This window comes from Paenisporosarcina sp. TG-14 (assembly GCF_000297555.1).
In the GTDB taxonomy this organism is placed as follows: domain Bacteria; phylum Bacillota; class Bacilli; order Bacillales_A; family Planococcaceae; genus Paenisporosarcina; species Paenisporosarcina antarctica.
Map to the genome: position 1 here is coordinate 115,343 of NZ_AMGD01000005.1, position 54,895 is coordinate 170,237.

Consider the following 54,895-nt stretch of genomic DNA (forward strand, 5'->3'; position numbering starts at 1 on the left):
TTTCAACAGCTGCGATTACCTCAAGTTTATCTTTCTTAAATAATCCTATGAAACCACCCATTTTAACTTTCTTTGTATTTAATATAAGTGCTTCTGAACCTAAGTCTTTCTTAATCATTGGTATTACTTCCGCCATATTATTAACAATATACGTTTTTAATCTCATGTGATATTAACCAGTCCGCTAATATTAATCACTCCTACGCTTTGAATTTCAATGTCTGGTTCAAGTTCATTATAAGAAAGTACTGGAAGATCAGGGGCAAAACGATCAACAAACTGCCGCATATAGATGCGTATCGCTGGTGAAGTCAACAATATTGGTTGAACACCAGATTGTTGAAGTTGTGCTGCTTGTTCCGTAATCTTTTGAAGGATTGTTTGTGACGCTTCTGGATCAAGAGATAAATAATTCCCTTGCTCAGTACGATGAACAGAATCCGCAAATTTCTTTTCAAGACTTGCACCCGCAGTAATGACTTGTAAGGGTTCATTAGGAGTGGCATACTGCAATGTAATCTGTCTCGAGAGAGCTTGTCTAACAAATTCAGTTAACATATCCGTATCTTTCGTTTGAGATGCGTAGTCTGCCAATGTTTCTAAAATAACAAGTAAATTACGAATCGATACTTTCTCTTTTAAAAGCTTCATTAAAACTTTTTGAACTTCACCAATGGACATTAACTGAGGAATTAATTCTTCTACCACAGCAGGTGAATTTTCCCTTACATTTTCAACTAACGCTTTAACTTCTTGGCGCCCAATTAATTCATGGGCATGTCGTTTAATTACTTCTGTAAGATGGGTCGATACAACTGAAGGTGGGTCAACAATTGCGTATCCCGCTAGTTCAGCTTCCTCTTTCATTTCTTCATTGACCCACAGAGCTTGCATACCAAAAGCAGGCTCAACCGTAGCAATTCCTTCAATGGTCTCATCATCTACTCCAGGGCTCATAGCTAAATAATGATCGAGCATAATCTCTCCTGACGCGACTCGATTTCCTTTTATTTTAATGACATATTCACTCGGAAGAAGTTGTATGTTATCGCGTATTCGTATAACAGGAACAACGATGCCCAATTCTATTGCACATTGTCTACGAATCATGATGACACGATCTAATAAATCTCCGCCTTGATTCTTATCGGCAATTGGAATTAACCCGTAACCGAATTCAAATTCAATGGCATCAACATGCAAGAGGTCAATGACACTTTCGGGACTTTTCAATTCTTCTAGTTCCTGACCATCACCAGAAGACTCGCTCTCTAGATTCTCCTCGGCCTGCAAAGTTCGCCCCATACTATAGCCTGCATAGGCTACAAGCGCAGCAACAGGTAATACTAATAGGGGATTGATTGGTGTAAATAGTGCGATCAATGCGAGTGTCCCAGCAACCACATATAACATTTTCGGATAGGCGAATAGTTGTTTTGTAATGTCTGAACCTAAATTTCCATCAGAAGCAGCCCTTGTTACAACAATTCCCATTGCTGTTGAAATCAACAATGCCGGGATCTGACTTACTAGGCCATCTCCGATAGATAAAAGCGTAAAGACACTTGCCGCTTCTCCTACAGCGAGACCATGAACAATGACGCCGATCATTAAACCACCGATAATATTAATGATAGTAATAATAATCCCGGCAATCGCATCTCCTTTAACAAACTTACTGGCACCATCCATTGCACCGTAAAAGTCGGCTTCTTTACCAACCTTTTCTCTGCGTTGTCTTGCCTCTTGATCGGAAATCATTCCTGCACCTAAATCGGCATCGATACTCATTTGCTTTCCTGGCATAGAATCGAGTGTAAAACGAGCTGCTACTTCAGCAACACGTTCAGATCCTTTTGTAATGACCAGGAACTGAATAATAACTAATATCAAGAATATCAAAATACCAATAATGGCACTTCCCCCGACAACAAACGACCCAAACGTTTCAATAACCTCTCCACCTGTTTGATTTGTTAATATCGATCTAGTTGTTGAGACATTTAATCCTAATCGAAATAATGTTGTAAGTAATAATAGCGTAGGAAAAATTGAAAATTGTAGCGCTTCTTTCGTATTCATCGCTACAAGAATAATGGTGAGGGCAAGACTGATATTTATCATTATTAATATATCTAATAGGAGTGTTGGAAGAGGAATAACCATCATCACGACAATCATTATAACGGATACTAAGACGGCATAATCTCTAAATTTCAAGCTGTTCCCCCCTCCCTTTTTTTCATTTGATCTTTCCTTTTAATCTATATATATATGCTAAAACCTCTGCAACCGCTATGAATAACTCTTCTGGAATATTATCTCCTATATCAACTTGTTCATATAAAGCACGGGCGAGCGGTTTATTTTCCATAATCACAATTTCAAGTTCTTTTGCTTTTTCTTTAATTTTTAATGCAAGATGATCTTTCCCCATCGCTATAACCACTGGTGCGCCCATTGTTTCTGCGTCATATTTTATAGCAATAGCATAGTGTGTTGGGTTCGTGATTAGAACATCTGCATTCGGCAGGTCTTGAATCATTCGGTTCATACTCATTTGTCTTTGACGGTCTTTTATTTTTGCTTTAATAAGTGGATCTCCATCTGCTTTCTTATACTCATCTTTAACATCTTGTATTGACATTTTAATACCTTTTTCAAATTCATACTTTTGATATATATAATCTAAAACAGCTAAACACAGTAGGATTATTGAAGCAACTAACCCCATTTGAAAAACTAGCGACCCAATAAAAGATATAGAATAACCAATACTTTGCTGTGAAAGTAAAAATAACTTCTCTTTTCCCAACCACAATACACCAAATGCTGCTGTGGAAATAATGGCGATTTTAAGTAATGATTTTGCGAGTTCTACTAAAGCACGGATTGAAAATATTCTTTTTGCGCCTTTGATAGGATTGATCCGTTCTAGCTTTGCTTTTAATGGCTCCGCGGTAAATAAGGGACCAACTTGAATATAATTGCCGAGAAAACCAAATACCAATCCGATAATCATAATTGGCGCAAGGACCTTAGCTGTGTTGATTGCCATCTGTTCGAACAAGGTGCGAATATTATAAGGTGTCAGCTGCCAGCCAATATATTGGGTATAGCTTACTCGATAAATTGCCAGAAGCTGCTCAAGCATCCAGCCTCCTAAGAAATACAGTAATAGAATACCGCCAAGCATGATCATAGCTGCGGCTACTTCAGGGCTTTTAGCTACTTGGCCTTTCCGCTTGGACTCTTGTCTCTTCTGGGGAGTCGCCTTTTCTGTCTTTTCCCCAGCAAAAAATTGTAAATCAAGAGGATATCTTTTCTCCACTTATGTCCCCCCTAATAACTTGATCAACTGTGACATGCTGATCACTATCTTTTCAAAAAGGATTTGCAATAAGTAAAAGAAAATTGGCATGGTAAGTAATAACAAGACAAATCCAACAAAAATCTTTATAGGAAATCCAACTGCAAAAATATTTAATTGTGGCACTGTTTTAGCTAGAATTCCAAGTGCTATGTCAACAAGAAACAGCGCACCTACAATCGGTAAGGCGATTTGTAAGGCAATCATAAACATTTCAAAAAATAATGTCGTGATAAAGTTGGTAATATCCCCTATCTCAACCGAGAAAGTAGTTAACTCTACTGGAAACACTTGTACACTTTGCATGACTCCATCAAGCATTAAATGGTGTCCATTAACAGTAAGTAAAAAAAGGAGTGCTAACGTATATTTAAAATGACCAATAATCGGAACCTGCGCTCCTGTTTGCGGATCCAATACATTTGCCATCGCAAACCCCATTTGGAAATCGATGAATGCACCCGCTATTTGAACAGCATATAACAGTAATGCAGCTGTAAAACCAAGTGCTAAACCTATGGCAAGTTCTTTCATAATTAGCAATATGTAATAAGCATCTAATAAAACTGGTTCTTCCACTGATAGGCTCGTAAAGGCAACCAAAGTAATAAAAAAAGCGAGGCCTATCTTAAATTGGTTTGGAACTCCACGCATCGAAAATAGAGGGGCAATAAGAAAAAAACTTGTAAATCGAACAAATATAAGTAGAAAATAGGGCAACATTTCAATAATAAAATTCATAATTTACTCCCTATCCAATTATTTGCGGGAGTTGTTGCATTAAGTCTCTCGTATAATCCATTAAGATCGTTAGCATCCAAGGTCCAAATATCAAAAGGGCTATGAATACAGCTACAATTTTCGGAATAAATGAAAGAGTTTGTTCCTGTATTTGTGTCATTGCTTGGAAAACACTAACCATTAATCCGACAGCTAGTGCCGTTAGAAGCATCGGAGCAGATAATAGTATTATCATATAAATCGCTTGTTCTGCTAGTTTAATTACCATATCTGGAGTCATCGTTTTGTTCCCTTCATTAAAAGCTAACAAGTAGCGATTCTATAATTAAATGCCAACCGTCTACAAGCACAAATAATAAGATTTTAAATGGCAATGAAATCATTACGGGTGGAAGCATCATCATTCCCATTGCCATAAGAGTACTGGCGACAACCATATCAATGATTAAAAAAGGGATAAATATAACAAAACCGATTTGAAAAGCCGTTTTCAACTCACTAATAGCAAAAGCTGGAATGAGTGATGTCAATGGAATATCTTTTATGCTCTCAGGCTTTGATAAGCCCGCGTATTTATAGAACAACGCCAAATCTTTTTCTCGTGTATGCTTTGCCATGAATTCCTTTAACGGTATTACCGCTGTTTCAAGGGCCGCTTCTTGCGTTACGTCTCCGGCTAAATAGGGCTGTAAAGACGTTTCATTGATTTCTTCAAATATTGGCGACATAATGAAAAATGTTAGAAATAATGCAAGACCGACAAGCACTTGATTGGGTGGCATCGATTGTGTCCCGAGTCCCGTCCGAACAAAAGATAATACAATAATGATTCGAGTAAAGCTTGTCAACATAATTAATATTCCAGGAGCAAGTGATAAAATCGTTAGTAAGAATACAAGTTGAAGAGTAACTGAAACATCTCCAGGTGCATCTGTACCAAAATCGATACCCGGAATACTTAGTGATAGTAGGATGTTTGTTACCATCTTGGATTACCTTCTTTTTCATCATCTTCTTTAGATAAATCATGTTTAAGTTGATTTTGTTTTACCTTTTGTTTATCTAGGCTTTGACTTAATAAATACTCGAAATCACGACTCTGTTTTGTTTTCGACCGATTATCTAATTTTCCTTTAATAAACTTAGTTATAGAGTTTGTTAAAATAAGTGGTTGTTTATCAAGATTCTTTTCAATACTACCAATTTCATCAGTACTAGAAAACTCCTTGATTAACGTGACTTGATCTCCAACTCCCACTAATAAAACATGTTCCCCAACCTTTACAAGTTGAAGTGATTTATTATTGCCTAGAGGGGTACCACCCATTAGTTTAACTGCTTGATTTGGTTGCAGATTCTTTTGTTTTAACGCTAGAAATTTAATTAATCCATAAATTAATACAATGATTAACAGTGTGTATAAAATAAGCTTTACTATGATACCCACAAGACTCGCGTCTTCTGTAGGATTCAATGTAGTACTTTCTTCTTTTTCTTCAACCTCGGTCTGAGCAGTGGATTTTTCTTTTTCATAAGAATCCTCTACGGTCGGCTCTTTTGCAGCAACTGAAGATGGTATCGAAACGACTATAAAAGAAAACATTAATATGATTGCTATAACATACAAAGATTTTTTTTGAATCAACCTTGATGTACTCCTTACTTAGGGCATTATCGTAGCTTTGAAATACGATCTGCTGTACTTAATATATCTGTTACCCGTACGCCAAAATTTTCATCAATTACGACAACTTCCCCTACGGCAATCAACTTATTGTTAATTAATATATCTACTGGTTCACCTGCTAATTTATCAAGTTCAATAATGGAACCTTGAGAAACTTCTAGAATCTCTTTCACTAGTCTTTTCGTACGACCCAATTCAACCGTTACTTGAAGTGGAATGTCGAGGAGCATATTCAAATTATTGGGTTGTGAGTTAGTAGAAATCGTTTCATCAAAGCTTGAAAATTGGACAGATTGGACGTTAGGCTTCGAACCTGAATCTTTAGTTTTATTTGCGGTATTTGATTGATTGAAAGATTGAAATGGCATGTCATATGTCTCCTCTGGAAATTCCTCGTCCATTGAATCAGTTAAAATTCCCACTATTTGTTTAGCCAAACGCACAGGAATACATAAATGGAAGTTCACTGTATTTTGGCTTCCAATTGTAAGTTGGAATTCAATTTCTACAAACCATTGTTCTTCTGTAAACTTAGCCATAGGGAAATCCTGTTGCGTTTCAATCACATCTATGCCTGACAAGGAGTGAGAAACCTCTTGATCTAACACCGTAGCCATTGACTGTGAAACAGAAGAAAACATTTGCTGAACCACATCTTGTAAAACCTTAAATTGCTTCTTCGTACCATCTACTTCATTATTTACATCTATTATTTTTGTAATGGTTTGTACGTCAGCCTTGTTTATGGCGAGGATCTGAATGCCATTGATTCCCCCTGTATACTCTCCTAGTACAACAAAAAAAGGTGATAAAATAGTAGTAAATAAATCGTCTTTTTGTTTTATTGATACCTCTGATGTCATAACATTTACTTGCTCAGAAAATAGTAAAGAAAGTATGGCAGATGAACTACCTAGTGAAACATTTAATAACTCTGTTATTGCTTCTTTTTCAACAGTCGATAGTGAATTTTCAGACATCGTATCATTCTTTTTTTCCATTAGACCTAATAAACCATTAATTTCATCTGGAGATAGCTTATTAATTGTCACCAAATTCATCTCCTTCTCCGTGAACATCGGTAATTTGTACTGCTAATTTACCTTTCGAAACCCCAGGTTGTGCGAAAAATTTCTGTTTTTCATCAACCAATATAATAACGGGGTCTTGGTACGACTCGTTCAAGCGGATTACATCACCAATTTTAAGATTTAAAAAATCACCAACTTCGATCTTTGATCTTCCTAATATGGCTTTGACATTTAGTCTAGTGCTTTGCAATTTTCTTTCTAATGCTTCCAATTCGTGATTATCTATGGTTTTTTTCTGACTAGCTAACCAATGACGAGCTGATAACTTCGGCAAGACTTGCTCTAATACAACGTGTGGCAAACAGATGTTAATTGCTCCGTCTATATCTCCGATTTTTGCATGTAATGAAACCAATATCACGGTTTCATTTAGTGGAGACATGGTTAAAAACTGCGGGTTTACTTCTATTTCCGTTAGTTCTGGAGATAATTTCACTACAGACGACCATGCCTCTTGAAAACTATTTAATGAATTGATAAAAACTCTCTGAATCACACTTATTTCAATTTCAGTTAAATCGCTATCTTTATGCGTGATATTACCTTGACCACCAAGAAGTCTGTCGAACATGACATAAGCAACATCAGGAGAAAACTCCATAACCATACTTCCTTGAAGAGGAGGAGCTTTAAATACACCTAGAAGGGATTTCTTTTGCACATTACTAATAAACTCTTCATATGAGAGTTGCTCGACACCCGTAACAGAGATATGTACAAATGTTCGAAGTTGTGTCGAAAAGTATGATGTCAGTAATCGCGCAAAGTTTTCATGTATTCTAGTTAATGTACGAATTTGATCTTGTGAAAATCGCAGTGCCTTTTTGAAATCGTATGTTTGAACTTTTCTTTCCTTGTCCTTGCTACTTTTATTCTGTTTAGGTTCTTCCTTTTTTAAGGATGATAGAATGGTATCTATATTTTCATCTGATAAGAAATCTTCCATAGTTGCCCCCCATCATTCCACACAGTTTGCCATCTGCGAACTACCTAAAAGATTTATTTTCTGGTAATAAGCTGTTACTTTATTTGTAACGTCCTCTACCGTTTCTAATACATGTAACTTCTTGCCCGATACTAACGTTACGACTGTATCTGGAGTTGATTCGATTCTTTCTATATAAATAGCATTTAATGTAATCGGTGATTGATTTAATCTAGTTAATAGAATCATATTATCAATGCCGGGAGAGAGACGATGCTCTCTCTCAGCTCACACCTCCTATGTTATCGTTTCAAGTTTATTACTTCTTGTAACATTTCATCAGAAGTTGTAATGGTACGAGAATTCGCTTGGAAACCACGTTGTGCAATAATCATTTCTGTGAATTCCTCTGTAAGATCCACATTCGACATTTCTAGTTGACCAGAACCTATTTGGGTATTCTTTGTCGCTGCAGTACCCATATCTATTCCGGTTGGACTTGCAGCACCAGTCATTTCGTATAAAGATCCGCCGGATTTACGTAGTCCCGATGGATTTTCAGGTGAAGAAATTCCGATAGTAGCTACAGACGTTTCAGTTCCATTAGGTTGTTTACCTATGACTTCGCCTGATCGATTAATGGTAAAGGAATCATAAACACTTGGATCCATTTTGATTGGGTTGCTGTTACTATCAAGAACATTATAGCCTTGTGACGTAACTAGTTCTCCATCTGCATTAAGGACAAAATTACCAGCTCGTGTTAAGAATTGGCCACCATTGGCACCTGGCGCTTGAACAACGAAAAATCCATCACCCATGATTGCTAGATCTGTACCAACACCCGTGGTCATGGAAGCACCTGGAGTATGAATTACATTTATAGACGAGGTAGTTGATCCTAAACCAACCTGCATTGGATTAACACCACTGTTTGATAAATTTTGACTTAATAAATCTTGGAAATTAATTGTGCTTTTTTTATAGCCAATCGTATTTACATTTGAAATATTATTTCCAATGACATCTAATTTAGTTTGAAAACCTTTCATTCCCGATACACCTGAATACATTGAGCGAAGCATTTGATTTTCCCCTTTCAAGTATCGTCTTTTATCCCATAGGAAGGATTAGACAATCTCCTGTTCATTTTTTGGTTATACGGTCTTTTCAATACGATGGATCGAGTCAATTGGCACTTTTATGTTATCCTCACCAATTTCCGCTAGTAACTCACCATTACTAAACGCTAATGCTTTAACAATTCCTTGTCCAGATTGCAGTTGTCCGTTTATTTCTTGTTCCCAATGTACGGTATTACCAATTAAATGAGCATGTTCAGTTAATGGCTGCTTTCCTTGAAGTTGAATAAACTGAGTCATCGTTTGATTTAAGTTTGATAACTGTTCCAAACTACTAAACTGAGCCATTTGACCAATGAATTCTGTATCTTTAATCGGTTCTAAAGGATTTTGATGTTTCATTTGAGTCACAAGAATTTTCATAAAAGCATCTTGACCCAGTGCATTTTGTTGCTCTGGTTGTTTATTTGCAGCCATCTGCTGAGTATTAACCGAGTTAGAACTACTTACATTCATGGAAGTGCTCCTTTCTTTACTAGACTGTATAATCTACCTTCATCGATCCCTCTACTAACTGATTTCTTTGGGTTTCTACTTCCTCTTCCAGTCGTTGATAGCCTTTTTTATCGCGAGAGGCAGTGCCTTGTTTTTGTTGATGCTGTGAAAATCGTTGGTCTGGTTGTGCGTGTTGATGTCCCATTGATTGTTGAGAACTTTGCTGCGTTATTTCAATCTTTTCAATTACTATACCTTGCTGTAGCATCGAACTTCTCAACTGGTTAACTTGAAGTTCTATTGCTTCCTTCGCTACTAGGTTGCTAGTCATAATTTGGGCAGCAATTTTCCCATTTGAAGCTGTCAACAGAATTTCTAAATGTCCTAGATGCTCCGGAAAGAGGTTTACCCTTATTCGGGTACCTTCTGGGTTGCCACTTAATCGCAAGGAGCCTCGGAGCACTTCACCTAACTCTTCGATAATATTAGACATGCGTACCGAGGGCGTTGGCACACTCGGTTCTGCACGACCGGAAGCTTGGCTTTCTTTTGCCCCATTCAGTTGGGGTCCTGTAAGAGCGACTTGACTACTCTCCTCAGAAAGAATTGGTTCCACTATCAGTCCATCACTTTCTCTCGGTTTAATAGTGGTATTGATTGGTTGTAATAGGGAGTTCTCTATATTCTGTATAGCATTTCGTTTTGATTCTGTTACCTGGGTATGGTTTTCAATATGTTGAGTAAGATTAGTCAATTGTTGTTCCATTTGTTTAAAAGAAATTTGTTTACCAGTCGCTTGCTGCTCGGTTTGAAAATGTTGAATAAAAGTAACTAACTGTTTGAATGCTTGTTCAAACTTTATTAGGCTGGAAAGATCAGTTCTTCCTTCCACCCCCACAATTTCTGGACCGCTTTCGAATTGTTTAGTATTAGCAACTGTTACCTGTTGCATATTTTGATTGACTAGACGAATTATAGTCATCAATTTTTCTTGAAGTTCACTACTTTGTAGTAGATTTTTCATCAGTTTTTCTTGAGTAGGACTAAGCAGCATTACCTTTTCTTGAAGTGAACTAGGCTCTTGAAGCTTTTCTTTCAATTGTGTCGTTTGAAGAGATAGCATCTGAACACTCGAATACATCATGTCTTGTTCATCTTGTGATAATGATTCTGATGGTAATTCTTCCAAAGCTTTTACCACTTCATCTAGTTTTTCAAGTAGTTTTTTCAGCAGTTCTCCCTGCTGATTTTCACTAGCTATTTTTTCGCTTTCAATTTCACCTTCCGCCGTTACGGTTCCAAACAATTCAGCAAAATTTACTGTTTCTTTTTCTGTTGACATCGCTGTTTTTTTGTTAAAAGGCTTAGTTGTTGAAACGACTGGTGATTGAAAAGACAACTGCAACGCGTCTATTGGACTCACCCTCTTTCGGCTGAACTGGCTTTAGATGTGCGGTAAAATCTCGTACTTGCTAACTCGTCGAAAAAATTCTGTTCTGCCACTTTGCTTTGTTCTTCAAACAGTGTAAGTTCTTGTTGCTTTAGATTTCCCCACGTTTTTTCTTCTTGAGCTTTTAGTTGCAAGTGATTTTGTGTTTTCGACACATTGGTTTGTAAATGTACTAGCTCACGATTTGAGAATACCGATTGTTCTTGAAGTTGATGAATATAGTTTTCTAACATTCTCAACTCTGAGATGTTAATACCGTTCTGTTGTTTTTCTTTTTTCACACGTTCCAAATCGTTGATTTTATGATAGATTTCCACGTTTTTTCGGTGGCCTACTTCTTGCTTTTTAATAGCATCGCCCATTTGAATTTGTGCAAAGTCTTTTTCGTTTTCTTTTAAATCTAATATTTTTTGAAACCGGAAGTTGAATTGTGTCACGTTTAAGCTCCTCCAAATTGCGTTGCTAGCCTGACTATACTCTCTTCGAGTTTGGCCTTTTCATAAATATCTTGCTGTAAATATTCTTTTATGAGTGGGTAAGAACGAATGGCATCATCGATTTCCTTATTTGCACCACTTTTATATGCACCAATATTAATCAAGTCCTCGGATGAATAGTAAGCAGCTAACAAACGTTTAAATTCTACGGCTGCTTTTTGGTGCTCTACCGACACAATATCATTCATGACGCGACTAACACTTGACATGATATTTATAGCAGGAAATTGTCCTTTTTGGGCAATTTTACGATCTAATACAATATGTCCGTCGAGAATTCCTCGTACAGCGTCAGCAATTGGTTCGTTCATATCATCACCATCAACTAGTACCGTATAGAAAGCAGTAATTGATCCTTTACTTGACGTCCCTGAACGCTCCAATAATTTGGGAAGCATCGCAAAAACGCTAGGCGTATATCCTTTACTTGTTGGAGGCTCACCAACTGCAAGTCCGACTTCCCGCTGCGCCATGGCAAACCGTGTAACAGAGTCCATCATTAACATCACATTTTTTCCTTGATCGCGGAAATATTCAGCAATCGCCGTTGCTGTCATTGCCCCTTTAATACGCTGCAATGGAGTTTGGTCGGAAGTTGCCGCAACTACGACAGACTTTTTCATTCCTTCAGGGCCTAAATCTCGTTCAATAAAATCTCGGACTTCTCTACCTCGCTCACCAATTAGAGCAATCACGTTTATATCGGCTTCTGTGTTGCGGGCTATCATACCCATTAATGTACTTTTTCCAACGCCACTTCCTGCAAAAACACCAATTCGTTGCCCTTGACCAACTGTCAATAACCCATCAATTGCTCGTACACCAACTTCTAATGGCTTTACTATTCTAGGTCTTTGCAATGGATTTGGAGGGATGTTATTGGTTGAATACTTTGTTAAACCCTTTGGTAGTATGCTTTCATCTAACGGTTTTCCTGTTCCATCAAGGATTTTCCCTAAAATCGATGGTCCAACTTTAATTTGAAGAGGAAATCCAGTTGCTACAACTAGGCATCCAGGTCCAATTTGTGATAAATCTTTTAAAGGCATTAGCATAAGTGTATTTTCTTTAAAGCCGACAACTTCAGCTTCAATTGGCTTATCAAATTGATTAGGATACAAAAGACAAAGTTCTCCGATTTTCGCATTGGGTCCCCTTGATTCAATGGTCAAGCCAATAACTTGAATCACTTTACCATGCTTTTTTATCGGCTCCATCTCTTCTAACAAAGAAAGATAGTCAGCTTTATTTGGATTCATCGTTCGTCTTCTCCTCACAATAAGCGAGTAATTGCTTTTTAATCTCCTTTAGTTGGCCATCAACTGTGACATCATAAGAGCCACTTGCCGTGTTGATCATACAGCCACCTTTTGCAAGATTAGCAACAGGAATTAATTTAAACTGTGAATCAGCTTTAACATATGTTTTAAGTTCTTCTACGAAGGGAATTACAATAGGATAATCTTCTGGTGAGACTTGCATAACGACATCTTCAGACTCTTCGATATGTTTTAATGCCTGCTTTACGATATTTACTAATTGATCGGTATGCTGGTTTAATTCCTTTTTAATTACTTTCTCAGCAATTTTTACGCTAAGTGATAATAAGAATGGTTCCGATTGTTGCACAATTTTTATTTTTTCTTCATAGGCTGTTTGTATTAATTCATTCATTTCCTGTCGTTTTTGTCGAAATTCTTCTTCAGCTTGCAGAATACCTTGATCAAATCCTGCCTGGAAACCTTGTGTAGATGCTTCTTGTGCCAGTCTTTGAGCTTCTGTATTTGCTTCTTCTTGCTTCTCTCGCCACCAACGATCGATGTCTGTTTGGGCATTTTCTTGATCTGTTTTTATATGACTTTGTAGTTGTCTATACTGTTTTTCTAATGCATCAATTTCCTGTAACAAATGTTGTTTATTGTGCCCTGTATTTATTTCCTGTTCATTTAAGTCCAATCTTATATTTTCTATTTTTCTTGTTCGAATAATTTTTGTTTCAACTGATGGAAACGAATTGAATCGAATAATATTAGACAATCATTTCATCCCCTTCACCACGGGATACAATAATTTCACCTTTCTCCTCTAAACTTCGAATCAATGTAACAATGCTTGTTTGTGCATTTTCTACATCTTTTAATTTCATAGGACCCATTAATCTGATTTCTTCACGGATAACATCAGCTCTTCTTGTTGACATGTTGCCATAAATACAGTTTGCCACTTCTTCACTCGCAACTTTCAATGCGTAGATTAAATCTGCATCCGTCACTTCTCGAATAATTCGCTGAATTGAACGTGTATCCAAATGCACGATATCTTCAAATACAAACATCCGTTTCTTGATTTCTTCAACAAGTTCTGGGGTGTCATTTTCAAGCATCGACAGGATTGCTTTTTCAGTTCCACGATCTACCATGCTCAACACCCGGACAATTGCTTCTAATCCTCCAGTTGATGAGTAGTCTTGAGAACCTGTTGCTGAAAGCTTGCGCTCAAGAATTTGCTCAACCTGGCTAATAACCTCTGGTGAAGTACTTTCCATTAAGGCAATCCTCCGCGCTACTTCTGCTTGTTTTTCAGGAGCTAGCTGGGATAAGATTTGCGATGATTGCTTTGATTCTAAATATGACAGCACAAGTGCAATGGTCTGTGAATGCTCATGTTGTAAAATATTTAATAGTTGATTTGGATCAGTTTTTCTTGCAAAGTTGAACGGTTTAACTTGTAATTGGCTAGTCAATCGTCCCAAGGTAATCATTGCCCTATCTTTCCCTAGAGCTTTTTCGAGGATACTTCTGGCATAATCCATGCCCCCCTCATTCAAATAATCCTGGGCGAGAACCATCTCATAAAACTCATCAATTACCAATTCTGTCTGGCTGGCTTTTATATGTCTAACATTAGAAATTTCCATCGTTAACTGATCTATTTCTGGTTCCGTTAGTTGTTTAAATACTTCAACAGACACTTCAGGTCCTAATCCAACTAATAATACTGCTACTTTTTGAACACCACTTAACTCTTTTGTAGATACAACCATTTGCTGTCCTCCTAATCTTCTGCCATCCATGAGCGTACTAATTTAGCAAAATCATCAGGTCGTCCTTTAGCAAGTTTTTCAATCTTTTTACGCTTAGGATTTTCATTTGAATTAAATTCTGATAAATCAACATCTTCATCAACCTTAACTTCTTTACCATCTTGAGTTACTTTAGTTACAGTACCTTCATTGACTTGAGTAGAAGGTTGTTCAAACATGTCAAAACTATAATCGTCTTCCATGTTTTCACGTTTTCTTCGACGGAACATAAGAACTACGATAAGAATGACTAATAGTAAGGCAATTCCTGCACCAATAAACATGAGATGTTTGTTTGAAATTGTATTTAATAACAAAAATTCTTCCGGTTCTACAACGCCCACGTCCACTTTACCTTGAAAGGCCGTTGCGAATACGGATATCCGGTTATCCAGCTCTTCATCCGTTGCTTTCGTCTCATTCATACTTAAAGAAGTACTTACCGCATTTTTTAACAGCCTTCTAATATCAGCTATATTCTCTTGTGTTAAGCTTGCTAAATCTTCAGGATCAGGAGGCTCGACTCCAACATTAATCGTAATGTCATCAATAACATAAGGACTTAGTTCAATTTGACGGTTAATTCGATTTACTTCTCGATTAATCCGATCTTCTGTTCTTTCAGATTCACTATTCCCAATTCCACCAACGCCTGGGTAATTTGCAATATCAGTCTCACCAGTACCAGTTGTGTCTTCAAAAGCAGTTCCTTCACTTGAATAGGACTCTACAATTCGTTCAACACTGATATCAATACCTTCATTAGTTTCTTCATTCACTGGTTCTACCAGGTTTTCTTCACGCTTTTCTTTTGTGAAATCAATACTTGCCATGACTGACACAACTACCTTATCGCGACCAAGTGTTAAACCTAGCATTTGCTGTAATTCACTTTGGATATCTTTTTCAATATCCTTTTTTATTTCTCGCTGTTGTTGATATACAGACAAAGTGGTATCAAGTTGTGTTTCATCTTGGATTTCAAAAACTTGACCATTTTGATCCATTATGACAATTTCTTCAGAAGGCAAATTAGGTACACTTTTACTAATTAAATGATAAAGCCCATTAATTTGTTTTTGATCCAGTTGAAAGGATGGATCACCTTTTATTACTACAGAAGCAGATGCCACTTGTTCTTCATCAGTAATCCAAATATTTTCTTTTGGCAGTGTAATCATTACATTTGCTTCCGCTACTCCATCAATTTGCTTAATTAAATAGGCAAGTTCATTTTGCATTGCATCACGCTCTACCACATCAAAATGACGATCTGTCATTCCTAAACCCATATTTTCACTAAATACTCCGTAATCTACATTCCCATTTTTCGGAATACCTTCCGCTGCTAAGCTAACCTTTAAATTGGCAAGTTCTTCGTTTGGAACACTGATTGTTTTTCCATCTGTTGAAACTTGAACCGCAATTCCTTGTTCTTCAATTGCCGTTTTTATTTCACCCGCCTCAGCTGGAGCTAAGTTAGAATACAAGGGATTAAAATTTGTTTGAGAACTTAAAAAAACGATGACAAACAGGATAATTAGGGTTGCAAAAAACGAAGTAATGATTGACCCTCTGGTTCTACCAGAAAAACTTCCCCATACATCTTTTAATTTATTTTTATTAACTAGTAACATTTCTTTCATTATTTCTTCAACCTACCGACAAAAATCATACTTGCATTCTCATCACTTCTTGATAGGCTTCGACAACTTTATTGCGAACTTGTAAGGTCATCTGCAGGGAAAGACTAGCTTTTTGCGCAGCAATCATCACTTCATGTATATCTTGTACTTCACTTGTTACTAATTTATCGGTCAGTTTATCCGATGTATTCTGGGCAGCACTTACTTCTTCAAGTGCCTGTTTAAAGATTTGACCAAATCCTTCCACCTGGCTTGCAGGTTTAACATTTGGGATCGACTGATTTTGAATAAATGGGGTTTGAATTTGACTTATATTATTCATAATTTACCTCCTAGTAATCTATTATTAATAGATCATTTACCAATCTCTAAAGCTTTCATAAACATACTTTTCGAAGCGTTCAATGCTGTGACATTTGCTTCATATGAACGTGTTGCAGACATGAGATCAACCATTTCCTTTAAAGGATCAACATTCGGTAGTTGAACATACCCATTGGCATCCGCATCGGGATTTGTAGGGTCATATGAAGGTGTAAATGGTGTTTGATCTTCTCTAATACTTGTAACTGCCACTCCCGAAACTTTAGCGGATTCTTTATTCAATACCGACTGAAGTTGCCGTTCAAATGGGGAAACACCAGCTTGTGATAATTCAACAGATTTACGGCGATATGGAATCCACTCGCCATTGACAAGCTGAGCTCGGGTCGTATCTGAATTGGCAATATTTGAAGAAACTACATCCATGCGAAGACGATTTGCAGTTAAGCCGGAAGCACTAATATTAAAACCATTAAATAAGCTCATATCTGCTACCTCCCATCACTTATTACTGTTCGTAAACTGTTGAATTTCCCGTTTATTCTTTCCGTTACTGCGTTATACCATAATTGATTTTTTGCTAACTCGGCCATTTCAAAGTCCATATCCACGTTATTACCATTTGGTTTATTCGTAGTTGTATTATTTACTTTTATACTTGGATTTAATTGTGTAGTTTCGCTGCCGAAAGAAATATGAGTAGCGTTTGTTTTATAACTGGCCATGGACTGGTTGTTAGTTGCATTCTCCAATACTGCTTTAAAGTCAACTTGCTTACTCTTGTAATTCGGTGTCTCAACATTAGCGATATTAGAAGAAAGAACTCGTTGTTTTAATGTAGATGTTGATAGTGCTTGCTCTAACGAATGAATAGATTGAGGAAATATGTTCACCCTTAAACCTCCTTATTTCTACTGTTTCCATATAAAAATCCACCAAAAAAAGGTGGATGTTCATTACATCTTCCATTTTTCGGTAACTCGGCTACCTTATCATGTTTAATTTAGGCCCGTAGTTTTGCGTCCTTATCTTTCGAATAAGTTTGCTATTATCGGTATGAAATATATTTTATTAAGTTACAATCCCGGGATTTCGTCTCATTTCGACAAAATAATACCAAAATATAGTAACACTGTAACATAATTATCTGAATCCATGTAATTTTTTATTAAATAAAAATTTTGCTATATTTACCATCTTAATTTATTTTTTACTATTAATTTTTCATCTTACATTATCTATATTTACTTAACATAAAATGGTATGCTACTTTATAATTATCTTCATGTGTTTTGAGAGGAAGGAATCCATTATGTTTCGAGGTTTATACACTGCCACATCCGGAATGATGTCACATAATAGAAATCAGCAAGTTTTGACAAATAACTTAGCAAACGCAAATACACCCGGATTTAAACAAGATCAAACTATTATGCGTGCATTTCCTGCTCAATTAATAAAAGCTGTGGAGGCAGGGAATTCAACGAACAGTGGTTCCAAGATACCTCCTGGACAAACAACTATTGGGACATTAAATACTGGTGTTTATACCCAAGAAGGAATTCCATCTTTCATTCAAGGGGCATTAAAAGAAACCGGCAATAAAACTGACGTCTCTCTTATGAGTGAGTTACTCCCAATTAATCCAGACACACAGAAAAAGGGAGCATTAGTATTTGCAGTTAGACTCGATACTAATGAAATTCGTTATACACAAAATGGACAATTCACAGTTGACCAAGATGGATACCTAACTACAGGTGAAGGTTACAGGGTACTAAATCAAAACCAACAACCCATTTTGGTGAACTCAACAGAATTTGAGGTTCAAGATAACGGCCAAATTGTGTTGCAAGACGGAACTTCTACTAATCGATTATGGCTTGGGTATACTGAAGAACCTGAACAATTAATAAAAGAAGGTCAGGGACTCATGCGTTGGGGTGGGAATCAGGAAGATATTCCACAGTTTTTTGAAGATGTACAGCTACTAAATAATACTAGCACTTTCGTTAAACAAGGTTTTATTGAACAATCTAATGTAGATTTAACCCAAACGATGACGAAAATGATGAATACATATCGAGGTTTTGAAGCTAATCAGAAAGTCATACAAGCTTATGATCGCAATATGGAGAAAACAGTTAATGAAATCGGTCGGGTTTAGTAAGGGGGGGCTTATAGATGAGTATCCAAATGAATTCTGCAACAACATCAATGCGTGCGCTACAGCAAAAAATTGATGTTATTGCAAATAATATATCCAATGTAAATACAACTGGATATAAACGTCAGGAAGCAAACTTTTCTGATACACTTGTCCAATCTATCGAAAGACAAGCGGGAGCTCAGAATGAAATCGGACGATTGACGCCAAACGGTCTGCGAATAGGATCAGGTGCAAATATTGTTCAAACAACCATTCGTACAGAACAAGGATCTATCCAGCAAACAGATCGCAATTTGGATTTTATGATTCAAGGGGATGCAGGATATTTCCGTGTGGCTTCACAAGGTAATACATACTATACAAAAGATGGCTCATTTCAAGTTCAACCTATCCCAAATTCAGACCAAGTAAACTTGGTAACGTCTTCCGGAGATTCTGTTCTCGGGATTAATAATCGTCCGATTGCTTTTGATGGAGACTATGACACTATCAAGGTAAATGAAAATGGTACGCTTGTCGTTTCCTACAAGAATCCCGCAAAACAACCGACTGAATATCAGTTAAGCATTGCAGATATTAATCGCCCAAATCTACTTGAGAAAATTGGTGCTAATCGATATCAACTACCAGGGACGGAAGCCGAGCAAGTAGCAGCTGGTTCCATGCAAATTGTGAACTTAGCCGAGCAAAATGATGGCTCAATTAGAATTAATCAAGGTGCTTTGGAAATGTCTAATGTTAATCTAACAGAAGAAATGGCAGAGTTAATTTCTACCCAACGCTTATTTCAATCCCAAGGTAGAGCAATTTCCTTCGCTGATGACATGATGGGATTAGTAAATACCATACGGGGATAAGAAACTTGATTTGCTATTTTTCGGTACGCTTTGGATGTCAAATGTGATACTTCATAACCTGAAAAAGTAGTGAATAAAAGAGCAAAGTACTCCCTTTCCTTTAAGAAAGTACAGAGGTTTTAGAAAATAAGACTGCCTTCTAATTAAATAGTGATTTCCGTTACAACGCACTTTCATGTTTCGAAGCTAGCGTAGCGATGCAGAAACACGCGGACGCTTTCCGCGGGCGGGTCCGTGAGCCTACTCAGGCCAACAGGATGTTGGTCACGAAGGCGTTGCCACACGAGGTGGCGTACTTAGCCTTCGTTCCATTGTGCTCCTGCGGGGTCTTCAGCTCATGCTATTTCCGCTGGAAAGATATTGGACGAACTGTCATTCGTCCAATATCTTTGCGACGAGTAACCGCAGGAGCACATGTTTTCTCGCCGCCTTTCACTACAATCATTCACCTGTTTAACGATTAAATTTAAACAAACGTCCTATCTTTTAAAATGATAGTCTCACACTCATATTTGGTGGACTATTTTCATTTTCAATCCATTACTAATAAAGAAATCAAGACTCACAAAAATCGAATTAACTAGCGTTACATCAAAGCATTTCTGATTTAGCATGTTGGTTTACATATACTAAAAACACCATGACCACTGGGTTCTATACACATCAATTTTATATATTTTCTTATGTTAAAAAAATGAGCAAATGCATATGCATTTGCTCATTTTTCAATGTTATAAGTAAGTATAAAATTTCCGCTTTTGCCTCTATCTTAGAAAGTCCATTAAGCTTGGCTGAATCACTTTTGCTGAAGCAGCAAGACTTGCTTGATAGACACTTTCTTCAACTTTTAATTTCATTACAGCTTCCGCAAAATCGATATCTTCAAGTTTCGATAACATCGATTGAAGTTGGATATTGCTGTCTTGGAGACGATTTTCTACCGCTTCTACTCGATTTTTACGAGCACCCGCTTCAGCTGATGTCGTTAACATTCGTTCCATCACTTTATCGATTTGTTCTAAAGGAATGGAGTTACCTTCACGAATTCCAACAGCAAGATCGCCCAATGTTTGGAACAGATTATTAGCTTCATCTGCATTCCCAAACAGCTCGTTGGCTGTAACATTTACTTTAACTATTATGCCATCTCCAACTGTAAAATTTTTGGCATCCATATTAGGTGGGTTAGTTACATACGAGTCATCATTAGGAAATGGAGATTCCTGCGTTTTTTGTCCATTAAACAAATAATTTCCATTTACTTTTGTATTGGCAAATTGGCGAATTTGTTCACTTAATTCTACTACTTCCGCTGCTATAACCGTTCGATCATGATCAGATAGTGTACCGGTACTGCCTTGAACCGCTAATTCACGTGCTCGCTGCATGACATTAACCATATCATTGATAGTTTGCCCTGTTTCATCCATCCATAAGGTGGCTTCATTCGTATTTCGTTCATATTGTTCATTCGCAGCTATCGCAGTTTTCACATTCATAGACTTACTTACAGCAATCGGGTCATCTGAAGGTCGATGAAGTAGTTTGCCTGTTGATACTTGGTTACTGATTTTTTCCAACCGACTCAAGTTTTGATTCATTTGGCGCACTGAATTTTGATGTAACATTTGTTGCGAAATCCTCATCATGATTCACCTCCATTTACCGATTATTAACGCGCAGCCATACGGTTAATAATCGTATCAAGCATTTGATCTGCAGTTGATATCAATCGTGCTGCCGCATTATATGAATGTTGATATTTGATTAAATTAGCCATTTCTTCATCAAGAGAAACACCCGTCACCGATTGACGGCGATTTTCAGTTGCCTGCAACGCTGCTTCATGATTAGTCACATTACGAATTGCCGATTGGCTTTCCGCCCCAAGCTGGCTGACAATAGCTTGGAAGGACTTTTTAACAATTTGAGAATCTGCATCCATATTTGGAGGAGGCGTAAATTGGTTAACTCCTGTATTGACCGTAAGTGCAGCAATCGAAAAGTTATTTTCTTCTCCGATAAATAAATTTTCACCCGCTTCACCTTCAGGGGACATTCCGTTAGCTATAGCAAAGTTTTTAACCGTTTCGTTGAGTGAATCTTGATATTTATCTACGATAGCTAAGGATTTGACGATACCGGCCAATTCGCCTCCAGTAATTGTGCTCTGCTCATCTAGCTTTGTACTTTTTTCGCCTGATACAAGAGAAGTTCCGTCAGAACTCAAGCTAATATTGTACACACCGTTAGTTTGTGGCTCTACATTCACGGTGACCAGTGATGAAAGTTTTTCTACTAGAACATCACGCTGATCCAGCAAGTCGTTGGCATTTGGGCCGCTGCGCAGGATGCTTTTATTTAAATCTGCAATCTGCGTCAAATAACTGTTTGCTTCCTCGGTTTTTGCTGTTAACTCATTTCCTAGATCCTTTTTTAAACTGGTCATAGAGTTATCCATTAACTTAGCGGTATCTACAAATGCTTGCGCCCGTTCTTTAAGCACTGCCTGTGCGGAAAGATTAGCTGGATCATTAGCTACGTCTTGCCATGCACCCCATATTTGGTTCATTGCCGAGTTGAGCCCTGTATCGCTCGGTTCATTGATAATTAATTCAAGATGGTCTAATGATTGTTGTTTCACTGACCATTCTCCAACATTTCCTGCTTGCTCTCTGTATCGTTGATCTAAGAAGCTGTCCCTCACACGAGTAATCGACTCTAGTGTAACTCCTGTTCCTAGTTGGCCTGGATTAACACCATTTGTCCAAACAGTTAGAGATGGTGAAGTGGTTGCATTCACTTGTTGACGTGAGTAGCCTTGGGTATTCGCATTGGCTATATTATGACCTGTCGTTGCAATACTTGCTTGACCCACCATTAGTCCGCGCTTTCCTACCTCTAATCCATGAAATGTAGACACTATGTATATCCCTCTCTTCTAACTGCCATCATGCTTTTGTATCGAAAAAGCCTCGATTGCTTGTTTGTGATTTTTGTTGGGCTAACGGGGGTTGATAATTGAAATGCTGTTGTTTTGACTTGGTAACTTGGTCAATCATATATTGAACAAAGCTCATGGAGTCTTCAAGAAGTGTCTTATTTACGTTGTTTTTTTCTTGTAACTCCCCTATGAGCAGTTGTAATGTTTTCACTTGTAATTGAACGTTTGTTCTTGTTAAATTATCAGGTATTTGTTCTACAAATTGGCTAAAGCTAAGCGTTGGATATTCTTGCAGCAAACTCTCAACTCGCTGTGCTCGCTCATTTTCTAGTTGACTCAACTGTTTCACTAAGATTGATTCTTCTTTAACCAGTCGATTTAAGTCATCAACTTTCCGCTCAATTAAAACTAATTTCTTTCGTTCAGCGAAGACGATGAGTTGCTTTTGCAAGTTAATTAATTCTTCCAGCGTCGTGACGACTAAATTAAGCACCCGACACCCTCCTTTTTAAAGCGAATATCTATTGATCGAACCAAAATTGATGAATCTTATCTGCTATTTTCTCATTGTTGAATTGATAATCACCCGATTGTATTTGGGTTTTTAAAGTTTGAATTTTTTCTTGTCTTGCTTTATCTACTTCTGTATTCTTTTCAAACATCTCTTTTGCTTGGTTTGAAATTTGTAGCTGATCTTCCCTTTGTTGCGGTCTCATTTTTTCAACCTTAGATACTTGCATTTGCTTTTGATAAGATTGAATAAAGGAAGAACCAGTCGTTTTATCGATATTCATTCCTTCACCACCCTGTCTTTTATTTTTTACTTCTTTACCTGATTTGTTTGTCATTACTTTACCACAATGCACTCGGGAGTAAACCAGATTAGAATAACCATGCGTACAATCATTTTAAAGAACTTCACTCTTCTTACTGTTTATATCGGCATGTATCTCAAAATGTTTAGTGGGAATTTTATTATTGCACTTTAAACTCTGTTACTAATACCCGTTCTATTTTTCCGGTCTCTACAATGCCACTTAATCTCGTAGACAGTTCCTGTTCAAGTATAACAATACCACCCTCTCCGATTAGCTGGTCTTTTGTGATCCCGGCAATAGTAGAAATAATAGCTGCCCGCACTTCAGGAGTTCGTTTTTCTGTCTCTTCTTTTGCCTCTTTGGTGCTTAACAAAATATTAAATTGGACAATCGCAAAATTACCTGAAGAAGCTAAATTAGTTGTAATTATATCTGTATTTATACTTAAATCAGCCAAATCTTGTGCTGACGTTCCTTTATCTTTGCCACTCTCAAAGCCTAATACATCAATTTCAAAGTAGTATATCGCTCCCGCACCAAGTATAGCTAAGGCTATAATTATGCCAAGAAAAACTTTTAATTTACCCATGACCCACCTCTAAATCGTTAATTTTATTACTCATAAGATGAAATCAATACTTCCACACGACGGTTTTCCGCTCTTCCTAGTGCCGTATCATTTGAAGTTGTTGGTTGATATTCACCATATCCAGTTGCGCTAAATTTTTTAGGATCTAGATTGTTATTTTCGAGAAGTATTTTCATGAAATTTATGGCCCTAGCGGCGCTTAATTCCCAGTTTGACGGAAATACGCCTGAATACGTTGGGACATTATCTGTATGTCCTTCAATAAATATATTCCTTGGCGGGTCTGTAACTAGGAAGTTAGAAAGTTCAATAACAGTGATTCTTGCCTGCTGTGAAATATCCGCACTACCAGAACTATATAAAACACCTTCTTTTATTTTAAATAGCAATCCTTTGCTAGTCAGCTCTGTAACTATCCTTGGTGATAATCCTTTTGCTTTAATATAACTATCAATTTTCTTCTGAAGTTCTCTAAGCTCTATTTGGTCTTGTTGTGGTGACATTTCTTCTTCGTTTACTTTAGCTGGTTTATCTTGTTGAATCTGTGGAATTAGCGTTGTATCTTTAAAAGGCTCATCGAAAGGTTCAATAACCGCTTGCTTTTCCAAGACACCTGTCCCACCTTGTAGCTCATTATTGAAAGACTCCGAAATTTTTTGGAATTTCTCGGAATCAACTTCACTTGCTGCAAACAAAACAATAAATAGAGCGAGTAAAAGCGTCAAAATATCGGCATAAGGGATTAACCATGATTCATCAACATGATCTTCATGCTTTTTCCTATGCTTTCGCTTCAACTCGAACACCCTCTCTTCCTTCCGGTTCAAGAATTCGATCTTTTGCCGGTAGATATGTTAGCAATTTCTCTTCCACTTTACGAGCTGGTAGACCTTCTTGAACGGCTAGTATCCCATCCAACATAATATATTTCATCTTTACTTCCTGTTCTGATTTACGCTTTAGTTTATTTGCAAATGGATGCCATAAAACATAGCCCGTGAAGATACCGAATAAAGTGGCCATAAATGCAGCTGAAATAGATTTACCTAACAAGGCAATATCGTCCAAATGACCAAGTGCCGCTACCAAGCCTATTACTGCTCCTAGTACGCCGAGTGTAGGTGCATAGGTCCCTGCTTGCGTGAAAATTTTCGCTCCTACCTCATGTCGCTCTTCCATTGCAGTAATTTCTTCTTCCATCATGTCACGAATATATTCCTGTGATTGGCCATCGACCACCATCTTTAATCCTCGTTGTAAAAATGGATCTTCTACCTCTTCTGAACTATCCTCTAACGCAAGAAGTCCTTCTTTTCTTGCCGTCTTTGCCCACTCCGTAAACATAGGTATTAATTCCTTAATTGGAATAATTTTTAAACTACTGAAAATAACCTTAAATAAACTAGGTATTTTCTTCACTTCATCAAATGGAAATGCGATTAGTATGCAGGCAGCCGTTCCTCCAAAGATAATTAAGAGTGCTGCAGGATTATATAAAGCGATAAGATCAGAGCCTTTTAAAATCAACCCGCCAACTAATACCGTAAAGCCTAGTATCATGCCAATCCATGATGTCTTATCCATGTTAATACCTCTTTTCAATTCAACAAATGACGATCAACAGTAACTCAAAATACGAGATTACGTTATTTCTTTATCTAGTAATCTTAGTTAGGTGTGTGATGTTACTTTTTCACAAGCCCCATGACTTGCTTCCATGTGTCACGCATTTCGACAACATAGCCTTCTACCTCTTGTAGGGTTTCAAGATCATTTTTCATGTTTGCATCAACTAAACGATTATACATATAGTCATACAATTGTGCCATATTTTTTGAAATTTCAATTTCTTGATTTAAGGTAACACGAAGCTCTTGAATAATCGCCTGGGCCTTAATAATATTTGTATTTTTCACTTCAAAATTCTTTTCAACCATTGCTTTTTTTGCTAGTTTAATAAATTTTAAACAGCCGCTATACAGCATCAGTGTGAGTTCTTGTGGAGATGCTGTCATCACCGAGTTTTTTTGGTAAACCTCATAAGGATTCTTAATTGACATATTATATTCTCCTTAATTTTACTTGCGTTTATCAATAAACGAACCATCTGTCGTCATGTTTTGATACGCATCACTATACTTTTTTGATACTTGCTTCGTTTGATTGATTTGATTCATTTGTGTCAAGAAAGATTGATACAAACCAGTCATTAGTGGCTGCAGTATTTGATCATATTGCTTTAGTTTATGAATGACTAATTGATCTTCTTGTGTCCATTGAAAACCCGCCTGTTGCATATATGTATCCAACTGTTTAATGACAAGTTGTCTTTTATCAAAAAGCAGTTGCAATGTTTCCAATTGCTCCGTTTCATTATCTTTCATTTTTGATCCAATCACTTTAGCTTGTTTAAGGATTTCTTCCGTTAGCTGGAGAAGTCCGGTTAAGGCGTTTTGATAGTCGATCATTGCGTCCCGCCGAACATGGATTGCTGCATCCAACTACTTTGTGAATTCATTTGACTCAAGGCTTTTTCCATGGCCGAGAACTGTTTCCAGTATCGATCTTCAATCATTGTTAAACGGTCCTGCCATCTACTAATTTCTTGGTCCATCTGCTTGATTCGTTTGGAGATGGTACTGTTGTCAACAGAATTACCAGGACTTCCGGCTTGGCTGCTCAGGTTTTTTATGACATCGTTCAGCTTTTGGTAGACTCGGTCACCGATCCCGATACCACTCCCAGCGGCATCTTTGAATGTGAATAATTGCATCACTTCGTCTGGTTTATTCGTTAATGCTGCGCTTAACTTGGCTTCATCAATGAAAAGCTTTCCACCTTCAGTATACGAACCGGTATTGATGCCGATCTGTGACATCATATTAAAGTTGCCACCAGCAATTACTGCCACCGGGTCCATAAAGGCACGTCTTAAATCCTGTATCGCATTCTTTAAAGTAGGATCATTGCGTAGCAAACCGCTTCTGGCTTTTTCTTCCCACAGTTCGATTTCCTTCTCACTCATATCTTTCTTCTGTTCATCCGATAGCGGTTGGAAAGTAGGGTAGCGTTTTTGAATCAGCTGTTTTTCAATATCAGCAATTGTTTCATTGTATTTTTCCACAAATTCTTTAATCATTGTCATCGGCTTTTCTGGGTTGGACTGTACGTTTACTGTTGTCTCTGGACCTACCTTTAAAAGGTTCAAGGTTAAGCCGTTTACGGTTGTTTGATTGGTCTTCAGTCCGTCTATGATGACTCCGTCGAAACTCACTTCGCCATTCTCAGCACCCGTCGCTGTTGCCGTTGCTGTTCCACTAGCGTTATTTATTATTTGATTGGCTAAAGCGGTATTATCAGTCGTTCCATCCGCATTCTTAAAAGCAAGTGAAAATGCCTGATCCGAGCCCATGCCTTTGGTCGAGATGAAAAACCTCGAAGTCGTGTTATCAAAATTTGCACGAAGTTCAGGTACAGAGCCGGCAGTGGAATCTTGGAGCTTTTTGGCCACCTCTGCATAGGTCATACTAGCTGTAATCTCTACGACAATATTATCGGTTCCAGAGTTCACCATTATCTTTCCTGATGTCCCAACCAGGTCTGTAGATTTTGCTGCTCCTGTACCATCAAATTTTATAATGGTATTCTCTGAATTCAATTTTGCAGGGCTGGCAACACTCATTACCTCAACTCTGTATGATCCGCTTACGGCATTTGCAGTCGTAGAAACACTTAGGCGGCTTGGATCCGATGAAGTCGCACTATACGAATTAAAAGTAGATTGAAGGCGCAGATTGCTGGCACTAGTTCGTAAACTCGAAAGTGATAAATTGAAATCACGTAAAGATTCTTGTTGCCATTCTGACCAAACTTTTTTCTGCATCAATTTTTCCATAGGTATTTTTTGTGCATTCATAAGGTCCTTAACTATTTGATTGGTATCCATTCCTGATGCTAAACCGCCGATACGCATTTTTTCACTTCCTCTACTCTAATTTTTCTATTCATATACATCTTAAAGTTGTTAAGTAAAGCTAGTGCCAAAAGGATTTCAACCCATTAGTTTTCTTGCATAAAGCCACGAACAATTATATTTTTATTATGTATCAGTTGTAAAAAAACATCTGCAATTTCAGGATCAAATTGACTCTGTTTTCCTTTTGATATTTCTGATAAAGCATAGTCTAATTCTTTCTTGTTACGATAGACCCTTCTTGAAGTCATCGCATCAAAAGCATCTGCAACAGCCATAATCCTTGCCACTAATGGTATGTCCTTACCTTTTAAACAATTTGGATAACCTGTTCCATCAAATTTTTCGTGATGATATAAGACCATATCCAAAATGGTATTTCTCTTGAAAGATGACGTATATTTAAGCAAATCGTATCCACATTGAGGATGTTGCTTTACTAATTCAAATTCTTCATCAGTTAACCGAGATGGTTTGTTTAAGACCGCTTCAGGTACACCTATTTTTCCAATATCATGTAAAAGACCACCTACATATAAATTACGACAATCCTTACGGGATAAATTCATCGCTTTTCCTATTTCGCGTGAGTAATACGCAACATTTTGCGAGTGAAAAGAAGTGTATTTATCTCTGGCATCTATTGATCCAGCTAATGCAAAAGTTAGATTATGTAGACTTTCTTGTTCTTTTTGATAGTTTTTTAATGAAGTATTAATAATAAATGCTACTAAAAAATAAGACATCCATCTCAGGAAAAAGAGTTCAACACCCCACTCGGCAGGAGAGTTAAATTGTAAAGAGACTGTTGCCAAACCTGTTAAAATTAATATCGGCATAAAATTACGGGAGAGAATACCCACCATCATCATTAGTGGTATATATGCAAAAGTCATTGTACGTTCTCTAAATATGAAATAGTCTAATCCGATACCTAAAACCAGAGTGAATATCGCTAGAATGTGATAATTCGGGTTTTTTCTCGGATTAAATATTTTAAGTTCCTCAGTCATGTAAAGAATCCTCCAATACCCTCTGTATCAATTTAATCTAGATAGTAAAAAATAAGTAATCACACTTGAATTCTTTAACTTCCCAATGACCCTTTAGTTCAAGTCATAATTTATCATCGACAATCAATCCCATTAATTCTCTCATTGATGCGTACATATCTAGAAATTTCTTATTAGGAATCTCTTTTAGAACTGCATCTGTGTTCGTATCTATTACTTGGACATAATAGATATTCAATTCTTCATGCAGTTTAAACTTCATTGAAGTAGGGGTTGGTTGTAGAAGCCGATTCAGTTCATCTACTTTATGTATAACCATTTCCTTCGTTATTTTTTCATTAACTTCATTGTTTTGTACATCTGATTGACCAAGGCCTTGTATAGGATTTACTACTATACGATCAATATGATTCGGAAAGTAAATAGCATGTGTATTTTTCACTTCCATCTGTCGCACTCCCCTTATATGTTCATGATATATCGGTTGAGTTGGATAAGTTTCGGAATATTTATGCACATAGATTATGAAAACCAATAAAATCTTCTAGCCATTTTACATCTCTATCATTTCAACTAGTACGTATATTTACTATATCGGCATAAAAGAAGAATTTTTTAGCGGTTTTTTATGATAATTTGATATAAATTAAAAAAAGACCGATTCACTAGGAATTGGTCTTTTTTTACGTAAGATTATTTAGATGGCGGCTAACACCGTTTGTCCAATGATTATTCAATCCTGTTGGATCATTTGCAGCTCCAACTGGGGCATATTTCGCTCCAATTTTACCAACTGTATCTTTTCCTTGATTTAAATAGTTTTGTCTTAAATTACGAGCCATATCGAAAATGCTATCTTCTAATGATCCATAACTTCTTAAGCCGTTTCTACCCATCATACCCGCTACATTTAATTTTTCCTTAACAGCCTTTGATGAGCCATTTCCGGTTTCATGTATAGCAATAGCAGAAAGCAGGTTAGGATCAATATTGTATTTTTTTCCTGCGTTAATAAAATGCGCTGCAGTTCCGCTAAGTTTTCCATCCAATGTATTATCCAATTTGATGAATTGCACCGGTCTAAATTGCAAGTCACTCTTATCATTTGGACTGGTTGGAACATCTACTAAATTAACTTTCGGTATAGCTGTAGGTAAAGCTACCGGTATTGGCCTGTACGAATTATTTAATGGTGGAAGCATTTGATTTTGAACCACTGGTAAAGCTGTTGCATTGTTCGGTTCACTACCTTGCATCGCTGCATTTAATAGCATAAAAAATAAAGAATTATCGTTACCCGCGTTCCCTATTGGTTTGTTTACATTATCGGTTTGATTTACAGGTGGCATCGCCTGTGCCATAGAAGCCATGGTCATGTAATAAAACCAGTTAGAAGAAACAGGACTAGACATCAATAGATTTTCACATCCTTTTTTATAATGCTTGTGATTCTATAGTACAAGATATTTGTGGGAAATAGAATAGGGGAATTGGTGGGAAGTGAATAAAAAGTAACACTAGTCTCACATAAAAATAGATAATATCAAATGTCCTTTAAAAGGGGAACTTCTTCGCAAAAGAAAAGAGACCCTAGTAGAACTAGGATCTCACTTGAAAAATAAAATTAACGTAAAAGTTGTAAAACACCTTGTGGTAATTGATTTGCTTGAGCCATCATTGCTGTTGCTGCTTGACTAAGAATAGAATTCTTAGTTTGTTCCATCATTTCCTTCGCCATGTCCACATCTCTAATACGAGATTCCGCAGAAGTTAAGTTTTCTGAAGCAGTACTCAAATTGTTGATTGTGTGTTCAAGACGATTTTGATTAGCTCCTAATTTAGATCGTTCAGATGAAACGTTATCAATAGCTAGTTGAATTGTTGTAATTGCTGCGGAAGCATTAGTAGCATTTGATACATCTAAAGCTGCTTCAGATTTAGTGCTATTAGTTCCATTTGTCACTGTATTACTTGCAGTAAATCCTGTACCTCCTACTGTTCCACTAAGACCTAATGCACTTGCTCTCATATCAGATACTTCGAGTGTTAAGCTTTGGTTCTCGTTAGCACCAATTTGGAATTGAAGACCAGCACCAGCCTCTACAGCTTCAGAACCTACTACAGCAGCAGAACCTGGTGTAGACTCAGTGAATGTAGAAGTTGATGTTGGAGCAGTTGAAGATTCTTGACCCACTTTTTGTGTCAGAACGAATTCAGTACCATCAGAGCTGCTTGCAGTATACTTAGTAGATAAAGTTGAATCCAAATTGACTAGAGTAACTAGATCATTACTTGTAGCAAATGTTCCACCTGATCCGTCACCTTGTGTGAAACTTACTCCGTCAATTGTTACATTTCCTGTAGGAACTGCTGCTAATGTATATTCACCAGCAACTCCAGGAACTCCAGGAACTGCACCTGCAGCTATTGTTGTCGAATCTTTAGAACCATTCAATAATTTTTGTGTATTGAACTCAGTTGTATTACCAATACGGTTAATTTCAGAAGTTAAAGAATCCATTTCTTTTTGGATTTCTCCACGATCAGAAGTTGTATTCGTATCTGATGCCCCTTGAGTAGCTAATTCACGCATACGTTGAAGGATATCATGTGTTTCATTTAATGCACCTTCAGCCGTTTGAATTAATGAAATACCATCTTGTGAGTTACGAGTAGCTTGTTCTAACCCACGAATTTGCCCGCGCATTTTTTCAGAGATTGATAAGCCTGCTGCATCATCTGCAGCGCTGTTAATACGCATACCTGAAGATAATCTCTCCATGCTTTTCATTTGTGCATTGTTTGCACTGCCCATTTGGCGGTGTGTGTTAAGTGCTGCGATGTTGTGATTGATAATCATTGTGTGTTACCTCCGTGTAATGTTTTTTTGTTTTTTGTAAGAGTCCAAATCCGTTTGAACTTCCTTACACTATTTATATCGGAGGTATTTGTTAAATGTTTAGTCTTTTTTGAAAGTTTTAAAAAAAAAATTAAAAACCTGCAAAAAAGCTGCAGGTTTTATACTCTCACTTATTTTCTCAAGCTCAAAAAATCACTCAGATTAATAACATTTGAAGTCGCTAGTCGATTTTCTTCCTGAATCTCCAAATATATTTCTTTTCGATGAATGGTGATATGTTTTGGTGCTGTAAAGCCTAGTTTTATTGTGTCTCCTTCGATAGCTGTAACGATAATTTCGATGTCGTCATCAATAATGATGGATTCGCCTTTTTTTCTTCCAAGTACTAACATATGCTACACCTGCCTTGCTACAGCTATTTCACTGTGTTGGAATAATGGCTGTTTGATTAGATAGTCTTTATTATCTAACACAATTTGCATTCCGAGCTGGCTATTGTTATTGATGATAATTGGTGCTTTTAAGTTAGTGGTCGCATTCTTTATTTCGTCCTTGACCGTAACTGTGGTTAACACGATTGCGTCAGTTGAATCTTCTAATTGAAGCCTATCCACCATTTGTTCTGCTAGTTTAATATCGTATTCCTTAAAATACGAGAAGGGATCGACTAAAAAGAAATTCACTTCTTCTTTTTCTATCGACTGCAAGAAGAAGAATGGGGTTTCCCCTTTTTCATCTGCTGGGATTAATACATACTTTTTCGACTCTTCAAATCCTGGAATCCCTTTATTAAAAGTAATTACACTGCTATCTGCTATTTCTAATTCACCGAAACGCGAGGTTTGAATCTTCATAAACGGCTCCCTTCGTTACTTCCAATAATGCTATCTTAGTCCCACTTCCTATTTTGACACAAACTCTATTAAGTAGACCAGAATAAAAAGGTTTTTTTGAACTCCAATTCGATACAATTTTTTTGTTGCGCTTGAGTAGAGTAGACGGGATTTGCTCTGCTAACAATTCACAAAATACTAGAAAAGAGCTCCTCCACCGTCCCAGGGTCAGACACCAATTTTCACTAATTTGTAACTGACCCTGGGACGCACTTTCAAAAAATAGTAATGTGACAGTGCTTTTATTTAGCTTGTCTATATTTATTTCATATAGAAAACGGAGTTCAGGTATACCCTACTCCCTAAACTCCGTTTTAACATCTGGTATTTTTTAATAAGGAACCCAACCTAGTTCCAGTGATTGAAACGATATTTCGCGAATCCCTTATCTTCCCATAACCACGAATTTATCCAAGTTATTTTTCCAATACCTTAAATGCGCTCCGAACTTTCCTTGCAAAATCAAGCGGTGGTTCGGTAGATTCAAAATGCATATACATTGCCCGCGGTTCCTCAAACAACCAGTGATTGTGCACAGCAGTTACAAGTATATCTCTCTTCCTCAGTTCTGTAAGAAGTGGATTAACTTCTTCTTGTAAAAGAACTGTTTCCCCAAGATTTAGTGCGTTTCCTTGGCTATCTAAATCTTCAAAAGTAAAAAATTGCGGATTTACTAATGGTGAATTCGTTCTTCTTCCAAGAATTCTGAATGGAATATCTCTAAATCTTTGGACAAGACAAACTCCATTTACAATACTGTCACTTCCCCCAAGAATTCGTGCAAAATTTCTACATAAGTCTTTACTAGGTTCTAGTCTCATATAAACACCTCCTTTCCATAATAATAGTGGTGTTCCATATATCGTATGAGATTAAATTAATAGATACCGAGACAACTATTCACTATTTTTAATTTCCATAAAAATTGTGAACCAGGAATTTTAGGGTAGAAATATTTTATAGTGGAAATCATACAAGTACCTATTTAGATAAGAATATCTAAATAGGTACTTTTTGAAATTTCCTTCGGTTATTAATTAACGAAAAAAATAACCTCTTGAGGAATACCTATCCACAGAGGTTATTTTCATCAATTATTTATTTTTGTTGGATTGTTGATCCTTGTTTTTGTCGGTAGCAACTTTTCTAGGTTTATCTTCAAAGTCTGTAGCAATTTCTTCGTCAGGATTATGGTTGGGACTTTTGTAGACTCCGAAGCTGTTATGCGTTCTTACATTAATTGTTTTTTTGTTGTTTTTACTCATGTATATTCACCTCCTAGAGTCTAATGTGCTCCGTATAGAAGGTTTTATTCTTAATGGACATTTCTTCGTTTTAGATGTTAATAAGCTATCCGTTTCACATTTAAAGGCACTAAAAAAAGTTTGATTAAAATTAATTGAACCCTTAATAATCCGATATTTTATTTTCGCCAAAAAGTTGAACAATCTGCCTTGTCCGAAATATTAAACTCGATCATTTTCTCAAGTAATGAGAAATCAACCGGACTATCCCACTTGATACGTACCAACTGCTTGGTGTGATCATAGCCAGCCTGCACAATTTCATCAGAAAAATGACTAATCCCTACACTTTCAGGGGCAATAGCCAAATGATGTTTAGCTACGCTAAAACCAATAATAAATTTACCGTGATCGGTAAACATAGGCTGATTCCACGCAATTTTTGGCTTTAAATTTGTGAATTTCCTAGTTACCCAAGTCAACACTTCTTCCATTCGGTCCCGATGTTGTGAGTTATCAATTTGTGCTAAATATTCTGCAAAAACATCCATGTCACACTCTCCTAAAATAAAAATTATTTTTGAATGTAATTTTTCATGATGACATCAATATGAATTAATCGCCATCTTCCACATCTTCTATATTTAACCTTATGGATTCCTTTCAACATAGGCGGTATTAAAGGACTTTATTGTAAATCAAACAACTTTATCTTTAATCCAAATATCGACTTTAGATATTCTCATTCTTTTAGACATAAAAAAACCCCGTTGGATAATCATATCCAACGGGGTTAAACTGTGCAACTTTTTTCAAAACGGTCAAACTTTATTTCAAATCTACAAAAGGATCGAGTTTTCTTTTTTATTCAACCGTAACCGATTTAGCCAAATTACGTGGTTTATCTACGTCACAATCACGGTGAAGTGATGCGTAGTAACTAATTAACTGCATTGGAATAACCGAAACAAGTGGAGATAGCAAAGGATGCACTTTTGGTAAGATGACTGTATCGCCCTCTTCTTCCATGCCTTCCATTGCAATGATACATGGATTGGCTCCACGTGCTACCACTTCTTTTACGTTTCCACGAATATTTAAACTTACTGCTTTTTGTGTCGCCAAAGCGAAGACTGGTGTGCCTTCTTCAATTAACGCGATGGTTCCGTGTTTCAATTCGCCACCGGCAAAGCCTTCAGCTTGGATGTATGAAATTTCTTTTAATTTCAACGCGCCTTCCATGCTGACACAGTAGTCTAGGTTACGGCCAATGAAGAATGCGTTGCGTGTTGTTGCAAGGAAGTCACGAGCGATTTGCTCCATTTCTTCTTTTGAATCAACTAGCGATTGCATAGCATTTGCGACAATCCCAATTTCATGAACGATATCAAAATCTACTTGATGTCCCGCTTTTTTAGCAACGAGAGCTGCCGTTATGGCAAGTACTGCGATTTGAGCTGTGTAAGCTTTTGTAGATGCTACTGCAATTTCAGGGCCTGCATGTAGTAGCAATGTATAATCCGCTTCACGAGAAAGCGTAGAGCCTTTAACATTGGTTACAGTCAACGTAGGATGACCTAATTTTTTAATTTTCACTAATACTTGGCGACTATCTGCCGTTTCGCCTGATTGTGTGATGAACATAAATATTGGATTTTTTGATAATAAAGGCATGTTGTAGCCAAATTCACTTGCGATGTGAACTTCTACCGGAATCCCTGCAATTTTCTCAAAGTATTCTTTTCCGACTAATCCTGCGTGGTAACTAGTACCTGCCGCAATGATATATAGACGATCTGCATTATTCAAAGCAGCCAAGATAGCATCTTCTATTTCAAGCTCCCCTTGTTCATTCTGATATGCTTGAATAATTTTACGCATAACAGCTGGTTGCTCGTCAATTTCTTTTAACATGTAGTGAGGATACGTACCTTTTTCAATATCACTCATATCAAGTTCAGCAGTGTATGAATCACGTTTCACTACTGTTCCGTCTAATTGTTGAATTTCGACAGACTCTTTTTTCACGATTACCATTTCTTGATCATGAAGTTCTACGTATTGAGATGTTACTTGTAACATCGCCATCGCGTCAGAAGCCACTACATTAAAGCCATCACCAAGACCTACTAATAACGGACTCTTATTTTTAGCTACATAGATGGTTTGCGCTTCCTCTGAATCTAGTAACGCTATTGCATACGAACCATGTAACAATGACAAAGTATGACGGAAGGCTTCACCAGTTGTCATGCCTTCTTTTGAAAACTTCTCAATCAATTGCACAATAACCTCTGTATCCGTATCGGATGTCATATCAACGTCAGATAAATATTCTTTTTGTACCAAGTGGTAGTTTTCAATAACGCCATTATGAACAAGCGTAAAACGTTGCGAATCACTTTGATGTGGATGCGCGTTTAGTTGATTGGGTACACCGTGAGTCGCCCAACGTGTATGACCAATTCCTGTTTTTGCGTACACATCAAGTTCTACTGCTTGACGTAAGTCTGCGATACGCCCTTTTTCTTTAAAGACAGTAATGCCATCTTCATTGCGCACAGCAATACCTGCTGAATCATAACCGCGGTATTCTAATTTCTCTAAGCCTTTTAATAAAATTTCTTTTGAATCTAATTCTCCAATGTATCCTACAATCCCGCACATAATTTAAATCCTCCATTAAGTAAAATCAAAGTAAGCGTTCTGCCATATAAACAGAAGCTGTTCGTGTGCCCTCTTTTTCCTTTAATCACAAAATCGCTTCTGTGGGTTAAGAAAAAGAATTACGACCGGGCATCGCGGCCGGGAGGTATCCGCCGAATGTTCGATACTCCTCCTCCTCGTCTGCTGAAGATCAGTTTGCTTGTGATTTCTTCAGCTCGGGCGCTATCATTATCTTCCTGTTTTTAACGTGGATTTTCACTCCTTTCCCACGGTGACGCAGTCAGTTGTCAATGACTTACAGTTTACGTCAGCATTCCTATCATACTGAATTCACGTACATACGTCAACAAACTACTTAAGTACTGTACCCCATTGTATTCTAGTAAAACATAATAGTTCACGATGTAGAATTTCTGATCATTTCGATTTGTGAAAAATAGCTATATACAGAGATTATTTTATCCCGCGCTTGGTGATTGGTTTATTCCGCTTCAGCGTAATTTTAATCGGCTTCGATCTCTGTTTATTCCGCTTCGCATTCATTTTAATCGGCTTCACGGACCATTCAAACCAATTTTATTCGGCTTCACCCATTATTAGGGATTTTATTAGTTTCTTTTTCCGCTGTGCTCCTGTTAAAGAAGGTTCATTTCCTTTACAGATTGGTTTATTCCGCTTCAACGTAGTTTTAATCGGCTTCGACTCCTGTTTATTCCGCTACGCAGTCATTTTAATCGGCTTCACGGACCATTTAATCGGCTTCAAACCAATTTTATTCGGCTTCACCCATTATTAGGGATTTAATGGTTCTTTTTTTCGCTGCGCTCCTGTTAAATAAGGGAATTTATTAACAATTTAAAAAAGAGCCGCATTTTTGCGACTCTTCACAAACCTGTAATAGCTCCAAATAATAATGCTAATGCTATAACAAAAGCAGGATGTAATTTTACTTTTTCTAATAAAATAAAACTCACACCCATGATCATCAGCGTGTAGCTAATGCCAACACCTTCAACTGATTGTTGTGCAAATCGAATCGTCATAAATCCAAGTAACACCGCTATGACCGGTCGAATGAGCTTCGTCAAGCTTTTCACTTCGGGCTCTTCTTTGTACTTCATTAATATGACCATCATGCCGATCATTAGGATTAAAGATGGAGCGACCGTCGCAAACATAGCTACGATAGACCCCAATACACCCGCTTCTGCGTACCCAATATAACCAGCCATTTTCGTTGCAATCGGACCAGGCAATGAATTTCCTATGGCGACTACCTCACTAAATTCTTGCGTAGACATCCATTCATATTTACCTACCACTTCATGCTCCACTAGAGGGATAGATGCCGGCCCTCCACCGTACCCTAATATCCCGGGAATAAAGAAAGCTAAAAATATTTGCCAATAGATCATGCTTACTTCCTCCTTTTCAACAGCGAGGAGAAAGCTACCAGGAAGCAACCTAAAATAACAAATGCGGGATGAATATGAAACGTCTCTATTAATATAGCTGATAGAGCCAAGAGCAAGAGCGCGCGCATCCAGCCAAGTGTTTGACCTGATTTCTTAATAAAGTCCCATGTCAACAAGGCAAGCATGACAGCAACAACCGGAACAACTGATGCTGCCATATTTTGTACCCAAGGGACATCTTTATATGTTTGAAGCAAACCTAAAAAAGCAATCATTAACACTACAGTTGGAATGATAGAGGAAATGAGTGCATTTAGACATCCCCATACCCCTGCTACTCGATAACCAACATAACCCGCCATTTTTGTAGCGATGGGACCAGGTAAGGTGTTCGCGAGAGCCAGAGTGTCGCCAAATTCATCATTTGTCATCCATTCATATTTTTTCACAACTTCTTGATGCACTAATGGAATTGAGGAAGGTCCTCCGCCAAACCCAAGCATACCGATTCGAAAGAAAGCTAATCCGATATTACGGTGAAGAACACGACCGGGACGTGCGGAGGTGTTCTTTATTTTGTCCTCTACCAAGCCGCGATGGTTCCGTCCGTTCGTGATTCTGTACCACCTTGTAACACACCCGTCTCAGGATTTCGCCAAATGATTTGTCCACGTCCAAAACTACCACCGTCCGATGTTACATGTATGTCATGTCCTTTTCTAACCAAGTTCAGCACCAAGTAATTTGGAAACTCGGGTTCGACATGGACCGTCTTCCCTTTAATCCACTGCCAACGAGGCATATCTAACGCAGCTTGTGGATTTAATAAAAAGTCCACCGTATTCGTTACTACTTGGAAGTGTCCTTGAGGTTGCATATAACCACCCATCACTCCGAATGGACCAACGGCTTGCCCGTCCTTCGTTAAGAATCCTGGAATAATTGTGTGATACGTTCTCTTACCTGGCTTCAAGACGTTCGGGTGTGATTCATCCAGAGAAAAATCATGTCCACGGTTTTGCAATCCAATTCCAGTACCAGGCACCACGATACCTGAGCCGAAGCCCATATAGTTACTTTGAATGAATGACACCATATTCCCTTCATCGTCAGCTGTTGCTAAATACACAGTGCCGCCTTTAGGAAGTTCATACGGTTCTGGATTACTTGCCTCTTCACCAATTACAGCAGATCGTTTCTCTGCGTATTCTTCTGATAATAAATGTTCAACACTCACAGGCATCTCTTGAGGCTCTGTAATGAACGCTTGTCCGTCTGTAAATGCTAATTTCATGGCTTCAATTTGTTGATGGAATGTGTCTGCATTTTGCCAAGCTGGTTTGTCTAATTGTTTAAAGACGTTTAACGCCATGAGTGCGACCATTCCTTGCCCATTAGGTGGGATTTCCCATACGTCGTATCCACGATAATTCGCAGAAACTGGGTCAACCCATTGTGGTTTGTATGTAGCTAAATCTTCTTTTGTTAAGTAGCCATCGTGTTTCTTAAAGTAGGCATCGATTTTATCAGCAATTTCGCCTTCATAGAAATCTCTTGCATTTGTTTCACCGATTGCACGTAACGTTTTTGCGTGACCAGGAGATGACCAAACTTCTCCTACTTCAGGTGCTCGTCCGTTTGGTGCAAATGTTTCAAACCAAGAGGCAAATTCTTCTGTTGTAAAAGTTTCCTTGAATTTCTTATAGGCAGCTTTCCAGTACTTACCGAGAATTGGTGTTAATGGGTAGCCTTCTTCTGCATAACGAATAGCTGGAATAAGTACGTCTTTTAACGGTAGTTTGCCGAATTTCTGTGAAAGCTCTGCCCAAGCAGCCGGTACACCAGGTACAGTGACAGGAATCACACCAAACACAGGCATTTTTTCATGTCCTTTTTGTCGTATAGCTTCAGCAGAAATCGATTGTGGTGCAGGACCAGAGGCGTTGAGACCATGTAGCTTATCTTTTGTCCATACAAGTGCGAATGCATCGCCGCCAATTCCGTTCGAAGTTGGTTCAACAACTGTCAATGCTGCCGCTGTCGCGATCGCAGCGTCTATCGCATTACCACCTTTCTGCAAAATTTCAAGACCTGCTTGTGCTGCAAGTGGTTGTGATGTTGCGACCATGCCTTTCTTCGCGAATACGGTATGACGCTTCGCTGCAAATGGGTGGTGTAAGTAATCCATAATAATCCCCCTCAAATTTGTTCGTCCCTAAATTTTAATGCCTGCAAAATGACAAGCAGCAAAATGACCTACTTCATATTCTTTCCAAGTGGGTTTATCAACTTTACACACATCTTGGACAAGTGGACAACGTGTATGGAATGGACATCCACTTGGCGGATTTGCCGGATTAGGTAAATCTCCTTGTAATCGAATTCGTTTTGTATTTACGTGAACAGATGGTCGCGGAATGGCCGATAAAAGCGCTTGGGTGTAAGGATGTAATGGATCTGCAAACAATCCCTTTACCGTTCCTAACTCCACCGTAGTGCCAAGATACATTACTAGCACACGATCACAGAAGTAACGGACCACCCCTAAATCATGCGAAATAAATAAATAGGATAGCTTATACTTTTCTTGCAAGGTTTTTAACAATTTTAACACTTGTGCTTGCACCGATACATCTAAAGCTGATACCGCTTCGTCACAAATAACAAAGGAAGGATTTAAGGCAATTGCACGAGCAATACCGATTCGTTGTCTTTGACCACCGCTAAATTCATGTGGATAACGATCAAAATGTTCTTCCTTTAGACCAACTTCATGAAGCAAATCTATCACACTTGCACGCTTTTCTTTAGCTGACATATCGGTATGCATCGTAAAGACTTCTTCGAGTGCATGTCCAATACGTTGACGAGGGTTTAAAGAAGCATAAGGGTCTTGGAAAATCATTTGCATCTCTTTAACAAATTTTAATTTCTCTTTGCGTTTTAAATCTTGAATTTCTTCATTACGAAAGCTAATTTTCCCTTCCGTCAATTCTTCAAGACCTAAAATAGCACGACCTAAGGTAGATTTGCCACAACCAGATTCACCAACGACCCCTAAACTTTCTCCTTCATATAATTGCAATGACACATCTTCAACAGCTTTAACATTTCCTTGGACACGCTTTAAGATGCCACCTTTAATAGGAAAATATTTTTTCACACCTTTTAATTCGAGGAGTATCTTGGGTTCAGATTTGGGCGACAAGGTGACCATGCTTAACCTCCTCCTCTACTTCTTCGTGCAACCAACAACTCACGACATGCCCTTCTTCTTTTGTAATAAATTCAGGCGGTGCAATTTCACGGCATTTGTCAGTCGCAAATTTACAACGCGGGTGGAAACGACATCCTTGAATATGTTCTTGTAAACTTGGTAAAGAACCTGGTATTGGTTCTAATTCGAAATCCGGATCATCAATGTTTGGTACTGAATTCAATAAACCGATTGTATAAGGATGTTTCGGGTTATCAAATATAGCTGCTACAGGTCCTTCTTCTACTTTTTTCCCAGCATACATAACCATTACGCGGTCAGCAACTTCTGCTACAACACCCATATCATGCGTTATCATCATGATACCCATATTTAATTTTTCCTTCAACTCATTAATTAAATCCAATATTTGTGCTTGAATGGTTACATCTAAAGCAGTTGTTGGTTCATCCGCAATGAGCAACCCAGGATGACATGCAAGTGCCATCGCAATCATGACACGTTGTCTCATCCCTCCGCTTAGTTCATGTGGATATTGATTCATTCTTTTTTCAGGATACGGCATTCCAACTTGTTTTAATAATTCTATACCTTGTTTGGTTGCTTCACTTTTCTTAATTTTATGATGAAGAATTAAGGGTTCTCGCAACTGGTAGCCCACGGTTAATACTGGATTTAAAGCCGTCATGGGCTCTTGGAAGATCATCGAAATTTTTGTGCCGCGCATTTGTCTCATCTGTTCATAAGGTAAGTTATGAATCTGTTTCCCTTCATACTTCACTTCTCCGTTCGCAATTCTACCATTGCTTGGAAGCAAACCAATCACAGATAGGGACGTAATACTCTTCCCACAACCTGATTCCCCTACGATGCATAATGTCTCCCCTTTTGCTATGGAAAAGGAGACATCCCGCACAGCTTGGACGTTGCCGTCTGCTGTACGGAATTCAGTTACTAAATTGTTCACTTCTAATAATGTCTCCTGCATGGTTCACCCTACTCTCCAGTAACGTTTTTCAAAGTCCATTTACCGTTTGGATCTAATTCAAGGCCAGAGTATGCTTTGTCCATTGCCGCTGTAACGATTCCGTGATACATAACAACTACTGCATTATCTTCAATCATCACTTTATTTGCTTTATCCAGAATCGCTTCACGTTCTTCTTGATCAATCGTTGTACGAGATTGTACAACTAACTCATCAAATTCAGGGTTGCTGTATTGAGCTCGGTTTGAAGATCCAACATTATCACTATGAAAGTTTGGATATAACAATTCTGAACCATCACCCGTTACGTTTGACCAACTTAGGAATGTGATATCATACTCTCCACCACGTGCTGTATCTAAGAATGTAGCCCACTCCATTGACTCAATTTCAACTTTGAATCCAGCTTCTGTTAATTGAGCTTGTACAATTTCAGCCATTAATATGAAGTTGTCACGGTTAGCTGTCAATAATTTAATTGGCTTGTCCCCGTATCCATTTTTCTCTACTAATGCTTTTGCTGCTTCTACATCATAAGCAGTTCCCGCTTCGTCAGCAGATGCATCGTAACCGAATACTTGCGGTCCAACGACACTATCACTACGAATGCCTAAACCATTTAATTTTGTAACAAATGCGTCGCGATCAATAGCTGCTGCCACCGCTTCACGGAATTCAGGGTCTTGATTCATTTCTCTTGAATGGTTAAATGTTAAATAATAAACAGGTGTTCCTTCTTTTTTCTCGATATTAATATTTTCCATTGCTTCAAGACGTTTGATTTGTTCTGTTGGTAAGTTGTCAATAAATTGAATTTCTCCTGCTTGCAGCATAGAGATAGCAGTTGAAATTTCAGGAACTACTTTTAATACAACCTTCTTGAGATCAGGTGCACCATCCCAATATTCTTCATTTGCTTCTAACACCACTTGATCACCAGATGTCCAACTAACAAATTTGAATGGACCTGTTCCAACTGGATCTTTCATTAAATCTTGTGCTTGATCAGCTGTTGGGCTCACAATTGCTGCATTTGAATGTGATAATGAAGCTAAAAAAGCTCCGTATGGATATTTTGTTTTAATTTCCACTGTGTTTTCATCAATTACTGTAATCGTATCAACCGGCTCTAATAGAGATGCACGTGGTGCAGCTGTTGCTGGATCACGTAATTTATCAAATGTGTATTTTACTGCTTCTGCATTAAAAGGCGTTCCATCGTGGAATTTAACGCCTTTTTTTAGTTTAATTACCCATGTGTTTTCATCTTTGATTTCATACGATTCTGCTAACTGAGGCTCAAATTCCATCGTATCGATATTACGTTCAAATAATTTTTCATAGACATGTTCTGTAATATTAGCAGATACTGAATCATTTGTTAAAATTGGCGACATCCCTGCAACATCTGATGTAGATGCGTACGTAAAGGTTTCATTATTTGCAGAATCTACGCTTCCTGATCCGTCAGATTCTTTAGGGGCTGATGCTGATTCCCCACCACCACATGCTGATAATACGAGTAATACCATTAACACTAGAGATAACCATACAATTTTCTTCATTATTCTTCCCCCTGCTCCATTTTTAATATTGTCTCCCGTTTACTCCAAGAACTTGTGCAGCTTTTTTCTCTTCATTGTGTCTCTAGATACAAGCGCCAGCTCGCATGCCCCTTTATGGGGTCAGAAAGGCGAAGTATTCTTCTTTCTTCCTTCCAGCGCCTTTGTAGAGTTAGAGTGGCGCTTTTCATTGAATATCCATGTTTGGATCTAGTGCATCTCGTAATCCGTCTCCTACTACATTAAAAGCAAAAACCGTTAACATGATGGCGATACCAGGTACAATCGTTAAATGTGGCGATGTCCACATATAGTCTTGACCTTGTGCTATCATGGCACCCCATTCAGGTGTTGGAGGTTGAGCACCTAACCCTAAATAACTTAGAGATGCTGTCGACAATATGGCTGTGCCCATTCGCATTGTTGCAAAAACAATAATCGGTGCAAACGCGTTCGGTAAAATATGACGAATCATTATCCGTAAATCTGAAGCTCCTAGAGACTTCATCGCCATGATATATTCCTTTTGTTTAATGGATAGTACGGAACCCCGCACTATTCGAGCGCATGTCGGAATGGACCAAATACTAATTGCGATTGCCACATTGACTAAGCTCGTTCCTAATACCGCAATAATTAACATGGCTAACAAAATACCAGGGAAAGAGAATAGCAAATCGACAACTCGCATGATGATTCCATCTAATTTTTTGTAGTAACCGCCAAGCAGTCCTAACGTAACTCCTCCAATCAAACCAAGAGAAACCGCTGTAATACCCACTAATAATGAAATTCGTGCTCCATGGACAATACGTGACCAGACATCTCGTCCATAATTATCAGTACCTAGCCAGTGACCTTCAGAAAACAGGGGAAGTTCGCTGCTAATTAATTCTTGTTTAATAGGATCGTGTGTAGAAATAATCGGTGCAAATATAGCCATTCCGATTTGTAAAAGGATAATTATTAATCCAGCAACTGCTAGTTTATTTTTCAGCAATCGTTTTAGTGTAGTGACATACACTTTTTCTTTCTTTTTAACAACCGGTGCTCGTGCATCTGTTGTCAGTACCGTGTTTGTCATATCGTGTCTCCTTTCATCAGTCGTAGCTGATACGTGGATCAATAAAGGTATAAATGATATCTACTATTAAATTCACGACTACAAATAGGGTGGCAACTAACAACACCGATCCTTGAACCATAGGGAAGTCTCTCATAGCAATGGCGTCAATCATTAATCTCCCTACCCCATTTATTGCGAAAACCTTTTCAGTAATAATTGTTCCACCAAGGAGGAAACCAAAGTTTAGCCCAATAACGGTAATAACAGGAATCATGGCATTTTTCAATGTGTGTACCCAAATGACATTTCGTTCTTTCACACCTTTTGCCCTTGCCGTTCTAACGTAATCAGCTTTAATCACTTCAAGCATAGAAGACCTAGCCATACGAGCAATCATTGCTGCTGAACCGGTACCAAGTGTGATTGCCGGTAGTATCAATTGTTTTATTCCATCAACCGTATAGAATGGTGCGGATAATCCACCGACTGGAAGCCAGCCTAAATTCACTGCAAACACTAAAATTAAAATTGCTCCTAACCAAAAGTTTGGTATGGAAATCCCTGCAAGAGCAAAAGTTGTCGACGTTACATCTAACCAGGAGTTATGTTTTAATGCAGATATTAACCCTGCAAAAATACCAATAACTATGGCGACTATCATACTGGCAATGGCAAGTTTTAATGTATTCGGGAAACGAATAGCTATAGCTTCGGAAACAGCTTGTTTTGTTTGATAGGAATAGCCAAAATCTCCTTGAGCTGCGTTTTTTACATATCTGCCATACTGAACGAGAAATGGATCATTCAAACCAAGATTATCGCGAATCGCTTCTAAATCCGACTCTGTCGCAGTTGCTCCTCCTACCATAGTAGCTGGATCTCCAGGTGCGATATACATGGATGAAAATACAAGAAATGAAATACCTAGTAATAAAAATACAAGTTGTACTCCCCTACGAACAATCAAAGCTATCATTTACTCCCCACCTCCTTACATTTGTTAATCTTTTTATCATATTTGATTAACAAAAGGTTAATATTTGTTATTTTTTATTATAGTTCATGCAGAATTAAAAATCTACATGAATATTCAAATAAGTTAATTAATTTAGTTTTTTAGTCCTTTTAGACTTAATTTATTATATTTTATATACACTTCGTAATAAAAAAAACAACATACCATACAAATTGGTCAGCATTTCAAGTTTTAAAATTGAAAACGCTTGCAATCATTTCGTAATTAGAAACTTATATACACGAAGACCCCTACATTCCCTTTGAAATGTAGGGGTCTTCGTGTAATTATAGTTTCAATCCACTTCTACTCTTAAAGCGTCTTAATAATATGTGACTCTCAACACGTGTAATTCCATCTAAAGCATACAATTCTTCATTAATAAATTTCTCTAAATTCAAGAAATCATCTACCAATACATGCATATGAAGAGTAGATGGTCCTGTCATTTGATAACAACTAGCTACACTTGGATTATCCGCAAGTTTTTCAGCTACTTCCACAAGTGAAGAAGGTTCACAATCCACTTCAAAAAAACCAGATACACTTTTTCCAACTTTTTCAGAATTAATTACCACAGTAAAATGCTCAATTACTCCTGCTTCTTGCAATTGATTCACTCTTTCTCGAACTGCCACTCTTGATAAATTAAGTTCTTTTCCTATATCGACATATGATATACGCCCATTGGCAATTAGTAATTCTAAAATACGTTTATCTGTATCATCTAAACGCATATGCCACCTACTTTCAACCATTGTATTGGTATTATACGAAAATAAGTTTCAAATAGAAAGCAAGACATTATATATTTTATTGTATTGTTGTGCTTTCTATTTACTGACTTCACAATCATAAAGTTATATCATTCTGCTATCTTCAAAAATCAAAAAGAAACCAGCTTCAAAAAGAAGCTGGTTTTCTTATTTATTATTCAGTTAATCCCATTTCTTCGCGAACCACGACTACAATACGATCTACATAACGTACGCAATCTTCTTTAGTTGATGCTTCAACCATTACACGCACTAAAGGTTCTGTACCAGAAGGACGTACAAGTACCCGACCATTTTGAGCCATTTCTACTTCTACTTCATTAATAATAGCTGCTACTTTTGCATTATCCGTCACACCGTGTTTGTCCGTTACACGCACATTAACAAGCTTCTGAGGGAATATTTGCATTTCTGCAGCAAGTTCAGATAACTTTTTACCTGTAACTTTCATGATGTTGACAAGTTGCAGTCCTGTTAACAGACCATCACCAGTTGTATTGTAATCCAAGAACACAATGTGTCCAGATTGTTCTCCACCTAGATTGTAGCCATTTTTCTTCATTTCCTCGACCACATAGCGATCGCCAACTGCTGTTTTGACACTCTTCATACCTTGCGATTCTAGTGCTTTATAGAAGCCCATATTACTCATCACTGTAGACACAACTGTATCTTGTTTCAAACGACCTTCGCTGTGTAAATATTTCGCGCAAATGTACATGATTTGATCGCCATCAACAATATGACCTTTCTCGTCTACCGCAATCAAACGATCCCCGTCGCCATCAAACGAGAGACCTACGTTAGCTCCTTTATCCACCACAAATTTCGCTAATACTTCAGGGTGAGTAGAGCCGACATTGTCATTAATATTCAAACCGTTTGGTGATGCCCCCATTGTTGAAAGATCCGCATCCAAATCCGCAAAGACGTGAGTTGCTAAAGTAGATGTCGCACCATGTGCACAATCCAGTGCAACATGAATGCCAACAAAATCTTCATCCAATGTTTGTTTTAGGTAGCTAATATATTTTTGACCACCTTCAAAGTAGTCTGTTACAGGGCCAATATCTTTACCCACTGGTCTTGGTAGTTGATCTATTTCTGCGTCAATTAAAGATTCAATTTCCGCTTCCTGTTCGTCTGATAATTTAAAGCCATCTGAACCAAAGAACTTGATTCCGTTATCAGCCATTGGATTGTGAGAAGCTGAAATCATAACGCCTGCTTCTGCGCTCATCACACGTGTTAAATAAGAAACTCCTGGTGTACTGATGACGCCTAAACGCATTACTTCTGTACCGACGGATAAAAGGCCAGCTACTAGAGCACCTTCTAACATATGCCCCGAAATTCGGGTGTCCCGACCGATTAATACTTTCGGACGACTTGTTGCACCTTTTGTTAATACATAGCCACCGATTCGGCCTAATTTAAATGCTAATTCTGGTGAAAGTTCGCTATTTGCAATGCCTCTTACACCGTCAGTTCCAAAATATTTACCCATTTATTTACTCTCTCCTTCAAATCAAAACTTAAGCTCGCAGAACATTTACTGTAATAGAAGGTATTGATCTTGTCCATGAGACATTTTCAGGACCTTTTATAGAAACGTCTAGTAAGTTCTTACCGTCCTCTGCTTCGCTCGTATCAACATAAACTTGAAAACTCGATGCACTCAAATGAGTTGACTATCGAATTTCCACCTCTAACTTCTAAGTTAACTTGACCATTCTCAGGCTTTAGAAACACAATTTGATCCGCTTCATTCAAACCTCATAATTCCAAATTTACATCTTCGATCTAAGTCGAAATCCACTACCGGTGTATTGACCTAAGCAGATCCTTCTTCAGGAGCTGGTGTAACATCAGCATCTACTTTTATTTCAGGTTCAGAAAATCGAGTCACACCTTTAGGTTGTGGTATTTTTAGCGTAAGCTTTTTAGAATCTTCTAGTTTACTGATATCAACATCCACGACTATTTCATCTAGAGCATCTATGTCATCTCGATTACCATAAGCACGTAACATTGCAAATGACGCTGTTAAATTATTAATCGTTACACCATCTATAGCAGCACCGGTCTGCCGAAGAGTAATTGGTACTTCCTTGCTATATTCCTCAATATCTATTGTTACATTTACTTGTTGTGGCTCAATGGTAACATTCAATTTGGATAAATCCTTATCTAACACTTTTACACTTGATTCTTGAGTAAACGTCTTAGTCAGATCTTGATCGCCTGTAACAGTTGCTTTAACAAAACTAATACTGTCGATTATACTTCTCGCACCCGTTACCTTAACCCTTTCTGGATCAGACTTCATGCCAGTCAAAATATAGTCTTCAGCTAATAACCGCTCGTTAAATTCGGGGTCAACACGTAGTTCTCGGGTAATCCGTTCTTCAATATTGACCTCAATATATGCTGGATCTAAACGGACTTGTAATTTATCTGATACATTCTCAACTTGAAGCATGATATTATGTTCACCCATATTCAAATCACGCAAATCCACAAAGACCGTAAAATCTTGCAATTGCTTCGCTGTTTGCACAATCGATGTTGGTCCTACAATAGTCATGTCAACCGTTTCTGGAACACCTGTCAGAACCAAATTACCATCATCATAATACACTTCAACAGGTACATCACGAATAACATCCGTCATACTCCCTGTAGTTGCTGCATTTAAGTTTTCATCATCGGCTTTAATCGTTAAGAACAAAAGCATGGCGAGTAGCAGCGCAGTGATTCTTAAAAACCAAGGGCTATCCATCATTTTATCCATTCTTTTTCCCCCTCCACGTCCATTTCGAAGTGCTTACAAGTTCAGGTTCAGGACCAAACCATACTTTACGTAAGCGCGTTTCAAATTCTTCTATAGACAGATTTCGGTGAAGGTCACCGTTAGATGTTAAACTAACCGCACCTGTTTCTTCAGATACTATTATCGTAATCGCATCTGTCACTTCGCTAATACCAAGTGCTGCACGATGACGTGTTCCAAGTTCTTTGGAAATAAATGGACTTTCAGATAATGGCAAATAACATGCAGCCGCGGCAATTTTATTTTTTTGCATAATGACTGCTCCGTCATGGAGTGGTGTATTAGGTATGAAAATATTGATTAATAATTCCGAAGTAATTTCAGAATTCATTTGAATTCCTGTTTCAATATAATCACTTAAACCTGTTTCGCGTTCAATAGAAATCAACGCACCAATTCGGCGTTTTGCCATATAACTTACAGATTTTGATATCGCTTCGATTAAACGATCTTGCTCTTCGGCTTGCTGCATACTCGTGCGTGCAAATAACTTGCCTCGTCCTAATTGTTCGAGGGCACGTCGTAACTCGGGCTGGAAAATAATAATAATAGCCAAGAAACCCCAGTTAATAACTTGTTCCATCATCGATCCTAGTGTATCTAAACCAAATACATCAGTTAACATTCGAACAATAATTATTACAAAGATTCCTTTTAATAATTGGACTGCTTTCGTTCCCTTTATCAAAGTGAGAATCTTATAAATGACAAACCACACGAGTATCACATCAAGTATATTTACGAGCACGTTTACCGGCGTCAAGTTTGTGAATTGGTCAATAAACGGCATGTGGCATCCCCCACTTTTCTTCACATTATCATATAACTCTACTATACCATAAATGTTCAGCATGCTGCTTTACCAATCAGGGAAATGAGTAATCAACACAAACATTTAAACACAAATCAAAAGCCCACCCAAATTAGGGTAGGCTTATTTTTCTTCATTACTATCAAAAAATGATGCGACTTCTTTGGCTCCTGCTTTCATTTTATACCAAAGCCAATCAAACACTTGATTAATCTCTTCAATTTCACCTGTGATATTTGCTGTTGACGCCATAAGCGTTCCGTTAATAATCGTGACATTACCATCGATTTCTCCATCAATTTGAAGGTCTCCATTTTTAACAACAATATCCCCTTTAATCGTTGTACCAGCTGGAACAATTACTCTTTCACCTTCAACCACGATATTCGGCTGTTTTGTAAATGAGAATTGTTGGTCATCATTAAAGGTGGAAAATAAAGATGCACTCATTAAAATCATAAACAGGGCTGCCGCCGTTAACAATGGATGGCTATGGAACCACCGTTTCATTCCAACACGTGATGTCTCTTTTGGCATACGCGCGTTCACGCCTTCTACAAAACCGCTTGGTGCTGTAATATGAGATGCGCTCTGAATGAACGCAGTGACTTTATTTAACTCATTCATATGTTGTTGACACTTTTCACAGTTCGCCAAATGTGCCTTAAGCTCCAGCTCATGTTCACGACTAATGTCCCCATCTAAATATTCATGTATATAGCGAACGATATTTGGGCATTTATTCATCGTGAATCCCTCCTACATTTTACTCAATTGCTTTCTCAGTGCCTCGCGTCCTCTGTGGATACGGGTTTTCACAGTTCCAAGGGGCATTTCTAAAATCTCACTAATTTCTTGTAGCGGTAAATCTTCCATATATTTAAGCACAATTACTGCTCGGTACTTATCCGGCAGTCGAGTAATTTCATATTGAACTCTTTCTTGCATTTCCATTTTCAACACTACATCTTCAGGTAACTCTTCTTTTGAAGCAACTTGCGAATACATATTTAAACTTTCTGTGCCCGCAACCTCTGCATCTAAGTAATAATCCGGTTTCTTTTTTCTTATCCGATCTATACACAAGTTGGTTCCAATTCGATACAACCATGTTGAAAATTTCCGATTAGTATCAAATGTATGTATGTTAATAAACGCACGGACAAATGCTTCTTGCGCAATATCTTCCGCTTCGTGTTTATTTCCAAGCATGCGATAACATACTCGATACAATTTATCTTGATACAGCTCGACAATCTCCGTGAATGCGTTTTGATCGCCTTTTAATACTTCTTTTACTCGCTTGTTGACTAACGCATCCATCGTAAATTCTCCTCCGCTGATGCGGCTGTCTTAGTTATACGGATTAAAGGTTAGACAGGTTTCATCATTTTTTTAATTAATTTCATTATATCAGAAACTATTTCAAAAAACTTACAAAAATTCACATCTTAAGTTAGACGTTTTGTCATAACAGTAAGTTACAACAATAAGAAAATTACCAAGTACAACTATAGATAGACGACGCCAGTGCTAGTAGGGGCGACTCGAAATAACTGATACTTTATTAGCTAATAAAAAAACTGTTCGACCTATAGCAAAAAATGCTAGATCGAACAGTTGATATCTTACTGTTTATACTAATTTTTCACCGAATAATGAGCCCATAAGCGCTACAGCCACATCAGCTGTTTTGTTTTTCTCATCTAAAATCGGGTTTACTTCTACAAATTCAGCTGATGTAATCATCTTAGAAGAATACAACATTTCCATAGCTAAATGACTTTCACGGTAGCTAATCCCACCTGGTACAGGAGTTCCTACACCTGGCGTGTAAAGAGGATCGATTCCATCTAAATCAAGTGATAAATGGACTCCATCAACTTCACTTTCTTTTAAATATGACATCGCTTGGTCCATAACTTCTGTCATCCCAAGCTTATCAATGTCATGCATCGTAAACACTTTAATGCCTTTTTCTTTAATTAATTCACGTTCGCCTGGATCTACAGAACGTGCACCAATAATCACTACATTTTCAGGTTTAATTTTTGGAGCAAAACCTCGGATATTTACTAATTGCTCATGACCTAAGCCAATACTAACTGCAAGTGGCATTCCGTGAATATTACCTGAAGGAGAAGTTTCTCCTGTATTTAAATCCGCATGTGCATCGTACCAAATAACACCTAAGTTTTCATAACGGTCGCCTAAACCAGCTAACGTTCCAATAGCAATACTATGATCGCCACCTAGAATAAGTGGGAACTGACCATCTTCCATCACATTATGAATTTTTTCTGCTAGAGCTGTACTCGCATCTGTTACTTCTTTTAAATTACGAAGATTAGTTTCTGTCGATGCTGTTTTCTCAGCAGCTGCAATTAATATATTACCTTCGTCTGTTACATTGTGGCCAATCTCTTCCAAGCGCTCAACAACACCCGCGTAACGAATCGCACTTGGACCCATATCTACCCCGCGACGATTTTGTCCTAAATCCATTGGTACACCTATTAGAGATATATTTAAATTATTCATTATTTTATACTCCCTCGTTTCTTTAAAACTATTGTAAACCCTGAAGGGGTGTTGGCTCAACTGGACATCATTGTGAATAAATATTCATTCCATCTTCTAGTTTCTTTTTAATACTTGGCCATTCCGAACTAATGATGGAATAAAGCACTGCATTCCTCGCTTTACCTGTGGACCGAATCCGTTCGTTTCGTATGACGCCCTCTTTTATAGCACCGAGACGTTCAATCGCTTTTTGAGATATCAAATTTTCTTCATCCGTTTTAAATTCTACACGAATCATCCCAAGTGTTTCAAATGCATACGTAAGTAGCAACCACTTAGCTGTTGTATTAATATGTGTTCGTTGAAACGTCTTCCCATAGTAAGTTGCTCCAATTTCACACGCTTTATTCGCGTAATCGATATTGTAAATACGTGTGGATCCATATAATTCATCGGTTTCTAAATGAGCAACGACAAACACTGTGCTCGTTTCAGAATGTCGCATTTGTTCATAACTTGTTCTCATCCATTTTTCAAACTCTTCAAACGTTTGAATTAGATTGAGCATATGCGTAAACGACTCCGGCGTCGTCAAGTTCCACAAACGTTTGATATCGGATTCCTTCATTGGTCGTAGCATTACATTGTCATGGATTAATATCACAGTCATATTATGCAACTCCTCATATAGCTTTTACACTATAATACAAAAGTTTTTCCAATATAAACAGATTATGGGGTGAAAATTATTAACTGTTCAATGCCACATACAGTCCACCCAACAATTATTTCAATGCTAAAAATCGGTGTAAAGGTGAAAGAACTCAACATATGTTTACAACTTCATCTCTAGTTTAGTGAATCATTTTTTCTGCATTAGTTGCAAGGCTAACACACATGAATATTCATACTAAATAACTAATATTTTCAAATAAGTTAAGATGGTTATTCTTGCCGCAAACACCAATTAATTTATTCCATGTTCCATAGCTAATAACAATTATGTCTCCATAATTCAAGTTATTCAGGTGTTGGGGATATCCCTGTTAATAACTTCAAAAAATTTGTTATATATCCACTATTATTTCTTAATTTTAATGATTCTAATAAATTATATCTCTATAATCTAACTTAATGATTATTTGTAGAGTATTTATTAAATTAAAGAGTACATATAATCAAGTTTCACGAGGAAGGACGGGGTTATATAAGTTGAAATCTCAATCTTTTACACATCAATTACTTGAAAATATACACCCGATTTTTGCGAAATATTATAAATAGTCATGGAAATTAGCCTTTTAACTAGTAATCATATGAAAAGTTTATTTTTTCTTGTTCATAACAATGTGGATAACACTTTACAATTGGTTTTTGAAATTAACTTATCCACAACTTATACACATTTTAGATACACAAAAAAGACGAATGGAATATATTACATTCCATTCGTCTTTTATATAATATTAAAGAGCCTAACGGGATCGAACCGCTGACCTCCTGCGTGCAATGCAGACGCTCTCCCAGCTGAGCTAAGGCCCTAAAAAAAGATGTGTGTTAATAAATGAGCCATGTAGGATTCGAACCTACGACCCTCTGATTAAAAGTCAGATGCTCTACCAACTGAGCTAATGGCTCGTTAACTTAATGAAAATATATGGTTGGGGAACCTGGATTCGAACCAGGGCGTGACGGAATCAAAATCCGTTGCCTTACCGCTTGGCTATACCCCAACAAGAAAATAAAAAATGGTGGAGGGGGGCGGATTCGAACCGCCGAACCCGAAGGAACGGATTTACAGTCCGTCGTGTTTAGCCACTTCACTACCCCTCCAAGGGTAAAATTATGGTGGAGGATGACGGGCTCGAACCGCCGACCCTCTGCTTGTAAGGCAGATGCTCTCCCAGCTGAGCTAATCCTCCGATAAAAAGAGATGGTGACCCCTACGGGAATCGAACCCGTGTTACCGCCGTGAAAGGGCGGTGTCTTAACCGCTTGACCAAGGGGCCAAATGTGTATATTTAACGAGTATGTATTATTGGAAGAAAAGCTTCCAACCGGATTCGAACCGGTGACCTCTTCCTTACCATGGAAGCACTCTACCTGCTGAGCTATGGAAGCAAGAAAGTGGCTCCGAAGGTAGGACTCGAACCTACGACCATCGCATTAACAGTGCGGTGCTCTACCACTGAGCTACTTCGGAACGGAATACAAATAAAAAAGCCTAGCGACGTCCTACTCTCGCAGGGGGAGACCCCCAACTACCATCGG

Annotated in this window: 60 protein-coding genes, 8 tRNA genes and 1 riboswitch (1 of these 69 only partly in view); of the genes, 3 read left to right on the forward strand and 65 right to left on the reverse strand. The window is 37.7% G+C overall.

The annotated features are described in order from the left end of the window. The 21 genes from flhF to flgB all read right to left on the reverse strand — a co-directional run. Window positions 1-136, reverse strand: the 5' end (the start) of a protein-coding gene (gene flhF, locus C406_RS0102265) for a flagellar biosynthesis protein FlhF (RefSeq protein WP_237740493.1). It extends 995 nt beyond the left edge of the window; only the first 136 of its 1,131 coding nucleotides appear in the window; the start codon lies at window positions 134-136; the stop codon falls past the left edge of the window. A gap of 26 nt (window positions 137-162) precedes the next feature. Next, window positions 163-2,220, reverse strand: coding sequence for a flagellar biosynthesis protein FlhA (flhA, locus tag C406_RS0102270; protein WP_017378969.1), 2,058 nt, complete (start codon window positions 2,218-2,220; stop codon window positions 163-165). A 22-nt stretch (window positions 2,221-2,242) separates the two neighbouring features. Then, entirely contained in the window at window positions 2,243-3,331 is a 1,089-nt protein-coding gene (flhB, locus tag C406_RS0102275) for a flagellar biosynthesis protein FlhB (protein WP_017378970.1), read from the reverse strand. After that, entirely contained in the window at window positions 3,332-4,111 is a 780-nt protein-coding gene (gene fliR / locus C406_RS0102280; protein WP_017378971.1) for a flagellar biosynthetic protein FliR, read from the reverse strand. 10 nt (window positions 4,112-4,121) lie between these two features. Beyond that, entirely contained in the window at window positions 4,122-4,391 is a 270-nt protein-coding gene (gene fliQ, locus C406_RS0102285; RefSeq protein WP_017378972.1) for a flagellar biosynthesis protein FliQ, read from the reverse strand. Between the two features lie 16 nt (window positions 4,392-4,407). Then, on the reverse strand, window positions 4,408-5,097 hold the full coding sequence (gene fliP, locus C406_RS0102290) for a flagellar type III secretion system pore protein FliP (protein ID WP_017378973.1): 690 nt from the start codon (window positions 5,095-5,097) through the stop codon (window positions 4,408-4,410). Then, on the reverse strand, window positions 5,091-5,756 hold the full coding sequence (locus tag C406_RS0102295; RefSeq protein ID WP_017378974.1) for a flagellar biosynthetic protein FliO: 666 nt from the start codon (window positions 5,754-5,756) through the stop codon (window positions 5,091-5,093). The genes fliP and C406_RS0102295 overlap by 7 nt, the downstream gene beginning before the upstream one ends. A 26-nt stretch (window positions 5,757-5,782) precedes the next feature. Further along, entirely contained in the window at window positions 5,783-6,850 is a 1,068-nt protein-coding gene (fliY, locus tag C406_RS0102300) for a flagellar motor switch phosphatase FliY (RefSeq protein ID WP_017378975.1), read from the reverse strand. Then, a complete protein-coding gene (fliM, locus tag C406_RS0102305; protein ID WP_017378976.1) occupies window positions 6,840-7,835 on the reverse strand; it encodes a flagellar motor switch protein FliM in 996 nt (331 codons plus the stop codon). Before fliM ends, fliY begins: the two co-directional genes overlap by 11 nt. Before the next feature lie 12 nt (window positions 7,836-7,847). Further along, a complete protein-coding gene (locus C406_RS20065; RefSeq protein WP_081503715.1) occupies window positions 7,848-8,063 on the reverse strand; it encodes a flagellar FlbD family protein in 216 nt (71 codons plus the stop codon). A gap of 53 nt (window positions 8,064-8,116) precedes the next feature. Then, window positions 8,117-8,899 carry a flagellar basal-body rod protein FlgF gene (gene flgF / locus C406_RS0102310; RefSeq protein ID WP_017378977.1) on the reverse strand — a complete coding sequence of 261 codons (783 nt, stop codon included), beginning with the start codon at window positions 8,897-8,899 and terminating at the stop codon, window positions 8,117-8,119. Window positions 8,900-8,971: 72 nt separating this feature from the next. Next, a complete protein-coding gene (locus tag C406_RS0102315) occupies window positions 8,972-9,412 on the reverse strand; it encodes a flagellar hook capping FlgD N-terminal domain-containing protein (protein ID WP_017378978.1) in 441 nt (146 codons plus the stop codon). Window positions 9,413-9,431: 19 nt separating this feature from the next. Beyond that, window positions 9,432-10,733 (reverse strand): flagellar hook-length control protein FliK, encoded by a 1,302-nt coding sequence (locus C406_RS0102320; RefSeq protein WP_192812569.1) that lies wholly within the window; start codon window positions 10,731-10,733, stop codon window positions 9,432-9,434. A 77-nt stretch (window positions 10,734-10,810) separates the two neighbouring features. Further along, on the reverse strand, window positions 10,811-11,278 hold the full coding sequence (fliJ, locus tag C406_RS0102325; RefSeq protein WP_017378980.1) for a flagellar export protein FliJ: 468 nt from the start codon (window positions 11,276-11,278) through the stop codon (window positions 10,811-10,813). 2 nt (window positions 11,279-11,280) lie between these two features. Then, window positions 11,281-12,597: a flagellar protein export ATPase FliI gene (gene fliI, locus C406_RS0102330; RefSeq protein WP_017378981.1), complete on the reverse strand. Its 1,317-nt coding sequence runs from the start codon at window positions 12,595-12,597 to the stop codon at window positions 11,281-11,283. Next, complete coding sequence (locus tag C406_RS0102335) at window positions 12,584-13,375, reverse strand: FliH/SctL family protein (RefSeq protein WP_017378982.1); 792 nt, start codon at window positions 13,373-13,375, stop codon at window positions 12,584-12,586. The genes fliI and C406_RS0102335 overlap by 14 nt, the downstream gene beginning before the upstream one ends. After that, window positions 13,368-14,381, reverse strand: coding sequence for a flagellar motor switch protein FliG (gene fliG / locus C406_RS0102340; protein ID WP_017378983.1), 1,014 nt, complete (start codon window positions 14,379-14,381; stop codon window positions 13,368-13,370). Before fliG ends, C406_RS0102335 begins: the two co-directional genes overlap by 8 nt. An 11-nt stretch (window positions 14,382-14,392) precedes the next feature. Next, on the reverse strand, window positions 14,393-16,066 hold the full coding sequence (gene fliF, locus C406_RS0102345) for a flagellar basal-body MS-ring/collar protein FliF (RefSeq protein ID WP_017378984.1): 1,674 nt from the start codon (window positions 16,064-16,066) through the stop codon (window positions 14,393-14,395). A gap of 25 nt (window positions 16,067-16,091) precedes the next feature. Continuing rightward, window positions 16,092-16,388 (reverse strand): flagellar hook-basal body complex protein FliE, encoded by a 297-nt coding sequence (fliE, locus tag C406_RS0102350; RefSeq protein WP_017378985.1) that lies wholly within the window; start codon window positions 16,386-16,388, stop codon window positions 16,092-16,094. 32 nt (window positions 16,389-16,420) lie between these two features. Beyond that, window positions 16,421-16,876, reverse strand: coding sequence for a flagellar basal body rod protein FlgC (gene flgC, locus C406_RS0102355; RefSeq protein ID WP_017378986.1), 456 nt, complete (start codon window positions 16,874-16,876; stop codon window positions 16,421-16,423). 5 nt (window positions 16,877-16,881) lie between these two features. Continuing rightward, window positions 16,882-17,283 (reverse strand): flagellar basal body rod protein FlgB, encoded by a 402-nt coding sequence (gene flgB, locus C406_RS0102360; RefSeq protein ID WP_017378987.1) that lies wholly within the window; start codon window positions 17,281-17,283, stop codon window positions 16,882-16,884. A 78-nt stretch (window positions 17,284-17,361) separates the two neighbouring features. Next, window positions 17,362-17,447: riboswitch (cyclic di-GMP riboswitch) on the reverse strand. 255 nt (window positions 17,448-17,702) lie between these two features. Here flgB and C406_RS0102365 point away from each other — a divergent pair. After that, window positions 17,703-18,557: a flagellar hook-basal body protein gene (locus C406_RS0102365; RefSeq protein WP_017378988.1), complete on the forward strand. Its 855-nt coding sequence runs from the start codon at window positions 17,703-17,705 to the stop codon at window positions 18,555-18,557. Between the two features lie 17 nt (window positions 18,558-18,574). Beyond that, window positions 18,575-19,417, forward strand: coding sequence for a flagellar hook-basal body protein (locus tag C406_RS0102370; RefSeq protein ID WP_017378989.1), 843 nt, complete (start codon window positions 18,575-18,577; stop codon window positions 19,415-19,417). 764 nt (window positions 19,418-20,181) lie between these two features. Here the strand turns inward: C406_RS0102370 and flgL are convergent. The 20 genes from flgL to glmS all read right to left on the reverse strand — a co-directional run bounded on the left by flgL (window position 20,182) and on the right by glmS (window position 36,418). Next, entirely contained in the window at window positions 20,182-21,066 is an 885-nt protein-coding gene (flgL, locus tag C406_RS0102380; protein ID WP_017378991.1) for a flagellar hook-associated protein FlgL, read from the reverse strand. A 23-nt stretch (window positions 21,067-21,089) separates the two neighbouring features. Next, entirely contained in the window at window positions 21,090-22,340 is a 1,251-nt protein-coding gene (gene flgK, locus C406_RS0102385) for a flagellar hook-associated protein FlgK (protein ID WP_017378992.1), read from the reverse strand. Window positions 22,341-22,368: 28 nt separating this feature from the next. Further along, window positions 22,369-22,854, reverse strand: coding sequence for a flagellar protein FlgN (locus C406_RS0102390; RefSeq protein WP_017378993.1), 486 nt, complete (start codon window positions 22,852-22,854; stop codon window positions 22,369-22,371). Between the two features lie 28 nt (window positions 22,855-22,882). Beyond that, entirely contained in the window at window positions 22,883-23,209 is a 327-nt protein-coding gene (gene flgM, locus C406_RS0102395) for a flagellar biosynthesis anti-sigma factor FlgM (RefSeq protein ID WP_017378994.1), read from the reverse strand. Window positions 23,210-23,336: 127 nt separating this feature from the next. Beyond that, the gene (locus tag C406_RS0102400; protein WP_017378995.1) at window positions 23,337-23,768 is read right to left on the reverse strand and encodes a flagellar basal body-associated FliL family protein; all 432 of its coding nucleotides are present in this window, start codon (window positions 23,766-23,768) and stop codon (window positions 23,337-23,339) included. Between the two features lie 26 nt (window positions 23,769-23,794). Next, a complete protein-coding gene (gene motB, locus C406_RS0102405; protein ID WP_017378996.1) occupies window positions 23,795-24,565 on the reverse strand; it encodes a flagellar motor protein MotB in 771 nt (256 codons plus the stop codon). Further along, window positions 24,549-25,352, reverse strand: a complete 804-nt coding sequence (gene motA, locus C406_RS0102410; RefSeq protein WP_017378997.1) for a flagellar motor stator protein MotA — start codon at window positions 25,350-25,352, stop codon at window positions 24,549-24,551. Before motA ends, motB begins: the two co-directional genes overlap by 17 nt. A gap of 101 nt (window positions 25,353-25,453) precedes the next feature. Next, the gene (gene fliS, locus C406_RS0102415) at window positions 25,454-25,828 is read right to left on the reverse strand and encodes a flagellar export chaperone FliS (RefSeq protein WP_017378998.1); all 375 of its coding nucleotides are present in this window, start codon (window positions 25,826-25,828) and stop codon (window positions 25,454-25,456) included. A gap of 18 nt (window positions 25,829-25,846) precedes the next feature. Then, window positions 25,847-26,236: a hypothetical protein gene (locus C406_RS0102420; protein WP_017378999.1), complete on the reverse strand. Its 390-nt coding sequence runs from the start codon at window positions 26,234-26,236 to the stop codon at window positions 25,847-25,849. Further along, window positions 26,233-27,741, reverse strand: coding sequence for a flagellar filament capping protein FliD (gene fliD, locus C406_RS0102425; protein ID WP_017379000.1), 1,509 nt, complete (start codon window positions 27,739-27,741; stop codon window positions 26,233-26,235). The genes C406_RS0102420 and fliD overlap by 4 nt, the downstream gene beginning before the upstream one ends. An 86-nt stretch (window positions 27,742-27,827) precedes the next feature. Then, window positions 27,828-28,754, reverse strand: a complete 927-nt coding sequence (locus tag C406_RS0102430) for an HD-GYP domain-containing protein (RefSeq protein WP_017379001.1) — start codon at window positions 28,752-28,754, stop codon at window positions 27,828-27,830. 103 nt (window positions 28,755-28,857) lie between these two features. Then, the gene (gene flaG, locus C406_RS0102435) at window positions 28,858-29,202 is read right to left on the reverse strand and encodes a flagellar protein FlaG (protein ID WP_017379002.1); all 345 of its coding nucleotides are present in this window, start codon (window positions 29,200-29,202) and stop codon (window positions 28,858-28,860) included. A gap of 235 nt (window positions 29,203-29,437) precedes the next feature. Then, window positions 29,438-30,166 carry a glucosaminidase domain-containing protein gene (locus C406_RS0102440; protein ID WP_026045584.1) on the reverse strand — a complete coding sequence of 243 codons (729 nt, stop codon included), beginning with the start codon at window positions 30,164-30,166 and terminating at the stop codon, window positions 29,438-29,440. Window positions 30,167-30,378: 212 nt separating this feature from the next. Continuing rightward, on the reverse strand, window positions 30,379-31,614 hold the full coding sequence (locus C406_RS0102445) for a flagellin N-terminal helical domain-containing protein (protein ID WP_017379004.1): 1,236 nt from the start codon (window positions 31,612-31,614) through the stop codon (window positions 30,379-30,381). Between the two features lie 170 nt (window positions 31,615-31,784). Beyond that, a complete protein-coding gene (gene csrA, locus C406_RS0102450) occupies window positions 31,785-32,006 on the reverse strand; it encodes a carbon storage regulator CsrA (protein WP_017379005.1) in 222 nt (73 codons plus the stop codon). 3 nt (window positions 32,007-32,009) lie between these two features. Then, window positions 32,010-32,468, reverse strand: coding sequence for a flagellar assembly protein FliW (gene fliW / locus C406_RS0102455; protein WP_017379006.1), 459 nt, complete (start codon window positions 32,466-32,468; stop codon window positions 32,010-32,012). A gap of 455 nt (window positions 32,469-32,923) precedes the next feature. Beyond that, window positions 32,924-33,328, reverse strand: coding sequence for a DUF1259 domain-containing protein (locus tag C406_RS0102460; protein ID WP_017379007.1), 405 nt, complete (start codon window positions 33,326-33,328; stop codon window positions 32,924-32,926). Between the two features lie 273 nt (window positions 33,329-33,601). Continuing rightward, entirely contained in the window at window positions 33,602-33,772 is a 171-nt protein-coding gene (locus C406_RS20620) for a hypothetical protein (RefSeq protein WP_017379008.1), read from the reverse strand. Window positions 33,773-33,930: 158 nt separating this feature from the next. Beyond that, complete coding sequence (locus C406_RS0102470; protein WP_017379009.1) at window positions 33,931-34,302, reverse strand: iron chaperone; 372 nt, start codon at window positions 34,300-34,302, stop codon at window positions 33,931-33,933. Window positions 34,303-34,615: 313 nt separating this feature from the next. Then, the gene (gene glmS / locus C406_RS0102475) at window positions 34,616-36,418 is read right to left on the reverse strand and encodes a glutamine--fructose-6-phosphate transaminase (isomerizing) (RefSeq protein WP_017379010.1); all 1,803 of its coding nucleotides are present in this window, start codon (window positions 36,416-36,418) and stop codon (window positions 34,616-34,618) included. A gap of 472 nt (window positions 36,419-36,890) precedes the next feature. On the opposite strand from glmS, the gene C406_RS20625 reads away from it, so the two are divergent. Continuing rightward, the gene (locus C406_RS20625; protein WP_237740495.1) at window positions 36,891-37,214 is read left to right on the forward strand and encodes a hypothetical protein; all 324 of its coding nucleotides are present in this window, start codon (window positions 36,891-36,893) and stop codon (window positions 37,212-37,214) included. 88 nt (window positions 37,215-37,302) lie between these two features. Here the strand turns inward: C406_RS20625 and C406_RS0102480 are convergent, their stop codons facing one another. From C406_RS0102480 to C406_RS0102595, 24 genes are all read right to left on the reverse strand, one after another. After that, window positions 37,303-37,833, reverse strand: coding sequence for a chromate transporter (locus tag C406_RS0102480; RefSeq protein WP_017379011.1), 531 nt, complete (start codon window positions 37,831-37,833; stop codon window positions 37,303-37,305). A 2-nt stretch (window positions 37,834-37,835) separates the two neighbouring features. Continuing rightward, on the reverse strand, window positions 37,836-38,423 hold the full coding sequence (locus tag C406_RS0102485) for a chromate transporter (protein WP_017379012.1): 588 nt from the start codon (window positions 38,421-38,423) through the stop codon (window positions 37,836-37,838). After that, a complete protein-coding gene (locus C406_RS0102490; protein ID WP_017379013.1) occupies window positions 38,417-40,021 on the reverse strand; it encodes a gamma-glutamyltransferase family protein in 1,605 nt (534 codons plus the stop codon). The genes C406_RS0102485 and C406_RS0102490 overlap by 7 nt, the downstream gene beginning before the upstream one ends. A 27-nt stretch (window positions 40,022-40,048) precedes the next feature. Next, window positions 40,049-41,050 carry an ABC transporter ATP-binding protein gene (locus C406_RS0102495; protein ID WP_017379014.1) on the reverse strand — a complete coding sequence of 334 codons (1,002 nt, stop codon included), beginning with the start codon at window positions 41,048-41,050 and terminating at the stop codon, window positions 40,049-40,051. Further along, window positions 41,025-42,038, reverse strand: coding sequence for an ABC transporter ATP-binding protein (locus C406_RS0102500; RefSeq protein WP_017379015.1), 1,014 nt, complete (start codon window positions 42,036-42,038; stop codon window positions 41,025-41,027). The genes C406_RS0102495 and C406_RS0102500 overlap by 26 nt, the downstream gene beginning before the upstream one ends. Window positions 42,039-42,046: 8 nt before the next feature. Further along, entirely contained in the window at window positions 42,047-43,603 is a 1,557-nt protein-coding gene (locus C406_RS0102505; protein ID WP_017379016.1) for an ABC transporter substrate-binding protein, read from the reverse strand. Between the two features lie 184 nt (window positions 43,604-43,787). Next, complete coding sequence (locus C406_RS0102510) at window positions 43,788-44,684, reverse strand: ABC transporter permease (protein ID WP_017379017.1); 897 nt, start codon at window positions 44,682-44,684, stop codon at window positions 43,788-43,790. Window positions 44,685-44,700: 16 nt separating this feature from the next. Then, complete coding sequence (gene nikB, locus C406_RS0102515) at window positions 44,701-45,642, reverse strand: nickel ABC transporter permease (protein ID WP_017379018.1); 942 nt, start codon at window positions 45,640-45,642, stop codon at window positions 44,701-44,703. 326 nt (window positions 45,643-45,968) lie between these two features. Then, window positions 45,969-46,418 carry an Lrp/AsnC family transcriptional regulator gene (locus C406_RS0102520; RefSeq protein WP_017379019.1) on the reverse strand — a complete coding sequence of 150 codons (450 nt, stop codon included), beginning with the start codon at window positions 46,416-46,418 and terminating at the stop codon, window positions 45,969-45,971. 193 nt (window positions 46,419-46,611) lie between these two features. Beyond that, window positions 46,612-47,964 carry a phosphoglucosamine mutase gene (gene glmM / locus C406_RS0102525; protein ID WP_017379020.1) on the reverse strand — a complete coding sequence of 451 codons (1,353 nt, stop codon included), beginning with the start codon at window positions 47,962-47,964 and terminating at the stop codon, window positions 46,612-46,614. Window positions 47,965-48,291: 327 nt separating this feature from the next. Further along, entirely contained in the window at window positions 48,292-49,251 is a 960-nt protein-coding gene (locus C406_RS0102530) for a CdaR family protein (RefSeq protein ID WP_017379021.1), read from the reverse strand. Beyond that, a complete protein-coding gene (cdaA, locus tag C406_RS0102535) occupies window positions 49,244-50,080 on the reverse strand; it encodes a diadenylate cyclase CdaA (protein WP_017379022.1) in 837 nt (278 codons plus the stop codon). Before cdaA ends, C406_RS0102530 begins: the two co-directional genes overlap by 8 nt. Window positions 50,081-50,224: 144 nt before the next feature. After that, entirely contained in the window at window positions 50,225-50,848 is a 624-nt protein-coding gene (locus tag C406_RS0102540) for an anti-sigma factor family protein (RefSeq protein WP_017379023.1), read from the reverse strand. A 12-nt stretch (window positions 50,849-50,860) separates the two neighbouring features. Continuing rightward, window positions 50,861-51,424, reverse strand: a complete 564-nt coding sequence (sigW, locus tag C406_RS0102545; RefSeq protein WP_017379024.1) for an RNA polymerase sigma factor SigW — start codon at window positions 51,422-51,424, stop codon at window positions 50,861-50,863. 312 nt (window positions 51,425-51,736) lie between these two features. Further along, window positions 51,737-52,642: an arginase gene (gene rocF / locus C406_RS0102550; RefSeq protein ID WP_017379025.1), complete on the reverse strand. Its 906-nt coding sequence runs from the start codon at window positions 52,640-52,642 to the stop codon at window positions 51,737-51,739. Between the two features lie 67 nt (window positions 52,643-52,709). Continuing rightward, window positions 52,710-53,294 (reverse strand): GNAT family N-acetyltransferase, encoded by a 585-nt coding sequence (locus C406_RS0102555; protein ID WP_017379026.1) that lies wholly within the window; start codon window positions 53,292-53,294, stop codon window positions 52,710-52,712. Window positions 53,295-54,093: 799 nt separating this feature from the next. Further along, window positions 54,094-54,166 (reverse strand) — tRNA-Ala (locus C406_RS0102560). Window positions 54,167-54,189: 23 nt separating this feature from the next. Then, window positions 54,190-54,262: transfer RNA gene (locus tag C406_RS0102565), tRNA-Lys, on the reverse strand. A gap of 20 nt (window positions 54,263-54,282) precedes the next feature. Continuing rightward, window positions 54,283-54,357, reverse strand: a tRNA-Gln gene (locus C406_RS0102570). A gap of 16 nt (window positions 54,358-54,373) precedes the next feature. Continuing rightward, a tRNA-Tyr gene (locus C406_RS0102575) sits at window positions 54,374-54,457 on the reverse strand. A 13-nt stretch (window positions 54,458-54,470) separates the two neighbouring features. Continuing rightward, window positions 54,471-54,546, reverse strand: a tRNA-Val gene (locus tag C406_RS0102580). A gap of 12 nt (window positions 54,547-54,558) precedes the next feature. Further along, a tRNA-Glu gene (locus C406_RS0102585) sits at window positions 54,559-54,633 on the reverse strand. A 39-nt stretch (window positions 54,634-54,672) separates the two neighbouring features. Beyond that, window positions 54,673-54,745 (reverse strand) — tRNA-Thr (locus C406_RS0102590). A gap of 7 nt (window positions 54,746-54,752) precedes the next feature. After that, window positions 54,753-54,827 (reverse strand) — tRNA-Asn (locus C406_RS0102595). Window positions 54,828-54,895: the final 68 nt, after the last annotated feature.

Bases quoted from the DNA above. Each gene is read 5' to 3' on its own strand.
- fliR (WP_017378971.1), bottom strand. From the start codon at position 4,111: ATGAATTTTATTATTGAAATGTTGCCCTATTTTCTACTTATATTTGTT.
- fliQ (WP_017378972.1), bottom strand. From the start codon at position 4,391: ATGACTCCAGATATGGTAATTAAACTAGCAGAACAAGCGATTTATATG.
- fliP (WP_017378973.1), bottom strand. From the start codon at position 5,097: ATGGTAACAAACATCCTACTATCACTAAGTATTCCGGGTATCGATTTT.
- fliM (WP_017378976.1), bottom strand. From the start codon at position 7,835: ATGGAAGATTTCTTATCAGATGAAAATATAGATACCATTCTATCATCC.
- C406_RS20065 (WP_081503715.1), bottom strand. From the start codon at position 8,063: ATGATTCTATTAACTAGATTAAATCAATCACCGATTACATTAAATGCT.
- flgF (WP_017378977.1), bottom strand. From the start codon at position 8,899: ATGCTTCGCTCAATGTATTCAGGTGTATCGGGAATGAAAGGTTTTCAA.
- C406_RS0102315 (WP_017378978.1), bottom strand. From the start codon at position 9,412: ATGAATGTAAGTAGTTCTAACTCGGTTAATACTCAGCAGATGGCTGCA.
- C406_RS0102320 (WP_192812569.1), bottom strand. From the start codon at position 10,733: ATGTCAACAGAAAAAGAAACAGTAAATTTTGCTGAATTGTTTGGAACC.
- fliI (WP_017378981.1), bottom strand. From the start codon at position 12,597: ATGAATCCAAATAAAGCTGACTATCTTTCTTTGTTAGAAGAGATGGAG.
- fliG (WP_017378983.1), bottom strand. From the start codon at position 14,381: ATGGTTGTATCTACAAAAGAGTTAAGTGGTGTTCAAAAAGTAGCAGTA.
- fliF (WP_017378984.1), bottom strand. From the start codon at position 16,066: ATGAAAGAAATGTTACTAGTTAATAAAAATAAATTAAAAGATGTATGG.
- fliE (WP_017378985.1), bottom strand. From the start codon at position 16,388: ATGAATAATATAAGTCAAATTCAAACCCCATTTATTCAAAATCAGTCG.
- flgC (WP_017378986.1), bottom strand. From the start codon at position 16,876: ATGAGCTTATTTAATGGTTTTAATATTAGTGCTTCCGGCTTAACTGCA.
- C406_RS0102365 (WP_017378988.1), top strand. From the start codon at position 17,703: ATGTTTCGAGGTTTATACACTGCCACATCCGGAATGATGTCACATAAT.
- C406_RS0102370 (WP_017378989.1), top strand. From the start codon at position 18,575: ATGAGTATCCAAATGAATTCTGCAACAACATCAATGCGTGCGCTACAG.
- flgL (WP_017378991.1), bottom strand. From the start codon at position 21,066: ATGATGAGGATTTCGCAACAAATGTTACATCAAAATTCAGTGCGCCAA.
- flgM (WP_017378994.1), bottom strand. From the start codon at position 23,209: ATGACAAACAAATCAGGTAAAGAAGTAAAAAATAAAAGACAGGGTGGT.
- C406_RS0102400 (WP_017378995.1), bottom strand. From the start codon at position 23,768: ATGGGTAAATTAAAAGTTTTTCTTGGCATAATTATAGCCTTAGCTATA.
- motA (WP_017378997.1), bottom strand. From the start codon at position 25,352: ATGGATAAGACATCATGGATTGGCATGATACTAGGCTTTACGGTATTA.
- fliS (WP_017378998.1), bottom strand. From the start codon at position 25,828: ATGTCAATTAAGAATCCTTATGAGGTTTACCAAAAAAACTCGGTGATG.
- C406_RS0102420 (WP_017378999.1), bottom strand. From the start codon at position 26,236: ATGATCGACTATCAAAACGCCTTAACCGGACTTCTCCAGCTAACGGAA.
- fliD (WP_017379000.1), bottom strand. From the start codon at position 27,741: ATGCGTATCGGCGGTTTAGCATCAGGAATGGATACCAATCAAATAGTT.
- C406_RS0102430 (WP_017379001.1), bottom strand. From the start codon at position 28,754: ATGACTGAGGAACTTAAAATATTTAATCCGAGAAAAAACCCGAATTAT.
- flaG (WP_017379002.1), bottom strand. From the start codon at position 29,202: ATGGAAGTGAAAAATACACATGCTATTTACTTTCCGAATCATATTGAT.
- C406_RS0102440 (WP_026045584.1), bottom strand. From the start codon at position 30,166: ATGTCTAGTCCTGTTTCTTCTAACTGGTTTTATTACATGACCATGGCT.
- C406_RS0102445 (WP_017379004.1), bottom strand. From the start codon at position 31,614: ATGATTATCAATCACAACATCGCAGCACTTAACACACACCGCCAAATG.
- csrA (WP_017379005.1), bottom strand. From the start codon at position 32,006: ATGTTAGTACTTGGAAGAAAAAAAGGCGAATCCATCATTATTGATGAC.
- fliW (WP_017379006.1), bottom strand. From the start codon at position 32,468: ATGAAGATTCAAACCTCGCGTTTCGGTGAATTAGAAATAGCAGATAGC.
- C406_RS0102460 (WP_017379007.1), bottom strand. From the start codon at position 33,328: ATGAGACTAGAACCTAGTAAAGACTTATGTAGAAATTTTGCACGAATT.
- C406_RS20620 (WP_017379008.1), bottom strand. From the start codon at position 33,772: ATGAGTAAAAACAACAAAAAAACAATTAATGTAAGAACGCATAACAGC.
- C406_RS0102470 (WP_017379009.1), bottom strand. From the start codon at position 34,302: ATGGATGTTTTTGCAGAATATTTAGCACAAATTGATAACTCACAACAT.
- glmS (WP_017379010.1), bottom strand. From the start codon at position 36,418: ATGTGCGGGATTGTAGGATACATTGGAGAATTAGATTCAAAAGAAATT.
- C406_RS0102480 (WP_017379011.1), bottom strand. From the start codon at position 37,833: ATGATCTATTGGCAAATATTTTTAGCTTTCTTTATTCCCGGGATATTA.
- C406_RS0102490 (WP_017379013.1), bottom strand. From the start codon at position 40,021: ATGGATTACTTACACCACCCATTTGCAGCGAAGCGTCATACCGTATTC.
- C406_RS0102495 (WP_017379014.1), bottom strand. From the start codon at position 41,050: ATGGTCACCTTGTCGCCCAAATCTGAACCCAAGATACTCCTCGAATTA.
- C406_RS0102500 (WP_017379015.1), bottom strand. From the start codon at position 42,038: ATGCAGGAGACATTATTAGAAGTGAACAATTTAGTAACTGAATTCCGT.
- C406_RS0102505 (WP_017379016.1), bottom strand. From the start codon at position 43,603: ATGAAGAAAATTGTATGGTTATCTCTAGTGTTAATGGTATTACTCGTA.
- C406_RS0102510 (WP_017379017.1), bottom strand. From the start codon at position 44,684: ATGACAAACACGGTACTGACAACAGATGCACGAGCACCGGTTGTTAAA.
- nikB (WP_017379018.1), bottom strand. From the start codon at position 45,642: ATGATAGCTTTGATTGTTCGTAGGGGAGTACAACTTGTATTTTTATTA.
- C406_RS0102520 (WP_017379019.1), bottom strand. From the start codon at position 46,418: ATGCGTTTAGATGATACAGATAAACGTATTTTAGAATTACTAATTGCC.
- glmM (WP_017379020.1), bottom strand. From the start codon at position 47,964: ATGGGTAAATATTTTGGAACTGACGGTGTAAGAGGCATTGCAAATAGC.
- C406_RS0102530 (WP_017379021.1), bottom strand. From the start codon at position 49,251: ATGGATAAAATGATGGATAGCCCTTGGTTTTTAAGAATCACTGCGCTG.
- cdaA (WP_017379022.1), bottom strand. From the start codon at position 50,080: ATGCCGTTTATTGACCAATTCACAAACTTGACGCCGGTAAACGTGCTC.
- C406_RS0102540 (WP_017379023.1), bottom strand. From the start codon at position 50,848: ATGAATAAATGCCCAAATATCGTTCGCTATATACATGAATATTTAGAT.
- sigW (WP_017379024.1), bottom strand. From the start codon at position 51,424: ATGGATGCGTTAGTCAACAAGCGAGTAAAAGAAGTATTAAAAGGCGAT.
- rocF (WP_017379025.1), bottom strand. From the start codon at position 52,642: ATGAATAATTTAAATATATCTCTAATAGGTGTACCAATGGATTTAGGA.
- C406_RS0102555 (WP_017379026.1), bottom strand. From the start codon at position 53,294: ATGACTGTGATATTAATCCATGACAATGTAATGCTACGACCAATGAAG.